This is a genomic window from Candidatus Flexifilum breve (assembly GCF_016713355.1).
Genome location: NZ_JADJPI010000037.1, coordinates 519,045 through 576,715, shown reverse-complemented (window position 1 = coordinate 576,715; position 57,671 = coordinate 519,045). Strand labels below are relative to the sequence as shown.

The window sequence follows — 57,671 nt, the reverse complement described above, 5'->3', positions numbered from 1 at the left end:
GACGCAACATACGCCTGATTCACCGCGCGCACCCGGAAATACACCGTCTGGCTGACGTCGACATGCGCGGCGTAGCGGCTGTAATGCGGGTGCTGAATGCCGACCGCCGTGAACTGTTCGCCATCGCTCGACTGCTCCACCAGCACATACTGCACATTGGGATCGTTCACCGCGTCCCAGGTCAGGTCGACGTGGCGCTCAAAGCCGCGCGCGCTCAACCCACTGGGCGCGCTGACCGGAACATCCGCGCTCAACGTGCACACCTTGATCTCGTCGATATACAGAGTGTGAGGCACGCCGTCGTCGATGCTCTGGTTAAACATAATGCCGCGCAGATCGCCAAAGTCGAACGCTTCAGTCGAGGTGTCAAAGGCGCTGAAGGGGATGCACAGTTGCACCCACTGCCGCGCGGGCAGCCCATCGATCACATGGTGCAGCCGCACCGACCGCCCCCACCCCTCTTTGAAGACGTGCATCATCGGCAGCGCGCGCCCCTCAATCGGCTCGGCGGCGTACAACCAGAAGCACAGGTGATCGCCCTGCAAGCTCGTTTTGCGCCCGCGCCACTGTTCGACCAGAATTTCGGCTGTCCACGCGCCGCCGCGGTTCGACGTCCACGAGAGTTCGAGCGCGTTTGGCGGGCTGATCCACTGTTCGCGTGTGACGGGCAGTTTGCCGTCCACCGCTTTAAGCGTGCTCGGCGCGCACGCCCACGTTTGGGTATGGTTGCAGCTTCCGTCACGGCGGCTGTTGGCGAACACCAGATGAGCGTAAGTGTGGTCAGGGGTGAGCATCTTTTTTATCCTGAGGTTTAGAAGAGGATTCAATATTCAAGTTACATTTATGCGTGACGGGACAGTCGGCGCTGTCCCGTCACCGATTTCAGTTCGCGGCGCTTACGGACCACCAACCTCTGCCAGATAGGTGGGCGTCACGGCATAATCGCCGGCGCTCGTGCCAAAGCCCATCGCCGTGATGGCGTTCTGGATGTTCGGGTTGGCCATGAACAGCTCCCACACGAAGCCATCCTGCGCATTGACGAGATTGAGCAGGATATCGCCCTGATCGATGCCAATGTGATCGCGCGAGTACCAGTCGACATCTTCGTTGATAGCGCTGACAAAGCCATACTCGCGCCACGCCAGCGAACCGTATTCGGTCAGCACGGCGCGCATGCCAGCGAGCGCGATCCCCGGCGTGAACGGCAGGCACGACGCGGCGGCGTACGGCGCGACTGTGCCGTCGTGATTGTTATTCCACGCCCCATACGCGCGGTAGCCCTCGGGGCCATCCGAAGCGCTCAAGCCCCACACGCCGTTACCATACGTCGCGTATTCATCGCTGTGATCGACGGCGAACTGCTGATTGCGCACGCACGCCAGCGTCGTATTGTTGACATAGTTGGCGTACTGGTCTTCCTGACCGCGCACGTCGAGGAAAGCCAGCGGGTACTGGTAGACGAACAGCGGTTCACCCGCCAGATAGATATAGGCGCCATCGCGATTGACCGGACGATCCCACAAATCCCACGCAATCGGCGGGACGGGATGGGTCGGCGAGCCAATCGCCAGTGCGTACAGGATCATGCTCTCGTCAAAATGATCCCACGCCGCGCCGAGATACCCGCCCGACGGCGTCCAGCCCATACGCACGAGCGCGCCGCCGGGGGCCATCCAGTCCCATTCGACATTCGCGTAGAGTTGATCCGCCAGCGCCGCGACTTCGGTATCGGCGAAGTACTGCCCGCTCACGAGTGCGCCCGCGACCAGCAGCGCGGTATCAATCGACGACAGTTCGCTGCTCCACTCGCGTTCACCCGTCCGCATGTTGACGAAGTGGTAGAAGAAGCCATGCGTCCCCTCGACACCGCCGCTCGTGAAGGTTTGCAGCGTGGTCAGCGCCCGCTGATAGCCCTCGTCATACGTGATCCACCCGCGATCCACGCCGATGGGCAGCGCCGCCAGCGCAAACCCGACCGCCGCGATGCTTGCCACCGAGTCCGGCGTGCTGCGGTCTTTGACGAGGCCGTTTTCCGGATTGGCTTCGAGCCAGAAATAGTCAAAGGTCGTCCGCGCCACCGCATCGATGAAATCGGCGTCATTCATGGCGAGCAAGTCGGCCACTTCCTGATCGTACTCGTTCCCACTGACCGTCTCGATCAAGCCACCCAACGCCGCCGTACCGAGATAAAACGGCTCAGTCAGTGGGATTTTACTGCCGTCATCCTTGAAGAATGAGAAATACAGGTTGTACACGTGCTCCGCGTTCAGATCACGCATGGCTTCGTGCAGCGGGTAGCTGATGGTGTTCCAACCGGGCTGCGCGTCGCTGCTGCTGAACACGCCCGCAATCCACGTGAAGCCGCCGTTCGTCACATCGGCCATGCCGAGAAAGAAGTTATTCGGGTTATCGACGTTCGATTCGGGCAAATACACCTGCAGGTCAAGCGTCGTATAGTTCGCCCACGCGGCTAAGTCCGCGCCGGGCAGCCCAAAGGCGATCTTGGTTTCCTCACTGGAGCCGCCCGGCGTCACCATGAGCGCGGGCACGCCCTCGACATTGCCGAGGGCTACGCTCGACCCGGTGTTGTCGTCGCCGATCGTGCTCAGGTCGCGATTCGGCCAGTCGGACCAGACCTCGATTGAGCTAACGGTGGTCTCCGCTTGCTCGACGCCAACGAGATACAGGTGCCCGAGGTAGATCGGCTGCGTGAGCGGCGTTTTGTCACCGTTCGCTTCGTAGAAGAACGAGAGATAGACGTTATAGCGGTGATCGGCGGTCAGCGCCTGCATCGTGGGCAGGATCGGATAGTTCACCGTCACCCAACCAGAGGTGCCGCTGGCCTCGCCAAACACACCTTCCACCCACGTGAACGAGCCGCCCGTCACATCCGCCAGGCCGAGGAAGAATGTGTTCGGGTTGCGAATGTTTTCGTCGGGCAGCAGCACGTCAAGCGTGAGCGAATCGGCGTTCGCCCAATCGGCGAGAGCCGCACCGCGAAACGGTACGACGATTTTCGTCTCGTCGCTCGCGCCGCTCGGCATGAGCAGCAGCGACGACTCGCCTAGCGGCGTGGAGTCACCCGCGACCAACGAAACTTCCGACCCGCTGCCGTCACTGCCGATTTCCGTGATCGGTTTCTGATCCCACGGCGTCCACACCACCGGTTCAGTTTGAGCGCTAAGCGGCCCAGGGCCGAAGCTGAAGAAAAAGAGTCCAACGAGTATGAGCAAAAAGAGTCTGTTCCAGCGGCTTGTTTTCACAAATAATCTCCATTCCAGCACAACTTAGTATAAGTAAAAATGTGCCGGGGCGCGATCACCGCGCCCCGGCCATTTCCAACTCAAGTGGAACGAATTACTGCCCGCTCTCCCATGCGGCGACCAGCGGCCGCAGGATGTCGAGCGACTGCGATCCATACACCTGACTCGGTTCGATGTGCGAGTTTTCGAAATACTCGTTCCAGCTCACGATGAGGATGATGCTTGCGCCGCTGGCAACCGCGCCATTCCAACTGTTGGTCAGGAATTCGCCATTGTTGCGGGCGCGCGGTGTGGTCGGGTTGGTGCGTCCGGCAATCGCCGATTCATCCCAACCAGGGTGCACGGTCGGCGTGTAGAACCACCCGCCTGCCTGATTCGTCCGCCGCATCCACTGCGAAGCGGTCGCCGCCGGGTTGCCCGCCCAGGCCGTGTTGAACAGGTACAGGCCGTCGAATGCGGGCATCAAGCCCGTACGCGTGCCTTCCATCACCCAGATCGTATTGCGATTCGGGTCGACCTGCTGGCGAATCGCCTGCCACTGCGCCAGCGTGAAGCGCCCCTGATTCCAGAAGTAGATCACGGGTTTGTCCTGAAAGCGCAGGTAGCCGCCGTGATTCGCGCGGTCGTTGATCAGGTAAGCCAGCGACTGCGTCACCTCGTCGACGGTTGCGTTGTAGCCGGGGTCCTGCATATCGACCACCGCGCCCGCGTGGAAACCTCGTGCCGCCGCCTGATCGAGCAGCATGTTGAAGACCTGGTGTGTCAAGTTGTCGTTCTTGGGTCCAAACCAGCTCATCAGGAAGGCATCGATGCCGACGCTGCGCGCCTCGTCAATCTGGCGACCGAGCGCGCCCGCATCCCGCGAGTCATACGGCGCAGCCGGACGATCCGCGAGCCGCGCATCCCCCCACGATTCGCCCGTATACCAGCCGAAGTAGAACGCGTAGACCTGGCGGCCTTCCTGAGCACTCAGCGGCACGGCAGAAAGCAAAAGCGCGATCACCAGCAGCAGAAAACCTCGTTTAAACATGTGTAGCTTCACCTTTATCTCGGTACACCAACGATCAATGTTAGCGGAGCGCCTCCCGTTTGCCGAGAGCGCACTTTACAAATTTCATACGCCATTAGTACTACTTCTACCGTGCATCCTCGGAGTAGCAGAGCAAATACGCTCGCTTACACCGATTATGGCACGGGTGATCGGCGAAAAAGCGTAATGTTGCCGGAGGCGGACAAAAGCAAACAGACGCGCTGTATGGCGTCTGCTGTTTTAGGTAACGTCAGTTAGGGATAAGACTCGTTCGCGCCTCCCCCTCACCCCAACCCCTCTCCCACGCAAGCGGGGAGAGGGGCGACGAACAGCGCTTTTGCTGGCTCCCCTCCCTGAATTCGGTTGAGGACAGGACACTTTTAACAATCGAGAGGATTGTAGGGACGCCCAACGGGGCGTCCGCCAGATCGTGGGCAAAACGGACGCGCCGTTGCGCGTCCCTACGAACTCTTTTCCCCTCAAACCGTGCCTTAATGGTTCCCAATGTTAAAACTGTCCCTCCGTCAGCTGAATTCGGGGAGGGGCCGAGGGTGGGGTCAGAGAAGCGTTAGCCATAACTCACGTTAAGTACTGTTCTTCCGGGTGCTGAAGCCGGTTTGAGAAGCCGCTGGGACGAGTAAAGTACGTAGAATTCTGTGAAGACAGATTACAGGTCGGTTCTTGGGGGTTGGCGGACGCGATAGATCGCATCCCTACGACAGACGGATTTCACGGTAGTTCACGCCTTCTCGCCACTTGTCTCGCATAGCCCACAACAACAATTCGTCTGTCCTGCGGCAAGCAATCCGAGCAACGAGAAGACGAAGTAGTCAGGGAGTCAGCGCTCCGAGGTCAGCAGTGGCCAGATAAATATCGGTCCCGCCGCTGCGTCCGCCCTCAATATACAGATAGAGGCGCTCTTCATCGGTGGCAGTCGCCGTGTACCAGAAGCCAGAACCGCCGGATATACTCCCCCGTCCCCATACGGAATCTTCGGTCTGATTCTCCCAGTGAATGCCATCTTGACTGGTAGCGATTCCGAGTCCCATCTGTGTACCACTCATCGGCATCATCCGGTAGATCATCACGTAACCGTCACCAACCCGCTCCACGCGGGGCTGATGAAACCGCACATCGGTGCGATCCGCAGTCAGCACCGGATCGCTCTCCGCAAACGGCGCTTCGGTTGTGGCGGGATCATCATATTTTGTCCAGTGCACGCCGTCGGGCGACCTCGCCAGACCGATCTGAGCTGTACGCGGGGCGTCGGTTGAACCGGCATAATACATAAGATAGCCATCCTCCGTACGCACGACACTCGGTGCATCAACATGGGCGGAATCCCAGCTCCCAGGCCCGCCGTGCGTGAGGACCGGCTCGGGGTCGATCGTCCACGGTCCAAGCGGCTCGGGCGCGGTCGCCCGCCCGATTTCCGCTGCCGGCGTTACTTCGTTCCAGGTATAGAAATACATAACCCAAGTGCCATCCGCCTCGACCAAGACGCTGGAGGCTAACGCGGCCAGATTCGTCAGGGGGACGTCGGCGCTGTACAGAATTGGGTCTTCGGTCACCTCCGTCCAGGTGCTGCCATCCGGCGAGGTGAGGTAGCCAATCTCGACGCTGGCTGGCCAGGCTTGGAACCCGTTACGGAACATATGAAACATACCATCGTGGTACAGAACCGCACCGGGGTCGGTGTAGCGACCATCCCATGCGCCGAATTCCCCGTGACGGACGACGGGCTCGATGCTGTACAGGGTGAAGGGGCTGGTATCCTGAGCAGCCAACCGGACGACACCGGCCAACAAGCCGAGCACCACAAGCCACAAGTATCGGTGAGTATGCCGCATCTTTATTTCTCCTGCTGAATCACTTCAATTGGAAAGATCAGTTCGGTTAAGCCGCTCTGCGTCTCACAGGGGCGGCGCAGATACAGTTCACGCGTGGGGGCGGTCAGACGATAGTGATGCAAGTGCATCCAGCCCCACAAGGCCTGAGCGTCAAGTGCCCGTTCATGATCGGGTTTCGTCGAGACTAAGCTGGCGACCTGCGCCTGAGCCGGCACATCCCATACGCGAAGTTCCCGCTCCGCCGTCACCGGAACCGAGGCCTGTACCGTCTCGTCGACAATAAAGGCGGCTTCGCAGTGGAAGGATGACGTGCGCTGACCGGTCCGCTGATAGTCTAGTGAACCGGGGTACAGGGTGAGCGCACCGTGAATGTGCTGGGCGAGACCGTGACGCTTCAAGACGGCGAACGCTTCGGCAAAGACCTGGCCCGGATAACCGGACCCCGCCAATGAGATAACATGCAGCGCGGGCTGCGCCTTGATCACGACCTCGCCATCGGGCAACCGGCCCTCCGCTTCAATGTAGCGCAGGCGATTCTCAACGCGGTTCAGGCGGGCCGTTTCCGCCAGCAGCTGCTGACGCAGTTGGGCCTGTTTCAGCTTCAGCATCCCGCGAATTTCGTCCGCGTTCAGGGCGCCATCGAGCAGCAAGCCGATTTCTTCCAGGGACAGCCCCAAGTCTTTCAGCGCCAGGATGCGATTGAGGCGTGCCAGCTGGTCATAATCGTAATAGCGATAGCCCGTCTCCGGGTCGACCCGAATCGGCTTGAGCAGACCCATCTCGTCGTAATGACGCAGCATCCGAATACTGATTTGCGCCAGCGCGGCAAATTCGCCAATCTTGAGCATGCGGTCATACCTCCTGCGTGCCGGTGCATACACTGTAAACCGTGACACAGTGTGAGAGTCAAGATAGCACTATAATGAGAACATCGTTTCCACTGCAGGAGTGCGCCCATGCCGCTCGTCGCCATCCTTCATGACTTGATCCGTCGGGGCTTCGGTTCCGCACTGCTGCTCATGCTGCTGTCGATCAGTGTGGTGGCCGCCCAGAGCGTCACCTGCCCCGATTTCGTCGAACGCGCCATCGATGCGGTCAGCACGACCTGCCCCGAGTTGGGTCGCAATGAACTTTGCTATGGCAACAACGCGATTGAGGCTGAATTCGTCCAGACCGTGCAGTTCGCTCTCCCCGGCGACCGCGCCAACATCGTCGATCTCGCCCGCCTGGTTACCGCGCCGCTCCAGCCCGACACGAACATCTGGGGCGTCGCCGTGCTCTCGCTGCAAGCCGATCTGCCCGATACGCTGCCCGGTCAAAATGCGACGTTCATCGTCTTCGGCGACACCGAACTCACGCCCGACACCACCGCGCCCAACTATGGCGCACCCATGCAGGCCTTCACGCTGGAAACGCGCCTGACCGGGTTGGAATGCGGCGAAGTGCCGGAGAGCGGCTTGCTCGTGCAAGCGCCGACGGACACGACTGTCAATTTCCTCATCAACGGCATCGAAGTCAAGGTGGGCAGTTCGGCCATGCTGCAAATCGACGCCGACGAGTTGGTCGTCGACACGATTGAAGGGTTTGTCGAGGTGACTTCAGCCGGAGAAACAGAAGTGGCGGGCGAAGGCGTAAGCGTGCGGGCGCGCCGGGGTCAGCGACCGGGGCGCGCCGCCCTCAACCGGGAACGGCGCGTCGCCAATGCGCCGTGGCGGCTGCTTCCGCGCCAGGTCCGCTCACCGCTGCCGCCGCCCGAGGGGCAGCAGGTGGAACTCAACCAGTGCTTTTTCATCACCGCCGCGCGCCCGAATCGCAGCCCGGTGGCGCGCGTCACCGCAGGCGAGCCGATTGTGCTCAAACTGAACATCCCGCACCAATCGCTCGACATTGCGCGCGTGCTCCTGCGCCGCGCCGAGACCCGACTGCTCGTCAACGGAGTGGAGACGCCCCGCTACACCCGTATCGGACCGTGGCACGGGCAGGATGGCGCGTATGCGAACACGTTTGGCATTGAGCTTTACTGGCTGCTGGAACCCGCCACGGCGGGCGACATCGAGGTCGTGCTGCAATCGCGTTCGGTAACCGGACGCCCGATCAACACGGGCATCGACGGGCCGGACGCCGATGATCGACCGGAAATCATTCCGGCTTATCGAGAAGTAACGTGCACGATTCGCGTCAGTTGAGCCAAACCGGGTCGGGGCAAGACTCTGCTTGCCCCGACCAGCTTAACTAGCCGCCTTCTCCGCCGCTATCACCACCATCGCCACTGTCGCCGCCAGCACCGAAATCACCGGGAGCGGGAAGCTCACCGCCCACAGGGCACGACTGCAGCAGGGCAATAAACCCCTCGACATCCGCTTGATCTTCCCCACCAGAGAACACTAACGCTTGCCGCAGCAGCCCGACATACTCGTCGCGGCTCATGCCGATGTCGGCGAGCATCTGATTCATGATCGGACAGAACATCGCCATGTCCAGCCCGGCAAGGGCATCGAGATCAATTTCCATATCCCCCGCGAATCCACCTGCACCACCGGGGTTCTGGGCATCCAGCAGCGCGTCTTCATCCAGCGGCGGCGCGACTTCAATCGTCCGCGGCAGCACCTGAATCGGCAGGTTGCTGAACGCCGCCGGATCATAGGGCCGGAGGTCTTCAGGAGCGCCCGCTGCGCGCATATCCTCATCCAGCGGCACGCCGACTGACGCCCCGGCTGGCACAATCACCGTTTCACCCTGCGCGGTGATCTCTCCTTGCCCCTCTATCACGCTGATTGACAGTTCGTCACCGGGAATCGCTTCCAGATAGGCCGTCGACCCAAGCGTGATATCCACGTCATTCGCCCGCAGGTTGATCTCGCCCACCCCTTCCGGCGTCTGGATCAACAGGCCGTTGGGCGGCGCTTCAGTACACCCCACATCAGCGGCGACGCCCGTGCGAAAGTAGAACGCCTGCATCGGCGTGAACGGGATTTCCGCATCCAGTGAGTCAACCACATTCAGCGCGGCAACGTCGCCCGTGACAGTCAAGAGCGGCGCATACACCCACCCAAACGAGTCGCTCTCCGGGATGCGAATGCGCAGCCAATCGCTCGCCTCGTTGCGTCCATTCGCGGTTGTCACTTCACCGCTCGCCAGCGACCCGGCGATCCCGCCGTTCGTGCTCGGCAGCGTGCGAATATTGACATTCGAAGCCGTCGTCACGTCGACTGTTGGGACGGTCGCGCTCGGATCAACGGCATTTTCGATCTCGACATCGCCGAACATCAGAAACGTCACGTTCTGACCGGGCAGCGTGTCGGGCAAATCAGCTTGCAGCTTCATGAGCGCGATGCCCCATTCATTTTCCGCGACATCGAGCGCGCGCAGCCGCAGCGACTGCACAGCCGCCACGTTCACCAGATCGCCCTGCTGCTCAAAGGTGAAATCGGTCACCGCTTCCCGCGGCGTCGCATCAATCGAGATGTTGCCATAGCAAGCCTGATTTCGCCCCGTCTCTGCGCACACCGCCTGCACCGCGGTCAGCGCTTGCGTCACTAAATCTGAACACGTGTCACCCTGAGCCGCGACGGTCGCAAAGCACAACACCACCAACATCAGACCTACTTTACGGAACAACCGCATGTTACCCTTCACCTCCACCATCACCACCGAAATCACCGCCGGTATCGCCACCAGCGTCCCCACCGAAATCACCGCCCGTGTCTGCGCCCAAGTCATCACCGCCAGCGTCACCGAAGTCTTCGCTATCCGCATCACTCAGATCAGCCTCGTCGTCAGCCGAGAAATCCGCGTCGTCAGCGTCATCGAAGAACGCATCGTCCCGCGCGTCCAATTCCGCTTCGAAGTCCGCCTCCAACGCCGCCAGTTCGTCTTCATCAATCGCTTCAGCGATCTCAATCTCCTCCGGCAGAATATCAACCGGGAGATTCTCGAAGAACGACTCCTCATACGGCTCGGGATCATCCGGTTCACCACTGGCCTGCATGTTCTCATCGACCGGGATGTTCACCCGCGCACCCGCCGGAACCAGCACCGTGCGCCCAAACGCCCGGACTTCGCCCTGACCTTCCAGCACATTGACCGTGAATTGGCCATTCGGCGTCGCCTGCACGTACGCGGTTGACCCCAGACGAATATCCACATCATTCGCCCGCAAATTGATGTGCCCGACCCCCTGCGGCGTCTGGATCAACATGCCGTCGGCGGGCGCTTGCGTACAGCCGAGCGAACTACTGCCGCCGACTCCCGTCTGAAAGTAGAAGGCCTGCATCGGCGTGAACGGAATGTCGCTGTCCAGTGAGTCGACGACGTTCAAGGTCCCGGCGTCGCCGGCCACGCTCACCGCCGCCGCGCTGACCCATCCGTACGAGTCGGTTTCGGGAATGCGGACGCGCAGCCAATCGCCCGCCGCGCTGCGTCCATTGGCAATCGTCACCTCACCGCCCGCTAACGATCCTGATGCGGCGCCGTTCGCAGTGGCCTGACTGAGAATATTGACGCTGGCCGACGCTGTGACCTGCAGCAGTGCCCCCGTCGCATTGGGATCGACCGCGTTCTCTAGCTGCACATCGCCGAACAGCAGGAAGGTCACGTTCTGACCGGGCAGCGTATCGGGCAGGTCAGCCTGAAGCTTGAGCATGGCGACGCCCCACACATTCTGTGCTTGGTCGAGCGCGCGCAGGCGCAGCGTTTGCACCGTCGCCACGTCGACGAGGTCGCCCTGCTGCTCAAAGCTGAAGTTGGCCACATCCGCGCGCGGTGTTGCCTGAATGGAGATGTTGCCGTAGCACGCCTGATTGCGACCGGTGGGCGCGCAGACCTCCTGCACGACGGTCAGCGCCTGCGTCACCATAGCAGAACAGGTGTTATCCTGAGCGAAAATCGTGGAAAAGCACAATAAGACAACCAGCAGCGATGTGCGGCGATACCAAGCCATTGAACTCCTCCTCATGACGATACACTAACTGTAATGAAGTTTCCGAAAATGGCAATGACATTTCGGACTGAGGCCGCTTGTCCTAGGTGTCTAGGTCAAAAGTCGGAGGGCGTGAAATTTATAAGCCAGGGAGCGTGAACGGGGGAGAAGATCAAATTGGGGGTGCGGCTTGTAGCCACACCCCCCGACGGTTCAAAGTGGACTAGCTGGTGCTGAAGTCGACGTCAATCGTGATGTAGAACGGCACCTGCGTACCATCCAACTGCACGACCAGCAGTTGATAGGTCGTTTGGCTGTACGGGCACACCTGCTGTGAACCGTGACCAACGACACCCACGCCTTCGAAATACACCTCGCGGATGTTTTCGAGATCCCAGTAGATGTTGGTGCACTGGCTATACTGCACAATCAGCGTATCCGCGCGCAGATTCGGCCCGATCATCCCCTGCATCACGGTCGGGGTGAACGTGGGGGTCGCCGGTGGGCGCGTGGGCGTGTTCGTCGCCAGACGGAACGGCACATTCAAGACCTGCCCCACGACGATGCGGCGCGCATCGACAATGCAGTTCCCCGCGGCCAGATCATTGGTTGACAGCCCGGCGCGTCCAGCAATGCCGGAGAGCGTATCGCCGGGTTGGATGCTATAGCGCGCTGCCCAATCCGCGCGCGGCGTGCATGTCCCATTCGGGGTTGGCGTCGGGCCGCCGCCTTCGGGCGTAGCCGTCAGCGTCCCCACCGACATCGCCGTACCAGCGGGCGTGATATCGAGGGCAGGCGCGATCTCAAACGGACGCTCCAACATATTGATCGGCGCGGTGTTGACCCCAATCGTGTACGGGCGCAGACCCGAGGGCGGTCCGGTGATTTCCAGACCATCATCGCCACCGCCCAACCGCACACCGATTTCGCCGCCTTGCGGCACGATGCGCGTTTCGCCAAACGCTTCAACCACGCCCAAGCCTTCAACGACAGCCATCTTCATGCTGCCCATCGGTTCGGCGACGAACAACGCGGTCGAGCCTAGGGTGACATCCGCGCCATTGATGTTAATCGTCACCTGTTGACCGGTCGGCGATTGTACGAGCATGCCCGACGGAGCCGAGTCGCAGGTCGTGCCCGCGACATTGGTGCGCAGTCGCACCGCGTTCAGCGTGGGCGACAGCGCGTCCAGCGTAGTATCGCCGAACAACAGGAAGGTCACATTTTCACCGGGCAGCGTATCCGGCAGGTTCACCTGCGCCTTGACCACCGCCACCCCCCATGAGCCGGTAGCCGGATCGTAGGGCGTCGTCGAGATGCGCCGGAGCTGCCCCAGATCGACCACGTCGCCCGATCTGGAGAAGGCGAAATCGGCATTTTCATTGAATTCGACGTTGACGAGGGTATTGCCGTAGCAGGCCTGATTGCGCCCAATGCCGTCACAGGCCAACCCGACCGTCGTCGTCGCCAGCGTGACGAGATCATCACAGGTCAGCCCTTGATCCACCGGAGCGCTGTCGGCGGGTGCGGCGACGAGAAAGAGCAGACAGAACACCCCAATGAGAACATAGTTCAGCAGACGTTGAATGTGCATGTATTCTCCTCTGTAACTGTCGGTTGCTTTACAATTTATCATACACCTGATGCAGATCACGCGACATTGTGCGCGATAACGCCGCCACTTGCTCGCCTGTTTCACGCAGGCGTTGGCTCAAAACTTTAATCAGTTCCAGCGACAGTTCCGGGTATTCCTGCATCAGCGCGACCAAGGGCTCGTAGCGCAGGCGCAGCGTGAGCGTTTCGCTGAGGGCGAGCGCCGTGGTCGTCTCCGGACTATTGTCAAACAGGGTCGCCTCGCCGAAATACGACCGCGCTTCCAGGGTATTCAGCCGCGCCGATTTCTTGGTCGCCTTATTGTAGCGTTCGATGCCCACCTTGCCGCTCACAATGACGTACAATTTGCCGCCGGGGCTGCCTTCGTCGTAGATCACTGTGTTTTCCGGGAAGAGTTCCTCGTCACACACATTGGCGAGGACCTTCAACTGATTGACCGTCATCCCTTGAAAGAAGGGTACGCCCTTCAAGAACACTACTTTTTCGACAGCAGACAGCATTTTTCCCTCGCGTTGTGCATCGACTATGGTTTGACCTTTGAGCATCCGCCGCGCCGCATTGATGGCGATGAGCACCTCTCCGGATGGATCGAGCGCGCAGCCCTCGAGTAGAATTTCGACTTCTTTCCGGCCCATGGGCTGGGTGAGCTTGAGCGTTTCCGTGCCATCGCCGCTCCCGTCGAGCGCCGACAGCCGCGACAGCAAATCGCCGCGCCGTGGTTTGGGCTGCTCTTCCTGCCCGGCGGCCATCTCGCCCAGCGTAAACGCCGTGATCGCCCGGAACCACGGGTTGCAGTCGTCGCCCAGCAGTTCACCGAACGCCTGCCGCACAGTGGGCATATTCAAGTCATACTTCTGGCGTCCGATATTCGCCCGCACCGTATCCGTCTGCGTGGGATCGCACAATGGCGCCAGCAGCGCCGCCAACGTCGGCGGGATCATGGTTTCGAGCGCTTCAATCGCATTGGCGCGCACATGCGCTTCCGGGCGCACCAGCGATTCGCGCACGACCGTCACTTGCTCGGGCGGGTAAAGTGCGCTGATGAGATCGAAAATATCCTCAACGATATCGTCGCAGTATTCGCGAATCGTCGATTGGAGAATCCCCACGCTCGGCGCGCCAGTCAGCGCGGCCAGCGGCTGCAGGCGATTGAGGTGACTGTAGATATTCCCAATGTCTCCGGCAATGGCGGCGTGCACGCCCGTGACGAAGTCATCCGGGCGGATGCGCGCGGCGGGCAGCAGCGCCAGTTTACGCGTTTGCCCATCTGCCGCTTCGGTGAGCGGTTTAAGCGCCCCGAGTGCCGTCTCGCCATAGCGCGTGAGCGCTTCGACCGCTGAATTCCGCACGGTGCGGCTGGCATCGTCCAGCGCGGCGATCAGGATGGGCAGGCTGATGCTGGGATCGAGCCGCCCGGCAATGCGAACACAGGCGAGGCGCGTGCGCACAATGTGATCGTTCAGCAGCGCGCGCAGCCGTCCAGCCAGCGACCCGCTGTAGCCGCTGGGGATTTCCATGCGGCTGATCACCATCTCCAGCAACATGACCGCGTCCAGATGGACGCTTTCGACCGGATCGGCGAGACACGAGAGCAGCATTTCGATGTAATCGGGGTTGTTCACCCGCCCCAGAACCGCCGCGCCCAGTGAGCGCAGCGCCGGATCGTCACTGTAGACGAGGCGAGCCAGCGCGGCGCGCGCATCCGGCTCATGCGCGGTTTGCAGCAGCGCGGGGATCACCTGCGCGCGGATTTCGACATCGTCATCTTGCAGCAGTGCGACCGCCGCCGCCAAGAACGATTCATCATGCGCTGACGCGAAATGTTCCAACCCGAGCAAGACGCGCTTGCGCACGCGCCAATCCGGATCGCGCAGCAAGTCAACGTACAAGCGGCGCACCGTTTCGCCCTGCACATTCGACTCCGCCAGCACGTCGATCACGGCCAGGCGCAAATCCGGGGACTCATCGTGAATGATCGGTTCGAGCAGCGGCACGGCATCTTTGCCCATGCCTTCAATGAGCAGACTCACGGTGATGATGACCGCGTTCGTATCGCTGCGATCTTCCAGCTTGCCCTTCAGATAGTTGATCGTCGCCGCATCATTGAAGTTGAACGCGCCCGACGAGCGCAAAATCAGCGAGTAATTTTCGCGTTCCAGCAAGTTGATCAGCGCGCGCCCGTACAAGCTCCGCACAATCAGCGCGCCGAGCACATAGCAGATCGCTGGCAAGCCGATCAGCACGGGGACAAACCACGTCGCGCCGACCACCGTTGGGAGCAGGAGGATCAAACCCGCGATCAACGTGCCGAAGGGGACGATCATGCCATTGATGGCGGCGCGCGCCCGGCCTTTTACCTGCCTGGGCACGGCGTTATAGAGCAAATCATCGGTCAGGGCGCGGAACGCCACATTGATCGTATTGCTGTTGAAGAACGCCAGCCCCGCCACCGAGAGCAGACCGGGAGTGGCGATCATCAGGCCGCTGACGATGAGCGTGGTGATCGGGTAGATCAGGCTGATGTTGCCCACCCCAATCTGCGCGACCAGGCGGCTGTACAGGAATAACTGAATCGGCAGAATGATCAAGCCGCCGACTGCCGTCAGCGCGCCCGTGAAATTGGAAATCGCTTCGGTCGTCACCAACTGATCACTGAAGATGCGCGCCGTCTGAAAGTTCAGCATCGTCATCACGATGATGATGAGCCACGCCGTGATCATCATGGCGCGGAGGAACGGCGTCTCGCCGACATAGCGCAAGCCTTCGCGCACATTGGCAAAGTACGAGGCATGCCGCTCGGACGGATCAATCGGCGCGGGTCGTTGGGGCGGCGGGAGCATGCGCGGGATGAACCCGGCAACGACTGCCATCGCCGCAAACGCCAGTCCCCATAGTACGAGGATGTCTTTTTCGCGCACCACGGTATTGAGGAGCGGCACGGTCAAACCAGCGATGATCACCGCCACGCGCAGCACCGAAAAGAGAATCGGGAGCGTGCGTTTAGCCGACTGCGCGTCGAAGAAGCTGACGAGATACGTGCCCATGTGGATGCTGATCGTCTCGATCAAGACCCGGAACAGCAAATACAGGTAGATGAAGCCAATGCCCGTATACCCGAGATCCAGCAGCACGTGACCGGCGGCAATGCCGACCAACCCGATGACGACGATGCCGATCAACACGCGCGTATGGGGATACCGGTCGACGAAGGCCGAATACAGCATCATCGTGACAATGATGGCAATTGCATCGCCGACGAACACATACGGCAGAGTCGCGACGCCCACCTGCGCCACGAACGCCGCCGGAATTACAATCTGCGCCCAGGTAATGCCAAGAATAAAGAGGAAAACCACCACACTGAGCAGCAGCAAGCGCCGCTCTTCGCCGCGCTTGATATTGAGAACTTTGCCCAAAAACCGCAACACAGGTTATCCTGTCTGTATGACGACCCAGACCATTCTTTTCATTGATCTTGACGGCACGATACTGGTAAATCCGTTTTTGAGCGCCGTCTTTCCTCACTACACGCAGCATTTTGGCCACGACCTCACGCTGGAGTTTCTGGCCGAGCAGCAGGTTCGGCTTGCACAACCGCACGCTGATCCCGTGTGGGTGATGGATTGGGACGATATTTGCGTAACCGTCGCCCGCCGTCACGATTGGGAACTGCCCCTCCCCGTCCACACGCTCGTCACAGAATACAGCCGACCGCCTTTTATTACGGTGATCGATGAGGCTGATATCATTCTACGCCAAATTGTGCAGCCAAAACGAAAGCTTGTTGTCGCTTCAATGGGTTTACATCGTTATCAGATGCCGGTCCTGCGCGGACTAGGGATTGCCGAGCTGTTTGACGACTTCCTGATGCCCGACATCACCGGCGCGCTCAAGACCGATCCGCGTTTCTATGCTAAGTATGCTGACAGCCCGGCGCTCAAGATCAACGTGGGCGATAATCTGACCGACGATGTGATCCGTCCGCACCAGTTCGGGCATCACACCATTCAGGTGACGCCGATCCCACCCACCAACTCGTACGCTGACCGGGAGATTCAGTCGCTCGCCGAGCTGCCCGCCGCGATCGCCGCGCTCGAGGCCGAAAATACATAGGGGCATGGCTCACGCCATACCCCTAATCGCCGTCCTAACCTCAGTTTATGCGCCCAAACAGGCGCGCCGCACGCGCTGCTCCATGATTGCGCCGATCACGTCATAATTGAAGTTGGCGCGGATATCCTGTGCCGCCCGGGCGCCGACCGCTCGCGCCGCCTCGGGGTTTTCCACCACGCTGACCATGTACTCGGCCGCTTGATCGATGTCGCCTTCCGCCCAAATCATACCGGGACGGAAGTGATCGACCATTTCGGGACGGTAGCGATGATCTTCCGCCACGACTTCGCGCAGCTTATAGTCCACCCAGAAGCTGTTCTGCGGCGTCATGAATTCCAGCGCGCCGGAATACGCCGTCGCGATCAAGGGTTTGCCTGCCGCCATCGCTTCCGCCATCGCCAACCCGAAGGCTTCGGCATGATGCAGCGACACGAAACAGTCGATGTTGTAGTACAGGTCGTGCATCTTCTGCCGTGAATACGTCTCGGTGATCAAGCGTGCGCCGACTTCTTCGCACTTCGCCGCGAGCGCCGTCGTCACGACCGGGAAGTAAGCCGCGTGCTGCTCTTTGATCAACAGAACTGGTCGATCCGCCGCCTGCGAATTGCCAAACGCGCGACGGTAAGCTTCCAGCACGCCCCACGGGTTCTTGCGTCCATCACCCGACCCTGCGCTGAAGGTGAACAGGAACACCGTGCGATCTTCAGGGAGATCAAACGCGGCACGGCCCTGCGTTTGTGGCAGCAGTTCAATCGGATGCGGCACGACCGTCACCGGTTTCGTGGTCGCCTTCACGAAGCTGTCCGCCACAAACTTTGACGGCGTCCACACTTCGTCCAGCTTGTCGAACTCGTTATGCCAGTAGTCGGGCAGGTCAGGCATTTCCCACACCCACAGCGCCATCGTATAACGCCCGGCGCGGATTTCGGCGAGGCGCTCATTCGGGAAGGTGGGGAACAAATGCAGGTTGTAGCACAGCAGATTCGCCGGGTAGATCATCCCGGTCTGCGTGACGCCGTAATCGGCATCTAGCCCCACGCCATCACGATACATGGCATAGGGGAACAGCAGTTCATTGTAGCTGAAGGGGACGCCGCGCCGACGGAGCGCACCCACTGATGTGCGCGCCGTCTCGCTCAGGCTGCCCTCTCCGGTCAAATCGGCAAAAACATTCACGCCGACATTACTCATGGGTGAAATTCCTCTGGCAGACCATCCAAATCATTGATCAGTGCGCCGTCATTGAGGTCGTCCGCCGTTGGCCAGATCAGGTCAACGGGCACCACAACCGACGCGGGCACGGATTCACCGCTCAAAATACTCAAACCAGCCCGCACTGCATCCGCGCCCATCGAGCTCGGGATGAACAGCAGCGGCACGTCGATGTTATTGTCCAGCAGCAGCCGCGCTAACTCTACCCGTTGATCGCCGAGCGCCGGCACCGCGGGACGCCCGCTGTCCAGCAATATCTGGAGGGCTTCCGCGGAAATCGTGCCGTCGTACGACCAGATGCCATCCACGCGCGGGTTCGCGCCGAGCATTTCGCCGATTCGGTCGGCGATCACCTGCGCATCAAACCCGGTCGCGTAACCGCCCGCTTCGTACAGGCCGGGGTAGTTGGCGAAACCGGCCGTCGCCCCCGCTTTGCGCCCATTATCCGAAAGTGTCGCATCGATCGCGTTCAGGCGCGCGAAGGTACCTTCGCCGTCCAGCGCCGCGACCAGCTCCTGCGCCATGATGCAGCCTGCCTGGAAATCATCCACGCCGACATACGTCACATAATCATGCTGCGCGACGCGATGATTCACCAGGACTACCGGAATATTGGCCGCCGCCGCATCCGCGATGGCAGTTTGCAGCGCCGACATATCGGCTTGTTCAATCGGCTCGATCAGGATGAGGCTGGCTTCCGCCTCAATCCACCCGCGCACGGTTTCGACCTGCGCGTCGTAATCGCCGTCCGCGTTCACCACGTCGAATGTCTCGATCTCGTCGTGCTGGCTGGCTTCGTAACGCGCCCACGCCGCAATATTGGCGCTCCGGGCATCATCCGACGCTTGGCTGTAACCAATCGTGAACGGCACTGCGCGCGCGAACTGCGTTGTTTCAACGAGCGTCGTCGGCAGATCGAAGCCTTCGGCGGTTGGCGCAGCGCACACGAGGGCATCGCTGTTCTCGGCCTGCGCGGGCGAGAACGCCGCGAAGCTTTCCGCCGCCGCTGTGACGACCGTCAGCGGCTGGCAGCGGGGGTTCGCGCCGAGCTTCTGGTCAAAACCGATCTCGGTCGGCACGCAGTCGACTTCATAATTGGCGTACACCCAATCGAGCAGCGCCGGCAGATCGAATATGTGCCACGCGATCAATTGTCCGTCGTTGGCCGCCGAGATCGCCTGCGTGCCATCGTCACTGAACACCACGCTGCGAATGAGGCTGCTGTTTCCGCTGAATTGCCGCAAAGCGCTGCCCGTTGCCGCATCAAACAGGATGAGTGTGTTATCGACGGAACCGCCCGAGCGTTCTGAACCGGAGGCCGTCAGGACATAGCTCCCATCCGGGCTGAAGGCCGCATCGCGCACCACCGCGGTGTGTCCGAGCAAGCGCCGCACAACTGCCCCGGTCGCGACATCCCACAGCAGCGCCGTGCGGTCGCGTGACGTGGAGAGCGCCAGCGTACCATCTGCGCTCAGGGCGACGCTCGTCAGGCTTTGCGTGTGGCCTTCGATGACATCCGTCGTCTCGGCGTTATCCGGCGCAAACGTCTGAATCCGCTCGCCCGTCGCCACATCCCACAAGATCAAGCTGCCGTCGTCCGAACCGGACAACACTCGTGTGCCGTCCGCGCTGAACACAGCACTCCGAATCGGCGCGGTATGGCCGCTCAAACGACGAATTTCTGCACCGGTCGCCGCATCCCACAGAACCAGATCATTGTCGACCGGGCGTCCGCGGCTGATCTGGATGTTGCCGCCGCCGGTGACAATTTGCGTTCCATCCAAGCTGATGGCGATCGCGCGTACCGGCGACGTGTGCGCTGCAATCGTGCGTACAACCTCACCGCTCGCCGTATCCCACAGCGTCACCGAGCCGTCCGCGCCGCCCGCAGCGATCACATTGCCCTGCAAGGCGACCGAATACAGCGGCGTTTCCGCGTTGAACTCAGAAATCAGTTCGCCCGTCGCAAAATTGCGCAGGCTGACCCCACGAGCCGTCGCCACAGCGATCTGATCGCCAGCAGCGGCAGAAGCGTAGACCGGCGCCGTTTCCGCCTGTCGCCACGCTTCCGCGCCGCGCCCGTACACATCCCACAGAATCACGCCATCCTGCGCCGCCGACGCAAAGCGTCCGCCGTCCGGCGTATAGGTGATGCCTATGGCGAGGCCGGTATGCCCGAGGAAAGTTTGCAGCGGTGCAAATGAGTGAGCGTCCCACAGCGCGACCGTCGTATCGAGCAGCGCTGCCGCGAACGTATTGCCGTCCGGCGAATAGTCGAGACCGCGCACGACCCCGGCGACCGGGACTTGTTCCAGCATATCCCCCGTCTCAACATCCCACACGTTGAGTGTTGATTCCGTGCCCGCGCCGATCACACGCGCGGAGTCGGGGCTGAAGGCGATGCCGTAAACATCCTTGGTGTAGCCCTCCAGCGTGCGGACTTCGTCGCCCGTCGCCAGATCCCACAGGCGGACTTCGCCCGCGCCGCCTGCCGACGCCAGATACTGGCCGTCAGGGCTGAGATCGATAGTAAACACGGCACCCGCATGCCCTTCAAAGCGGCGGATGATTTCACCTGTGTTCAAATCCCACTGAATCAGATTGCGCTCGGCATTCGCGTCGTTCGAACCGATGATGGCACTCTGTCCATCCGGCAGATATGCAATTGCCCACACGGCATCGAGGTTGCCCTCGCCGCCAGCGCCAATCGTGCGGATGGCTTCGCCCGTCGCCAGATCCCACAGGATGAAGTTCTTCTTCTGTGATCCCGTGATCGCCGTCGTCCCATCCGGGCTGACCGCGACCGAGAATACGAGGTCATCGTGACCAATGCCATCCGCGCCAAACCGCCGGATTTCCTCACCGGTCGCCACATCCCACAGGATGATGACGCCGCTCAAGTCAGCAGTGAGCATCTGGCTGCCATCCGGCGTGAAAGCCGACTGGAACACCCAGTTAGCGTGGCCTTTGAATTGGCGAATGGCGCCCGGCTGATAGACCATATCGGCCAGCGTGCGCTGCGCATCGACCGGCGAGTCCTGCAAGCGATTCGCTTCCATCGCCCGGGCCAGACCGTCAAACGGCTGCTCGCCCGCCCGCGGGAAGGTCACCGCCTGCTGCGCGAGGATGATGCTCAGCGATTCGTCGGCTTCGCGTTCAGCGCGCGCCGCTTCCGCCTCGGCGCGCACCGTCTCGCCTTCGGCGATCACGCGCTGCCGCTGCGCTTCCTGCTGCCCGTTGAAGGCCACAACCGCCAGGATCAACCCGGCGACCGCGGCCACCGCGAACACCGCCGCCAACCAGCGCAAAATGCGGCGATTGCGGGCTTCGAGCGCTTCTTCACGCGCCTGCCGTGCAGCTTCTTCAAGGGCTAACGCCTCCCGCTTCTCGATACTCGCCTGAATATAAGCTTTCTCTTCCGAAGTCAGCGAAATGTCTTTGCTGCTGGAAAGCAGTTCGAACTGCTGCAAGCGCACGCCCGACGCCAAGAAGCTGGCGTCTTGATGCGCGTTGCGCCATTCGGTGACCGCCGTCGCCAACCGACGCTGCACGCGCAGGTCTTCACGGCTTTCGCGCAGCCATTGGCGCAGGCGTTCCCAGTTGCGGATCAGCGCTTCATGCGCCACTTCGACGGTTGGCTCACGGGTCTGCGGGTCGGTGTCGAAGGTCAGCAAGCGATACTTGCCGTAAATGTCGAGCACATATTGCAACGGATCGTCGACATCGCGCATGAACACGAGTTCCGACCACAGGATGCGCCGCCGCGTGTCTTCCGCGCCTTCACCGAGCGTCACCAGGCGCAGGAACAACTGGCGCACCGCCTCTTTTTGTTCCTTGTCCATCAGGCCGTACAGTTCTTCCGCGCGCCGCGCCAGCGCCCCGAGCACCCCACCCGCCGCGATATAGGCGTCCAGCGTCATGACGTAACCCGTGCGCCGTTCGAAGTTCTCCGTGAGAGCGTATTGCAGCAGCGGCAGCGCACCCGGCTCATTGCTCACATCTTCGATCATCTTCTGCACGAGCGCCGGTTCGACGCGCACGCCGAGCCGTTCCGCCGGGCCAGTGATGGCCTGCTGCAGTTCGCGTTCGTTCATCGGCAGGATGATCTCGGTGCGTTGGCGTACCAGCGCCCCGAAATCCGGGTAGGAGAGCGGCTTATCGTAGAAGTCCGCGCGCAGCGTGACGATCACGCGCAGGCGGCTGCCCGGCGCATTCACGGCATGACGCACACTTTCGAGGAAATGCAGACGTACAGCGTTGTCGTTGGTCTGCGTGAACACTTCTTCAAACTGGTCGATGAGCAGCAGGAATTCGCTGTCGTCGTCCGGCAGAATCGCGTTGAGCAGTTCGTGCAGCCCGGCGCGGTCTTCGCGCAGCCGCTGCGACATGTTCTCGGGCGGCGCGGTGGCTATGCTCAGCAGCGCCGCTTCCAGTTCGCGCAGCGCGTCGGTCGAAGGCACCATTTCCGCGATGTAGTAGTGTTCCGAACCGGGGATTGCGCCGCGGCGCAGCGCGGGCAGCACACCCGCCTTGATCACGCTCGATTTACCACTGCCGCTCGGGCCGATGATCGCCAGAAAACGATAGGCGCCTTCGGTATCGCGCAGGCGATCCAGCACAGAGTTGGTGAACTCCTCGCGGCCAAAGAAGTCTTTAGCATCGCCTTGCTGGAAGGCGCGCAGACCTTTATACGGGTTGACCAGCGACAGGTTGTGCGCTTCCATCTCCACCAGTTCGGGCGTGATGGTCAGGTTGCCGACATCCCCGCTGATCTGGATTAGATCGTTGGTATCGTCGAGACTTTCCAGCGAGATGCCAATGTCCTTGCGCGCCTGAATCGCCTGCCGGAACGCGCGGGCAAACGCTTGCGCATCCGGGTAGCGATTGGTCGGGTTCTTAGCCGTGGCGGTCGCCAGCACTTCGTTGACGGCGAACGGAATGTCCGGGTTGGTTTCGGTCACATCGGGCAGGTCTTTGGTCAACTGCTGCGAGACGTATCCGTAGATGTTCTGCGCCACAAACGCGCGCCGTCCGGTCAGCGTTTCGAAGATCACCAGACCGAGGCTGTAGATATCGGACTGCGGCGACAACTGCTGGTTCTGGATCTGTTCCGGCGTGATGTACGCGGGGGTCCCCACTGCGACCAGACTGTCGTCAAGGTTCTCGCCACCTTCTTCGCGCAGGTTGCTGGCGATGCCGAAGTCGGACAGGTAGCCGTTCTTTTCCAAGTCGAGCAGAATGTTGGCGGGCTTCAGGTCGCTGTGCACGACGCCCGTCTGATGCGCGACGTTGAGCGCCGACGCCATCTGTTCGAGCAGCGTGGCCGTCATCTCGACTGACCAGCGGCCATTCTTTTTGAGGTCTTGCTCCAGCGTGCCACCGCGCAGCATACGCATCACCAGATACGCGCCGCTCGGGTCACGCCAGTAGTCGTAGAGCGGCACAATGTGCAGATGTTCCAACTGCGCGACCAACTGCGCTTCGGTTTCGAACCGCCGCACGAACGATGGACGATTGGCGAATGCGGGCAAAATGACCTTCATAGCCACTTCGCGCTTGACCAGCGGTTGATAGGCACGGTAGACCGCCCCGAACCCACCCTTCCCCAAGATTTCCTTGAGTTCGTAACCTTTGAGGATTTGCCCTACTTCAACTGCGTCGCTCATTCTTCATCCTTCAAGGGATCAGTGGGGAACGAAGCGAGATAATCATCTCTCAGCGAACCCTGCCATGCCGACATCGGACGATGCTGGTTGTACCCGGTGACGACGGTATCCGGCGGCACATCTTTCGAGATGGTCGCGCCCGCAGCGATATACGCCCGCTTACCAATCCGCACGCCGCCGATCAGATTACTGTCATACCCGATCATGACATAGTCTTCAACGATGGGCGCGGGTTCAACGCGGTTCGCGCCGTACTGCTTGTAGCTGTGCAGCAAATTGCCAAAGGTCGTGACATAACTGCCGATCTGCGTCCGGTTGCCGAGCAGCCCACCCACCCGCGAGTATTCTCCGATGGTGATGTAGGACCCGACGAACCCCGCCAGCATCAGCTTGGTGAACGCGCCAACCTGCGTATCCCAGCGCACCACCACATTATCTTCGGTGATCACGCCTTCGGCTAAGGTCACGCCCGCAAAGAGGGTCGTACCGCTGTGCAGCAGCACATTTTCGCCGATGATGGTCGGCGTATCGATCACAGCGTCGTAATCTTCGAATTCCAGGCGGGTGCTGGATGAACGCACCTGTTCCTGAAACCGATTCATCTGCACGCGCGACGGTTTCCCGATGATACAGTTGTCTTCAACCACTACGCCGCGCTTAAGATGTACGCCTGCATGAATGGTTGTATTCCGCCCGATGTAAACATGATCTTCGATGATGGCTTTGGGACTGATGTAGGTCATTTTGTTCAGACACATGGATTCAGATAAATTCATTTCAGTATAGCTCGAAATGGTGTAAGATTGGAATCAAGATAGCGCGATGGATAAGCAGCGTTTGGATTTGAGGGATGAATGTGGCTGAAGCGACGAATGGTGACACACCTGAACTGATCGAGCATATCAACCAGACAACCGAACAGGCTGGTAAGCTTCAGCAAACGCTTGATCGTACGATGCAGGTGTTGAGCAAGCGCGGTATCCAGATTCAGATTGACTTCAATGGTATGGCGCAGCTGCTGATGCATGACCTCGAGAAGTCGCATAAGAGCGCCCTGAAGATGCAGAAACAGCTCACGCAAATGCAGGAGCTGGTACACACGTCTGCCCTCATCACGTCCTCGCTGGAATTCGATCAGGTTTTGGAAGAAGTGCTCGACACGGTCATTAAGCTGACCGGAGCAGAACGCGCCTATCTGATGCTCACGCAAGGGGAAAACCGCGATCTCCGCGTGCACGTCGCGCGCAACAATCGCGCCGAAAACCTCGCGAAGGACGCCATCACCTTCAGCCATCAGATGATCCACGAAGCGATTGAGCAGCGCAGCCCCATCGTCAGCACCAACGCGCAGGAAGACGACCGCTTCACCGAGATGAAAAGCGTGTTCCTCAACGAACTGCGCTCGATTGTGATCATTCCGTTGATTTTGAAAGACAAAGTCGTGGGCGCACTGTACGCGGATAACCGGGTAGAACAGGGGGTGTTCAGTCAGGAGAACATTCCGCTGCTCTCCGCCTTCGCGAACCAGGCCGCGATTGCGATTTCCAATGCCCGCCTCTTTGAAAAAGTTCAGGATGAACTCAAAGAAGCCCAGCGGCAGGTGCAGGCGCTGCTCGTCGAAATTGATCAGAGCCGTGTGCAGGAAAAAGTTAAAGAGATCACGGAAAGCGAATATTTCCAGGACCTGTCGTCAAAGGTCAAGGATTTACGCCGCCGCAGTCGCAGCGACTAACGAACTACTGCTTCATGGATTTGAGGTAGTAATACGCCTTGAGGATTAAGGCACAAGCCGACCCGTTGACAATTTCCCCGTTCATCACCATCTCCACCACGCGCTCCAGCGGCAGCTTGAGCGTTTCGATGTGTTCGCCGGGGTCGGGTTTCGGCGGATGCTTCACTTCAACGCCGAGCGCGAGAAACAGATAACTCGCAGAATTGATCACGTTGGTGAACGGGTAGATCGTTCCCAAACTGATCCATTCGCGCGCTTCCATGCCGAATTCCTCACGCAGCTCACGCTGCGCCGTTTCGAGCGGGGTCTCCCCCACTTCCAAACCACCACTCACCGTCTCGATGGAGTAGTTTTGCAGACCGTACTTGTACTCACGCGCTAGATAGACTTGGCAATCGTCCGTCAAGGCCAGAATCGAAGACCCGGCCATCATCTCGACAACGCCAAATATACTCTGAGTACCGCCGGGTCGTACTACCTTGTCTTCGCGTACTGTGATCCAGGGGTTAGTGTATATATGACGGGTGGAAACCACCTCAAACGGACCTTTAACGACGCGACTCATGAGTCCCTCAATAAACCTGCGCTGCTCAGAGTCCATAATATAACGAAACCCTCGGAATATTCAGATGAGGTTCCCTAAAAATTCACGAATCCTTCGCCTTTGAATTCGCGATCTACAGCTTTGTGATACTATTAAACGTGTGCGATGGTGGAGGAGTGATGGTGAGATGTCCGCTAACGTTGAAGGCTTAGTCCGCGAGGGCATGAACGCGATCAAGGCCGGGCGCAAAGATGAAGGCAAAGCGATGCTGCTGCGCGCCGTGGAGCTGGATCAATACAACGCTGAAGCCTGGCTCTGGCTGAGCGGCACGATGGAATCGCTGGATGATCAGCGGACATGTTTGGAAAATGTGCTGGCTGTTGACCCGAATAATCAACGCGCCAAGCAGGGGTTAGAATATCTGGCCAAGCAAAAGCCGAAGCCGCCCACCTCGCCGTTGAGCGCCGCGGCGAACTCCGGAGCGTTTTCCAACCGCGCGACCTCGACCAGTGTCGAATGGGGCGCGCCCGAACCGGCCGCTGCCCCGGCGTGGACACCGCCCGCGCCGAAAGAACCATCCGAAGAAGACCTTGACGCCTGGGTGACGAACCTCAACTTGCCGGGCACAGTGACGGTCAAGCCGTCGGGCAATTCGCCGTTCACCGACTTCAATCTCGACGATGATATTGCTGGTGGACCGTTTGGCGCCGCCGTCGAGATGGAACCGCCGCCCGCGCCCGCCCCAATTCCGGATGCCCCGCCCAAGCGCATTTCGCCACCGCCGCCCGCGGCTCCCCCACCGGCGCCGCGCTCTGCCCCACCGCCGCGCTCTCCTGTGCCGAGCACGCCGATGCCGACGTTCGGCTTTGACGAGGAGCTTGAAGAAGCGGCTAATAAGTTCGTGCAAGCGAGTGAGCAGCAGCCCAGCACGTCGATTCTGTACGATGCGGACAAAGATCAGGACGGGGAGTTTCTGGAAGAGGAAGAAGGTCTGCTCTTCGCGCAGATTCCCGGCGAAATCAAACCGACCCGCCTGCCCGGCACGCGGCAGCGCGCGCCGATTCTGCTCGTGTTGGCGACCGTGCTGCTGGTGATCATCAACGTGGGCGCCGCCGCACTGCTGGCGATCAGCTTGCTGTCGGCGTAGTTCGCGCCAGATTTAGGCTGTCCTTTAATCGACGCTAGACATTCACGGGATGGGCGTGTAAAATCGCTCGATATTCCGTGATGTTTTTTTGAGAGGAGCGGCGGCGCTTTTGCCGCACGAGACAAGATGGCAAATACACGTTCCGCGATTAAGCGCATTCGTCAAAACGCGAAGCGCCGCGAATACAATCAAACGTTCCGCAACCGCGCCCGCACCTTCGTCAAGAAGGCCCGCGTCGCCCAGCATGGTTCTGACGTGAATGCGGCGATTGAAGCGACCCGCAAGGCGATTCAGGATCTCGACAAGGCCGCCAGCCGTGGTGTGATTCACGCGAACAACGCCGCCCGCCGCAAGAGCCGCCTGATGAAGCAGCTCAACGCGATGAAGCAGCGCGTCGCCAAGTAACGCAGCGCGCTCGGTTATCCCAAATACGAAAAATCGGCTCTTGAAGCCGATTTTTTATTTGTGAAGATTTCAGGCGTTTTGTAAGGTCGCTTCGACAGACTCAAGCGCGACGGGGGCGGTAACGTACCCCGGTAAGTCCAGCCGGTAGCCGACGCCGCGCACCGTTTTGAGGAACTGCGGGTCGCCCGGGTTCGCTTCGATAAGGCGGCGAATCCAGCGGATGTGGACATCGAGCGTGCGCGTGTCACCGAGATAGTCGGTGTGCCACACCTGCTCCATGAGGAATTTGCGGTCGAGCGTTTCGCCGGGGTGCGCAAAGAACATTTCGATCAGCAGCGCGAGCTTGGGCGTGAGCGAGGTCTCCTGCCCGTTGGCGATGAGCAAGCGCCGTTCCATATTGATGGTGAACGGCCCAACGCTGATCACTTCATCACTGCCGCGCTTGGCGGTGAGCAGGCGTTCGATGGTGTTGACGAGCTTGCGCGATGTAAACGGCTGATACAGCAGCACATCAGCGGGGCTGGTGGCTTTGTGTTCCGGGTGCAGATGGATAAGGGGAATCGTGCCAATGCCATCCTTGAGCTGGCGGGCGATGCGGTCACCGGGCGTGCGCATGGAAATCGCATCCAGCACGACAATATGACAGCCTTTTTCGTGCACGAGCGTGAGCGCCTGTTTGCCGCTGGATACGGTCATCACGGCGTAGCGTTTCTGTAACGCGTCGGCGAATGAGGTTCGCTGTGCTCCCGTCTTCTCCACCAGCAAAATAGTTGCCATAGTCCCTCCACACACGCTGTTGAGTCGTCCATTATAGTCTAGGAACGGAACGCGGGCAAAGCGTTTACTGCACAAGTTGGTCAAGTTGAGGTAAGCTAACGGCAATTCGAATTGACCAACAGATAGGAAAGACGGGGATGCAGACCAGCGACTTCAGGCAACTTGCACAGTGGACAGTAGATCAAGCGATCACAATTCAGCAGATCGCCGCGCCCACCTTCGAGGAACAACCGCGCGCTGCCTACGTCGCTGAACAGTTTTCGGCTCTTGGCCTCACCGCCGTCGACATCGACGATATGTTCAACGTGTACGGCTGTTTGCCCGGCAAGGCATCGGATCAGCCCGGCATCCTGATGACCGCCCACACGGATACCGTGTTCGCTGCGGAAACGGATCTCACCATTCGGCGCGAAGGCGACCTGATCTTCGGGCCGGGGCTGGGCGATAACAGCATGGGCGTCGCCGGGATGCTCGCCGCGATCAAGGCCGTGCGCGACGACAACCTGAGTTTTCCCACCGATGTGTGGTTCGTTGCCACCACCCGCGAGGAAGGGCTCGGCAACCTGGGCGGGATACGTGCCGCCTATGACCGCCTGCGGGGGAAGATTCGCGGCGTGATCAACATCGAAGGGCTGGCGTTCGGCCACGTCTATTACGCTGGTATCTCGGTGCGCCGTCTCAAAATCAGTGCGACCACGTCCGGTGGTCACAGTTGGCTGCATTTTGGCCGCCCGAGCGCCACGCATGCCATCGTGCAGTTGGGCGCGCGCATCGCCGCGCTGCAGCCGCCGCAGAGTCCGCGCACGACTTTCAATATCGGCATGATCGAAGGCGGCACGACGATCAACGCGATTGCGCCGCAGGCCTGCCTGTGGCTCGACCTGCGCTCGGAAGAGCGTTCTGCCTTAAATCGGCTCGAAAACGAAGTGCGCGGGCATATTCGCGCCTTGGAGCAGGACGATCTCACATTCACAGTGGAAGTTGTGGGCGACCGTCCCGCCGGCGCGATTCCGGTCGCGCATCCCTTCGTGCAGGCCGCGCTCACCAGCCTCGCCGATCTCGGCGTGCGCGCGTCGCTGGAAATCGGCAGCACCGACGCGAACGTCCCGCTGTCGGAAGGCTGCCCCGCCGTCACCGTCGGTATCACCCGTGGGGGCAATGCCCACCGCACGGACGAATTTGTTGAAGTCAGCCCCGTCGCCCTTGGCCTCCGTCACTTACTGGCGGTGCTGATTACGATTGCAAAGGAAACTCGATGAGCAGGATCTCCGTTCTCGTCACCGTCCGCCGTGAATTCGCCAGTCGCTACTACAAGAATCTCTCGGCGTACGACCCGTTTAACATCACACTCGTCAACGAAACCACGGATGCGCTTGATGCGCTCCACAACCAGGAGAACCCGATCGACGTGCTCGTGCTCGACAATGAACTCGACCGCTCGTTTGAGTTCATCAGTGAACTCCGCCATGACTACCCGCGCCTGCTGATCGTGCTGGTCGATGAAGAGGCGGATTTCGCCATCCCCGGCAACGCCGACGAGATTTCGACGGCGCCGTTCGTCAATGACGATCTAATCCGCCGTATCAACCGGCTGATGTCCGATCGGCGGCTGGACACGCTGCGCGCCGATGCGATTCCGCCTGTGCGCGAATTCGCCAAGAAGCTGCGCAAAGCATCGGGCGAATCGGGCAAGCATCAGGCGGCAGTCAGCGCATGTTTTGATATTGGCTATCACTATGTGGCGTTTTATCGCATGGACAACAGCGAACCGCTGACTCTCACGCTCAAAGCGCAGGAAGGTCCCGCCCCCATTCAAGCAGTCGCGCCCAAACAGGCCACCGCCGACGACATCATGGGACACGTCGCCGTAACCGGGGAAAGTGTGATCATCGGCCCAAGCGACGAGATCAATCACCCGCTGGTCAAGCGCGGGCGGCTGGGCGCGGGCGCGGTGACACCTGTCGGCGTCACCACCCGCTATGGCGTGATCGTCGCCTGCCGCGATGTTCCCGGCTCCATCACCAAGCAGGATGTGATGCTGCTGGAACTGGTCAGCGCGCAGCTCGACGCCGTGGTATCGAAAGAGTAACCTAACCGTGGGGCAATGATCCCCTTGCCCCACGTTACCATTACCTTGATTACAGCGTTTTCAACGCCCCCGCAAAGCGCTCAATCTCCTCGTGGGTGTTGTAGTGCGCCAACCCGACGCGTACCATGCCGTGTTCCTCGTTGCGCAGCCGCTTCATGATTTCGACCGCGTAGTAATTGCCATCCCAGACATAGATGTTTTGCGCGGCAAGGCGGGCGGCGATGTCCGTGGGCGTGTACCCATCATGCGTGAACACAACGGTTGGCACACGCTCGTGAAAACGCGCCGGATCAGTAATGCCAGCAATGTGCACGCCCGGCGTCGCCTGCAGCACCTCGATCAGATGCGCGGCGAGTTCCTGCTCGTAAGCGCCGAGCACCTGCATCCCCGTGACCAGCGCCGCGCGATCCGTACTGCTGCCGCCGCCCAACGAAGCGAGATAATCGATGCACGCGCCGATCCCGGCGATCAGTTCAAAGGCGGGTGTACCCGTTTCCCAGCGGTATGGCGCTTTGTCCTTCGACGGACGCACCTTATACGCGGGCAGCGACGACAGCAGCTCGTAACGCCCATAGAGGATGCCTTGATGCGGCCCAAAATACTTATAGGAGGAGCACAGCAGGAAGTCACAGCCGATGTCCTGCACATCGATGGAAATGTGCGGCGCGCTCTGCACGGCGTCGACGACATACAGCGCGCCCGCGGCATGCGCCATCGCCGCGATCTGCTTGACCGGGTTGATCGTGCCGACGGCGTTTGAAGCGTGGACAGTCGCGACCACCTTCGTGCGGTCGGTCAGCGCCGCTTCGAGTGTATCCAGATCCAGCGTGCATTCCGGCTCGATGATGTCGACCCAGCGCACGACCAGCCCGTAATCCTCGGCGATGCGCAGCCACGGCGACACATTGGCATCGTGATCCATGCGTGTGAGCACAATCTCATCGCCCGGTTGCAGCGTCTTGGCGATGGCGCGGGAGAGCGCAAAGTTGAGCGTGGTCATGTTCGCGCCGATCACAATCTCTTCGGGACGAGACGCATTGAGGAACGCGGCCAATTTCCGGCGCGTTTCTACGACCATGGCGTCGCTGGCATGACTGGTCGGGAATGCGCCGCCGGAATTGGCGTTCATTTCGCGGAAATAGCCGCTCACCGCGTCGATCACCCGCTGCGGAACCTGCGTGCCCGCGGGGTTGTCAAAGTAAATGGGGTATCCGCCGCCCGCGATAACGCGATTGAGCGCGGGGAACTGGGCGCGAACGGCCGCCACATCAAATGCTGCCATGCTCATCTCATCCTATTTTATGAAGCTAAACGTGGATGAGTGTAACACATTGCGCGGGAGGAAAAGCAACCGGGCGGCGATGAATGGTATGAGGTGGACGTATAAAAAATCCCCTCTCCTGTGGGAGAGGGGACAAAGGGGTGAGGCTAAACCGCGCGCTTACTCCGCCGCAGCGGGCACGAAATCGTTGGTGAACGCCGCTTCGAGGTCAATCGGTGCGGGCAGGAAGTTCATCGTGCTGAGCGTATCTTGCGTCACCTGCCACGAGTCGAGCGTCGAGATACCTAGTTGATCGGCGTCCCAGAACTCAATCGACGCCAGCAGCACGTCGAACTGTACCAGTTCGTCGGCGGTGAATTGTTCGCCCAAGGCGGCGCGCAGTTCAGCCCGGCGCGCGGCCACCTCAGCGCGGGTGGCGTCCGGATTATCCGTCAGCCACACGTTCTGATCGTCCGCTGCCGTGATCAGCGCAGTGCTTAACGCCTCGCTCAGCGGCAGGTTTTCCACATAGTTTACACTGCTGAGGTAAGCGGCAGCGGGGTTATTGATCGTATCGCGCAGTCCCTGATCAAACGCGCCGACAACTGACGCCACGAGGTCCGGTTCATTGGCGACTGTATCTTCATTGGTGACGATCCCGTTCGAGACCATGTCGGCGGCGTCCGCCACCGGAATGACGACGACATCGGTCACCGAACCGCAGTCGCCCGCCGCTGCGCGGTTGCGGATTTGCAGCGGTTCATTGTTGCTGTAGACGACCGCCGCCTCAACCCGTGCGGTGCAGATCGCTTCCGGCGCATTGAAGCCGATTTCTTCAAGTTGAATGTCGGTTTCGGTCATGCCGTTGGCGGCCAACAGCGCCGTCAAGCCGCTGTAGGAGGCGCCAAACCGACCGGGGATGCCAACCACATGCCCACGCAGCCCATCAACCGTCGTGATACCCTGCTCCACAGGCACGGCGATCCCAACCGGATAGGCTTGGAACCATTCGTACACGAACACGACGGGACGCGCTTGCGCCCGCGCCGCGATCACCTGCTCGCCGCTGATCATGCCGAACTGCCGCTGACCAGACGCGATCAGATCGACGCCGAGCGGTTCGTCACCGTGTTCAATTGTCAGATTGAGGCCGACTTCGCTGAAATAACCATTGTCAATGGCGACGTACAGCGGGGAAAACTGGACATTCGGGACAAACGTGAGAAAAAAGGTGAGGTCTTGCTGGTCTTGCGCTGACACGCCGCCCACCACGAGCAGCGCGGCGATTGCGAAAACCATCAGGAAACGAACGAACTTCATAACGCTACTTGCTCCTCTGCAACAGTGAAATCCAAGACGGCACACGGGCGCGGCGTAGTCACCGCCTCGCCCTGCCGAACTCTCGCTCAGAGATTGAATTTAGCCGCGTTGACTTGACCGAGTTTTTGCTTCGCCGAGCGGCGAGGTCGTCGTGCTGTGCGGCTGCACAATGAAGCGCCGTTCCAGCAGCGCGACGATGCCGTACATCACGCGGGCGATGAAAGCTAACGTCAAAATGCCGACCCACACCAGCGGCGTATCGTATTGATCGCGCGCCAGCTTGATCCAGAAGCCCAACCCCGCCTGCGCCGTGATGAATTCGCCGACCACCGCGCCGATCACAGCGAGCGTCGCGCTCACCTTGAGGCCGCTGAGCAGCACGGGCAGCGATGCCGGAATCTCCAGCTTGACGAACGTTTCCAGACTATTCGCCCCGAACGAGCGGATCAGTTCGCGCTGATGTTCCGGCACGTTGCGGATAGCGACGATGGTATTCATAAGCATGGGGAAGAAGACGATCAACGCGCTGGTGACGATCTTGCTCGTCGCCCCGCTGCCAAACCAGATGACGAGGAGCGGCGCGTAGGCGACGACGGGCGTCGATTGGAAGGCCAAAACAATCGGCGAGAGCACATCTTCGAGGAGGCGCGACTTCGCCATGCTGTAGCCGAGCAGCACCCCGAAGGAAACTCCAATCCCCAGCCCGACGAGCATCTGGCTGAGCGTGGTGCTGGTATGCAGCCACAAGCGGCCATCCTGTACCACCTCGACGAATTTCTCGAAGACAGCGGTCGGCGGCGGAATGATGAACGCCGGATAGAGTTCGAGCAGGGTCACAACCTGCCACAAGACAAACAGCGCCAGCACACCGATCACCGGTGTGAGCGCTCGTCCATTCGGAATTCGTCGCTGCATATCGCGCAGATTGTCGTAGAGGCCATTCGCTTGCATAAAAATACCCCGTCATCGCTAGAAGTTCGGGGCATTGGGAGTCAGGTACGTCAAAAGCGTTGAGTAATTGCACGACCTCAACGACCTTTGGATATGCCAAAGTCAAGAGAGCGCCAAACCGAAGTTCCGCGCACTCGAGTCGCCTTCTCCCATCCAGACTGTAACTGTCGGCTCTGGACTTTCACCAGATCCACCGTGACGTGTCACGGGTAGCGGGCTGTACCGCCGATCGGGAATTTCACCCTGCCCCGAAGGCTTATGCTATTACATCCAGTATAGCACGATTTACGTGGGTTGGCAGCAGGGAGTGTAAATTAATGATGAATGACCTTAAATTACTGGGTCGATAACTGAACCCGCCTTAAGAGGTTGCTTCCGCGCTCGGGAGCGTAAAGCGGAAGTAACCGCCGTGCCCGCCCTTGCCGTGATCGTTGTTCTCCACCCAAATGCGCCCACCATGCGCTTCGACAATATGCTTGCAGATCGCCAAGCCTAAGCCCGTACCTTCCCCGGAAGACCGCGAGGGATCGACCTGATAGAAGCGTTCGAAGATGCGTTCGCGGTGTTCTTCGGGGACGCCGGGGCCGTTATCGAGTACGCTGATGATGACTTCGTCGCCCGCCGCTTCGGCCTGAATGGTGATCGGCTGTTTGGGCGGCGACCACTTGATCGCATTGTGGACGAGGTTAACCACCACGCGGCGTACCAGATCGCGATCCGCCAGCACCTGCAAGCCTTCCGGAATCGCGCTGACGAGCGTCAGGTCCTTGCTGGTGGCGAGTTCGTCCAACCGCTCAATCGTGTCGGCGGTGATTTCGCTGACCGGCGTTTCGACCATGCGCAGAATCGCCTGCCCGGACTCGATCATGGAGAGATCGAGCAGTTCCTGCACCAGCCACAACAGCGAGTCAGTTTCGCGCGCAATCGATCGCAGCGCCGAGGTGCTCTGCTTGCGTTTGGGTTTATCCTGCTCGTGGAATAGGCTGTCGATAATCAGGCGGATTTTGGCAATCGGCGTGCGCAGCTCATGGGAAATATTGGCGACCATGTCGCGACGCGCGCGGTTGAGCCGCACCAATTCGGAGACATCTTGCAGCGCCAACCCGATAAACAGGTGCTCATCGCGGCGAATCACGCGGCAGCGCACCCGGAACGGCTTCCGGTTGAGCGTCACCTGTTCTTCGTAGGTCTCTTCCTCGTTGGCCAGCGCATCGGCGACCATCATCTCCAGTTCGGGGAGATGCGTCACGCTTTCCAGCGACTGCCCGATAGGGCGCGTTACTTCAAACAGGGCTTCGGCGCTGTCATTAATGCCGATGATGCGGTACTGCTCATCTACCACGATCAGCGCGTCATAAGCAGCATTTGCCAGCGTCAGCGCGAGCGCCAGCTTATAGTCTGGCGCTTCTTGAGCGGTGCTCTCATCGACCACCGTCTCTTCCAGTGCGCGCAGTTCCTGCTGACCGAGCGTCACCTGGACGCTGGTCAGAATGCGTTCACGCTCGTTCAGTTCCTGTTTGAGCCGCGTCAGCGCGGCTTCCTGTTCGGCGATGGTGGTCTGGAGCGTTTCAAATTCCTGCTCGTGCTGGGCAATCGCCTGCCGCAGCCGCTGAATGTCTTGCGAGCTCGTCATCCCTTACCCTTCAAATCGGTAGCCGACCCCGCGCACAGTCACAATCCGCTTGGGCGTGGACGGATCATCTTCGATCTTCTCGCGCAGCCAGCGAATGTGCACGTCAACCGTGCGTTTGTCGACGTAGTAGTCGTAACCCCACACCTTCGTCAGCAGCAGATCGCGCGAGAGCACGACGCCGCGATTGCGCATGAGCTCGACCAGCAGATCGAATTCCTTATTGCTCAGTTTGGCTTCCGTATCATTCTTAAACAGGCGGCGTCCCGTCAGGCTGAGACGCAGGTCATCAGATACGAGTTCATCCTGCATGGCAGGACGACCGGGAGCACGGCGCATCACCGCACGCACGCGAGCCAGAAATTCACCCAGACCGAACGGCTTGACGACGTAATCATCGGCGCCGCTTTCCAGCCCAACGATTTTGTCAACTTCGGTGCCGCGCGCCGTCAGCATGATGATCGGAATATGCGCCATACCCGCGTCGCGGCGAATCAACCGGCACAGGCTGAGGCCATCCAACTTCGGCAGCATGATGTCGAGGATAATCAGATCGGGATGTTCGTCCCGCAGTTTCTCCAGACCCTCTTCGCCATCCCCCGCGGTCGTCACTGCAAAGCCTTCGCCGCGCAGTTTATCGGCGAGGTTGCGCGCCAGCGTTTCTTCGTCTTCTACGATGAGTACTTTAGACATTGAGACCTCCAGACTGGATACAGGATTAAGAATATCAAGTCTGTACTAACTCAGAATTAAACTTGGAGGGATATTTACTTAACACATTTAACCTTGCGTATAACAAGCGCGCACACCTCCGAGTGATTGTGCTGCGCGCACACCGCTGCGAATCGCCTGCGTCACGGCTTCTGCGCCATACATCCCGATTAGGTTCACATCGGCAGGGATGACGCCGCTCGCCAGCGCAAAGAACGTATCTCCATCATACATCGTATGGGCAGGACGCACCGCCCGGGCCAACCCGTCATGCGCCATCTGTGCGACTTTGTTAACTTCAGCTTTGGTGAGGCGCGCATTCGTCGCGACCACGCCAATAACCGTCGCTGCGGCAACCGGTGGCGGTGGCAGCAGCCGAAATGCTTCCATGATCGGCATAAAACCGCCAACATCATCGCGCAATCCGGCGAGAATCTTGCCCTGCTCGTCGAGGATTTCGCCAACTGCGTTTACGGCGACCAGTGCGGCGACGATCAGGCCGTTACCGAGATCAATGGCCGCCGATCCGATGCCCCCTTTGGTCGCATAAGCGCTGCCACGCAGGGCGCACACCTGACAGCCTGTCCCCACCCCCACACTCCCCTGCTCCACCGGATCAGTGGTCGCCGCGGCGCAGGCAGCGTAACCCATCGCGGCATCCGGCCGGATAGTACCGTTACCAATCCCGAGATCGAACAGGATCGCCGACGGGACAATCGGCACCGTGAAACCCATCCGGGTGGAATAGCCGAGGCCATGCTCTTCCAGATAGCGCATCGCGCCATCGGCCGCTGCCAAACCAAACGCACTGCCGCCGGCGAGCATGACCGCCGTCACTTCACTGACCTGATAGAGCGGGCGCAGAAGTTCAACTTCCCGCGTGCCGGGGCCTCCGCCGCGCACATCCACACCACCAACGGTGTGGGGCGGGCAGATCACGGCGGTGCAGCCCGTAATCGCGTCAAGATCGGTTATATGGCCGACCCGAAAACCGGGGACGGCAGTGAGAGTGTTATTCACCAATGGTGTCGTCATCATCGCCATCAGGCAGCAGCGTCTCATCGGGGACGTCGTCAAGAATGTCCAGAGCGCGTTCATAATCTTCGGGACGCACGACCACTTTGACTTCACCGAGCAGCCCCACGGTGATGCCAAGGGCGCTGCCCGCTGGCTCTTGCTGCACGATGACGGGAATGCCCGCGGTCTCCAGCAGCCCAGCCACCACGCGGGCATCAAAATCACTGTTCGTCACGTACACTATGCGCAAATCTTCCATATTTGCTCCGTGTCTTCTATAACATGAAGTGTAACGCGGGACGCTCGAAATAGATAGTTGCGACGGGGTAGGGAATCAAAAACGGACGCTGTTGGCTGTCCGTTCGGCGGGGCATGTCGGTTTGGGAATAGAAAAACGAGAAGGGTGGGTTGGCAGTGACCTACTCTCCCACAAGGTCGCCCTTGCAGTACCATCGGCGCTGGTGAGCTTAACTGCCGGGTTCGGGATGGAGCCGGGTGGACCCTCACCGCTCAAACCACCAACACACACTTCTCGTTCATTCACAAGTTGTTGTTGTTCACTCAATAACGCGTATTCTAGCACGCTCTCCCCTCGTTTGAAGGGTCAATCGCGCTGTCTGGGTTTCGACTTCATCATTCGCAGCTTCTCCAGCTCAGCCAGAGTATTCTCTTCCCCGCAACACAGAACTCAAAGCCCTCGACCATTAGTACGGGTCAGCTCCACACATTGCTGCGCTTCCACCTCCCGCCTATCAACCAGGTCGTCTACCTGGGGTCTTACTCGCTTTCGCGATGGGGAGTCTCATCTTGAGGTCAGTTTCCCACTTAGATGCTTTCAGCGGTTATCTGCTCCGGAGATTGCTACTCGGCTGTGCCGTTGGCACGACAACCGACACACAAGCGCTCCGTCCACCCCGGTCCTCTCGTACTAGGGGCAGATCCTCTCAAACTCCCGACGCCCACAGCGGATAGAGACCGACCTGTCTCACGACGGTCTGAACCCAGCTCACGTACCGCTTTAATGGGCGAACAGCCCAACCCTTGGGACCTTATCCAGCCCCAGGATGCGATGAGCCGACATCGAGGTGCCGAGCCTTGTCGTCGATGTGAACTCTTGGACAAGACTAGCCTGTTATCCCCGGGGTAGCTTTTATCCGGTAAGCTACGACCCTTCCACTCGGAGTCGTAGGATCACTAAGTCCGACTTTCGTCTCTGCTCGGCGCGTTGGCCTCGCAGTCAAGCTGGCTTGTGCCTTTGCACTCACTGGCTGGTTTCCATTCAGCCTGAGCCAACCTTTGAACGCCTCCGTTACCTTTTAGGAGGCGACCGCCCCAGTCAAACTGCCCACCTGCCACTGTCCCCCGAAGGGTTAGGGTCAAAACCACGTCAGGCTGGTATTTCACCGTCGGGTCCACCGAGCCTAGCGGCCCAGCTTCTCCCCCTCCCAGCTATCCTACACAAACGCAGTCCTAACGCAATGACAGGCTACAGTAAAGCTCCACGGGGTCTTTTTGTCCTGCTGCGGGTCACGCGCATCTTCACACGTACTTCAATTTCGCCGGGTCCCCTGTTGAGACAGCGCTCCACTCGTTACGCCTTTCGTGCGGGTCGGAACTTACCCGACAAGGAATTTCGCTACCTTAGGACCGTTATAGTTACGGCCGCCGTTCACCGGGGCTTCAATTCGCAGCTTGCACCGCTCCTCTTAACCTTCCGGCACTGGGCAGGCGTCAGCCCGTATACGTCCGCTTGCGCGTTAGCACAGACCTGTGTTTTTGGTAAACAGTCGGTAGAGCCCTTTCACTGCGACCCCCTTGCAGGGGCGCCCCTTCTCCCGAAGTTACAGGGCTATTTTGCCGAGTTCCTTAACAGAGGTTCTCCCGTTCGCCTTAGTATCCTCTACTCGTCTACCTGTGTCGGTTTGGGGTACGGTCAGTATGCTTCACCGCTCCGCAGTCTTTTCTTGACCCCCATCCAGCATCCGTTAACATCCACCCGCTAACGGCTACCTTCAAGCGATGGCCTGCTTCGCTCCACATACTGGTGCAGGAATTTTGACCTGCTGTCCATCGCCTACGCTTTCCAGCCTCGGCTTAGGCTCGACTCACCCGACGTGGACTGACCTTCCGTCGGAAACCTTAGACTACCGGCGACGTTGGTTCTCACAACGTTCTCGCTACTCATGCCCGCATTCTCACTCCCCACCACTCCACCGCACGTTGCCCGTGCGACTTCACCGCTGTGGGGACGCTCTCCTACCACTTGCTTACGCAAGTCCCTGGTTTCGGTGTCATGCTTACAGCCCCGTTCCATTTTCCGCGCAGTCGCGTTCGACCAGTGAGCTGTTACGCACTCTTTCAAGGATGGCTGCTTCTAAGCCAACCTCCTGGCTGTCTCAACACGACCACATCGTTTCCCACTGAGCATGAACTTCAGGACCTTAACCGGGGGTCTGGGTTCTTTCCCTCTCGACGGCTGAACTCATCTCCAGTCGTCCGACTGCATGGCTCACCGACCGGCATTCGCAGTTTGATTGGGTTCGGTAAGCTCACAGCCCCCTAGCCCATTCAGTGCTCTACCTCCGGTCGTCATCACCACACGCTAACCCTAAAGTTATTTCGGAGAGAACAAGCTATCTCCAAACTCGTTTGGCATTTCACCCCTAACCACATGTCATCCCCGTTTTTGCAATAAACGTGAGTTCGGGCCTCCCGTCCGTGTCACCGGACTTTCACCCTGCACATGGTTAGCTCGTCTGGTTTCGTGTCCAATAACTGCCACTAATCGCCCTATTCAGACTCGCTTTCGCTTCGCCTCCGGGTGTCACTCCCTTAAGCTGGCCACAGCTATTGACTCGCGGGCTCATTCTCCAATAGGCACGCCATCAGGGTTTTACCCCCTCTGACCGTCTGTAAGCATACGGTTTCAGATTCTCTTTCACTCCCCTCGCCGGGGTTCTTTTCACCTTTCCATCACTGTACTCTTGCGCTATCGGTCGTCAAGTGTATTTAGCCTTGGAACGTGGTCGTCCCAGCTTCCCACCAGGTTAGCGTGCCTTGTGGTACTCAGGATACCCCCCACAACCGTCCCCTTCACCTACGGGACTCTCACCCCCTCTGGTCGGCTTTCCCAAGCCGTTCGGTTCAGTTTCGGTTGCTGATAGAAGTCCTACAACCCCGGATTGCTCCGGTTTGGGCTCTTCCGCTTTCGCTCGCCACTACTCGCAGAATCCTTCTCTTTTCCTCGGGCTACTGAGATGTTTCAGTTCGCCCGGTTCCCTCCCCTCGCGGGGTGACAAGCTCACGCCTGCCGGGTTTCCCCATTCGGACATCGTGGACTATTACGGCTGCACACGCCTCATCCACGCTTTTCGCAGTGTACCACGTCCTTCATCGGCACTTGACGCCAAGGCATCCCCCGTATGCTCTTATCCGCTTTGAACCTGTGTTACGGAGAAGAGGATACTCTCGCTTACTTTCGAAGACTTGCTCTTGATTCGTCGTTTCCCATTTGCGTTATTAAGTTGTTAAGGTGCCATCCGAGACGATATTTCGCCCCGTCACCGCTCATAAGCGACTTATGAACGCTGACCGATTGAAATATCTGTGGAGATAAGGGGACTCGAACCCCTGGCCTACGCCTTGCAAAGGCGCCGCTCTCCCAACTGAGCTATATCCCCGAATGGATGCAGTGTGGGGATACGGCGACTCGAACACCGGACCTCACGCTTATCAGGCGTGCGCTCTAGCCAACTGAGCTATATCCCCGTGGATGTGAAGGTGCAGCGTGTGCATCCTTAACCACAGAACTGTGAGACGAAGAGATCCTTCATTGAAGAGGGTGGAGCAAATCGCGTTTTGACCGGAGTGTTCCGTGTCATTGTCTTGCTTTGGGCTTTGCCTCTCGGCGTCTGCCCGTTGTTTCTCAGAAAGGAGGTGATCCAGCCGCACCTTCCGGTACAGCTACCTTGTTACGACTTCGTCCCAGTCACCCGCCCTGCCTTCGGCGGTTGCCCCCGTAAGGTTGGCTCTCCGACTTCAGGCATGACCAGCTCCCATGACGTGACGGGCGGTGTGTACAAGGCCCGGGAACGTATTCACCGCGCCGTGGCTGATACGCGGTTACTAGCAACTCCGGCTTCATGCAGGCGAGTTGCAGCCTGCAATCCGAACTACGATCGGCTTTGGGGATTGGCTCCACCTCGCGGTCTCGCAACCCACTGTACCGACCATTGTAGCGTGTGTGTAGCCCCGGATATAAAGGCCATGCTGACTTGACGTCATCCCCACCTTCCTCCTGCTTCTCGCAGGCAGTCGGGCCAGACACGTGTAACTGACCCCGGGGGTTGCGCTCGTTTTCGGACTTAACCGAACATCTCACGACACGAGCTGACGACAGCCATGCAGCACCTGTAGACGCTCCTTGCGGTCGCTCACCTTTCGGCTCGCTACTACGCCTATGTCAAACCCGGGTAAGGTTCTTCGTGTAGCCTCGAATTAAACCACACGCTCCGCTGCTTGTGCGGGCCCCCGTCAATTCCTTTGAGTTTTAGTCTTGCGACCGTACTCCCCAGGCGGCAGACTTATCGCGTTAGCTGTGGCGCCCCCTCCCTTGCGGGAGTGGACATCCAGTCTGCATCGTTTACGGCTTGGACTACCGGGGTCTCTAATCCCGTTCGCTCCCCAATCTTTCGCGCCTCAGCGGCAGTTCGGACCCAGGACGCCGCTTGCGCCTCTTGTGTTCCTCCAGGATCTCTACACATTTCACCGCTCCACCCGGAATTCCACGTCCCTCTATCCCACTCTAGTCCCACAGTCTCAAGCGCGTTTTCCCGGTTGAGCCGGAACCTTTCACACCTGACTTATGGCACCGCCTGCGCACGCTTTACGCCCAGTAACTCCGGATAACGCTCGCCTCCTACGTTTTACCGCGGCTGCTGGCACGTAGTTAGCCGAGGCTTATTCGCCATCTACCGTCCGTTCTCGTCAGTGGCAAAAGGGCTTTACAACCCGAAGGCCGTCATCACCCACGCGGCGTCGCTGCATCAGGGTTCCCCCATTGTGCAATATTCCTCACTGCTGCCTCCCACCCCTTACGCGTCGTTGCCTTGGTAGGCCTTTACCCCACCAACTAGCTGATGCGCCGCAGCCCCCTCTTCGGGCGTCTTGCCCCTTTTCTCTCTGGTCTCTACAACCCGGGAGCTTATCCGGTCTTAGCGTCACTTTCGCGACGTTATCCCAGACCCAAAGGCAGGTTAGCTACGTGTTCCTCACCCGTGCGCCACTATCTTGCGATCGTTCGACTTGCATGTGTTAAGCACGCCGCCAGCGTTCATCCTGAGCCAGGATCAAACTCTCCGTCAGTGTTTGACTTGCTCATCTCTTCGTCTTCACAGTTCTGTTGTTAAGGTGCGTGTTTCGCACTCAGCGCATTGCTGAATGTGTTACGTATTCTATCAGTCGCCCTCGCGGACTGTCAATCCTTTTTCTCGCTCAATTTGAAACTCTTTTCAAACTGATTTGCGATATTTGGGATATAACTTTTCGAAGGTGCGGCGCTGTAATCTCTACAGCGAGGCGGGATTATATACCCCTAAAGTGGGGGCTGTGAAGGGTGAGTTTTGCACTATTTTGGGGTGAAAAAGATCAGGGCGCAGCAAGCTGCACCCTGACGAGTCTCAATTCAGCCAAAACGCCGCTGCTACACCCCATCCGGGAGCAGCGCCTCGTCCGGCGCGGCCAGCGTCTCATTGACCGACAAGTCGCCGAGCATGTCCTTGATATAAACTTCCTGCACCAGAATCATAATGATCGCAGTGATCGGCACGGCGAGCATCAGGCCGAGGAACCCGAGGAATGCCCCGGCGACGATCTGCCCGAGCAGCACGAGGACGGGCGGCAGACGAATGCTGCCCGCCACGAGAATCGGCGTGACAATCTGGCTCTGAATGAACGAAACGCCATAAATCACGACAATGATCCACCCGAGGTTCTCGGGCGCTTGTACGATGCCGACCGCGATGGACGGGATGAGCGCAATGATCGGCCCAAAGTTCGGGATGAACGACAACACGCCCGCCAGCACGCCGAGCGCCGCCGCTTGCTGAATGCCGAGCAGCGCCATACCGACGCCCGTCGCAATCGCCACGAACGCCATCGAGATGACCGTCGCCCGCAGCCATCCACGCAGCATCAAATCCAATCGCGCGATGATCTCGCGCACGCGGTGGCGATACCAGAGCGGAAACAGCTTGATCAGCCCTTCCTGATGCATCTGCGGGTTAGAGAGCAGATACATACTCAGGAAGATCACGATGAGCACGCTTAAGACGGTATCGGCAACGCCGCCCAACACCGGGAGCACTTGCACGCCGAGCTGTCCGAGCGCGGTTGCAAACTGCGAGCCAACGGTATCGAGGAACGGCTGCACATCGAGATCCTGCAAGAAGCTGAGGAACGGATACTGCGCGAGCAACTCACCATTGGTCCAGCGCACGGCCAGCGCCTCGACACCTTGAGGCACGATCACCGTGGCCAGCACCGTGAACTGCTGAATCAGGGTCGGCAGCGCCGTTCCAATCAAGATCACCACGAGCAGCAGCACCAAAATCAGTGAGGCGATAGTCGCAATGGTGCGCGGCACGCCATGACTGATCATCAAGCGGATCGGCATAGTGAACATGACCACCAAAATCACCGATGCCAGTGTCAGCATGAGAATTCCGCGAATAATCCACGCGGCAACGAGGAGGATAATGACCGCCAGCGCTGTCAAGACCCAGCGCGTGACAGAGCTGTAGGCCGTATTCGGTGAAACCTGATGCATAGAGCTGTTTACCTCGCCTGCAAGTGCTTACAAGCATAAAAACAATACGGCGTTAATAAAGATACGCTTTACGCGCCAATATAGCGCACGACGCAGAGGGTCAGGTCATCGAACGCGGGCAGACCGCAGCAGAAATCGTCGACCGCTTTCTCGATAGCCGCCAGCAGTTCGTCGGCTGTACCGTCCGCGTATTTCCGCACAACTTGCATGAGGCGCGCTTCGCCGAAGAAATCACCACGCGGATTTTCCGCATCGGTGAGGCCGTCCGTGTAGTACACGATCACATCGCCGAGCTGCATCTGGAGATCGATGGTGTGCAGCGGATTGTTCGGAAACCAACCGAGCGCCCGCCCACCACGGGGTAAATACTGGGCACTATCGGACGCCGGACGGCAGAACAGCGGCGGATTATGCCCCGCGTTCACGCCGCGCACCTGTCCGTCCGGGTGAAAGGTGCTGTAATAGACCGTGACGAACATGCCGCTTTCGGTATCTTCCACCAGCAGATCATTGGTGCGCGCCAGTGTTTCGACCGCCGACAAGCCCGCGAAGGCGTGCGTGCGCACCATGCTGCGGGCCGACGCCATGAACAGCGCCGCCGGAATGCCTTTGTCGGAAACATCAGCGATCACCACGCCGAACGTGTCATCCGAGAGTGGAAATAGATCGTAGAAATCGCCCGCCATTTCGCGCGCCGAGCGCCACTGCGCCGCGATCTGATAGCCGGGGATGTTGAGCGTCTTGCGCGGCAGCAGCGATTCCTGAATTTCGCGCGCCATTTGGATTTCACGATCGATGCGTCCGCGTTCTACCGCCAACCGATACAAGCGCGCATTTTCGATGGCGACGGCCGCTTGCCCGGCAACCGCGTTCAGGAGGAGCAAGTCCTCCTCTTTGAAGTTGTTGTTACGGATCGAGGAATCGACGTAGACCACGCCGATCAGGCGGTCGCGCACCATCATCGGCGCGCACAAAATCGCCCGCAGCCCCTGCATGATGATGCTCTGCCCGACTTTGTAGCGGCCGTCGTACTGGGCATTATTGGTGAGGAGCGGCTGCCGAGTGGCGACCACTTCGTTGACGACGGACGTGCTGTAGCGCGCTTCCGATTGAATTGTCTCGCCGGTCAGACCACGCGCGACGCGCACATCCATATGATTCGGGTCATCTTCCGCGACCATCAAGAAGCCGCGCTGCGCCCGTGTCACCTGCATGACCGAATCCATGACCGTGTTGAGCACCTCATCAAAATCCAGACTGGAATTGATCGTCCGCGTGATGGTGTACAGCGTCAGCAGATGTTCCTGCCCGATCTTGTCGAGATGCGGCTGTTCGATCATGAAATCTTCACCTTTAATCTTGCACCGATTATAGCACCAAGGCCGTCATAATCCGCGCTATAATCTCGGAAATTCTCGGTGCTCGAAAGTTAAACCAACAATGCGCTTTGATGTCACGATTTTTCCCGAAAATTTGAATACTGCCGCCGACCTCGCCCGCGCCGTTGAGGATCACGGTTTCGCGGGATTGTGGACATCGGAAACCGCCCATAATCCGTTTTTGCCCCTCACCCACGCCGCCGCCGCGACCCAGCGCATTCTGCTCGGCACGGCCATCGCGGTCGCCTTCCCCCGTTCGCCGATGGTCACGGCGCAAATCGCGTGGGACTTGGCCGAACAGTCGAACGGCCGCTTTGCGCTCGGGCTCGGCACACAGGTCAAGCCGCACATCGAAAAGCGCTTCGCGACGCCGTGGGCGGCGCCGACTCCGCGCCTACGCGAATACATCGAGTCGCTGCGGGCGATCTGGGCGAACTTCCAGACCAATAAGCCACTGCGCTACCTCGGCGAACACTACAAATTCACACTGATGACGCCGTTCTTTAAGCCCAATCCCATCGAACACCCCGAGATTCCAATTTACATTGCCGGAGTCAACGAACATTTATGTCGGTTAGCGGGCGAAATGTGCCAAGGTTTTCATGTGCACCCGTTCCATACTGTGCGGTATTTGCGGGAACTCATCATCCCGAACATCGAACAGGGCGCAGCCAAAAGCGGACGCACGCGGCAGGACTGCGCGCTGAGCTGCGCGATCTTCGTGGTGACGGGCAATAACGCCGATGAAACTGCTCAGAATAAGCTGGCTATCAAATCGCAGATCGCGTTTTACGCCAGCACGCCGAGCTACAGCAGTGTCCTCGAACTGCACGGACTCGGGGAACTGCACGTGCAGTTGAACGAGCTCTCGCGGCAGGGGCGCTGGTTCGAAATGGGCGAACTCATCAGCGATGACCTGCTGAACGAATTCGCGGTCGTCGCGCCCATCGACGAACTCGCGGACGCGGTCAAGGCGCGCTACACCGGCCTGCTGGATCGGGTCGGCTATTACATGCCGTTCACCCCCAGTGACGCCGACAAGGCCGTCATGTGGAAAAAAGCAGCGGAAACCTTTGCTTAGGTTGGGCAGCGGACGCGATTTATCGCGTCCCTAGGAAGAAAAGATTTATCACGTAAGGACAAGGAATGAGGCTATTTCAGAATTGGCATTTTGCCTAACCTCACCCCGTTTCGCTGCGCTCAACCGCCCCTCGCCCTCTGGAGAGGGGCAAAAGCACGGCGGGTCGTGTCCCTCTCCCCACGGAGAGGGACGGCTTGCAGAGCAAGCAGGGTGAGGTTGAGGATTGCCACCAATTGTGAAACACCCTCATGCTTTGTCCTAAATACCCTGCAAGGAAACCTATTCGCTATGACCGCTCTGAAATCAGCCAATCTCGCCCTCGCCTTCGGGCTCGAACTCTGCGTCCTCGCCGCCCTCGCCTACTGGGGTTACACCACCGGGGCGACGAACGGCACCGTCCTGCAAATCGGTTTATGCATCTTGCTGCCCGTCATCGGCATCGGCGTGTGGGCGGTGTGGGGCGCGCCGCAATCGAAGCGGCGGTTGACGGGTGTCGGTCTGCTGATCTTGCGCGTCGTGTTCTTCGGGATCGGCGCGCTGGCGCTGATCCTCGCGGGACAAACGGGGCTCGGCGTAGTGCTCGGGCTGATCAGCGCGCTCAACATCGGGCTGATTTACGCGTGGCGGCAGGATACCAAAGTGGACTCGCCGTCCGCGACATAATTGCGCACACTTAAGAAAATTGCGGGGCGGTCGTGGAGGCCGCCTACTGGATGAGAGGAAAATAGATGACGACCCCGATTGAATACGCGCACGCCAACGGCGCCACGTTTCGCCAGCAGCTGCATGATCTGATTCGCATCCCCAGCGTGAGCACCGACTCGCAGTACGCGGGCGATGTGCGCCGCGCCGCCGAGTGGCTGGCTGCGGAACTGAAGCGCATCGGCATGGAGAATGTCGCCGTCATGCCGACTGCCGGGCATCCGGTCGTGTATGCCGATTGGCTGCACGCGGGCGCGGACAAGCCAACCGTGCTGATCTACGGGCATTACGATGTCCAGCCCGCCGACAAGGTGAAAGACAATTGGACGAGCGAGCCGTTTGAACCGATCGAACGTGACGGTTTCATCTATGCGCGCGGTTCGTCCGACGACAAAGGCCAGGCGTATATTCACGTCAAAGCCGCCGAGGCGTACCTCAAAACTGAGGGCAAGCTGCCCGTCAACGTCAAATTCATCCTCGAAGGCGAAGAGGAAATCGGATCGAAGAACCTGCAGGATTTCCTCAAGACTTATGCCGCTATGCTCAAGGCCGATGTCGCCGTGATTTCGGACACGGGCATGACCAGCGCCGATCAGCCGGAAATCACGCGGTCGCTGCGCGGTCTGACGTACATGGAACTGAATGTCACCGCGTCCAGCAAAGACCTGCACAGCGGCGGCTACGGTGGCGCGATCCCCAACCCCGCGCTGATCCTCGCGCAGATGGTCGCCAAGCTGCACAACCCGGATAACAGCATCGCCGTGCCCGGTTTCTACGACAAAGTACGCCCGTTGACGGATGCGGATCGCAGCGAGATCGCTAAGCTGGCGCTGCCCGACTCGGAATACCTGAACATCACCGGCGCGCCGGGCATGTGGGGCGAAGCGGCGTACACTGCCGACGAGCGCATCGTCGCCCGGCCCACGCTGGAGATCAACGGTTTGCTCAGCGGATGGACGGGTGAAGGCGCGAAGACCGTGCTGCCGTGCAAAGCGATGGCCAAAATTAGCTGCCGCCTCGTCGCCGACCAGGACCCGGTCGAAATCTACGAGCTGGTCAAGGCGTACATCGCGCAGATCGCGCCGCCCAACGTCCATGCCGAGCTCAAGCTGATCAACGCGGGCGATCCGGCCTCAATTGACCCGACGCTGCCGGTCATGCAGGCCGCCGTCCGCGCCTACGAACGCGGGTGGGGCAAAGCGCCGCTGTACTCGCGCACAGGCGGGAGCATTCCCGTCGTCGCCGACTTCAAGCGCATCCTCAACGTGAACACGGTCATGCTCGGCTTTGGCCTCAACACCGACGGCACGCATGGCCCCGACGAGCACTATTCGATTGACATGTTCCACAAGGGGATCGATACGGCGATCTACTATCTGGAAGAAGTCGCGAAGTAGAAGCCAAGTTATCAGTTGACAGTGAACAGTTCACAGTCAAAAACTGGTGTCGCTGCAACGGAAAAGCTTCATCTGGAGCATCGCTTGTCGGGGCAAGGCATGCCTTGCCCCGACGTTACCACCTAACAGGGGTAGGTTTTCAATTGTAGGGACGAGGCATGCCTCGTCCTCCTTTGCCAAAACAACCGTCACCCTATTGGCTAAAACCTTCTTTTGCTTTCACGGATGGCAGGCTTTTCGTCCAATCCAGAGAAAAACAGGACGAGGCATGCCTCGTCCCTACAGGGGTTTTGGCGAAAGAAACGCGCATTCCATTGGGAAGCATTAAAAACCTACCCCTGACAGGAAGTTACCACCCCTGCCACGCGCGTTTTCACTGTGAACTGTGAACTGAAAACTGTCGACTCGCCCTAATCCACCCACTCGCGCTTGAACTGCGACCATTCGGTTTCGTCGGTCGTCCAGCCAGCGTAAATCGCCGCGCCGCGCACGAAACTCGCCGCCGTGCCGGAGTCCTCCAATCCCAATTTGATGCCGTCAATGGCCGCCGGAACCGTTTCGATCATCGGGTCATGACCGGGTAGTTCAGCATCATACGTCGGAATGCCGATCAGAATTTCGGTGTCGATGTTGCGTTCGGCCAGCGTCGTCGCATACACCTCCACCTGATACGCGACCCAGCGCGAATATTCGGCAGGCGAGGCAAGCGTACTGTTGTACGCCATCACCAACAGTTGATCGACCAGCAGCGCGACATTCTGCTTGTATTCGGCATTCCACACCGTGCCGGGCGCGATGATCGCCGGGATGGTGAAGTCGACGCCGAGCGGGCTCCAGTCAGGCGGGATCGCCGCGGCGACGGGCACGTCCGACCCGACTTCGGCGCGCACTTTGCGCAGCAGTTCGAGGAAATTCTGGTCATTGTCCCATACGGGTTCGACATTGAGATAGACGCCGTCGAAGTTGAATTCGGTGATCACGCGTCCACTCAAATTGGCGACCGCGTCAATCACTTCCGGTTCGTCAAGGCGGTAACCATCGCCAAGATTGACGTTGAGGCTAACCCACCCGTAGACTTCGACTTCCGGATACAACTCTTTCAGGCGCTGGCGGAAGATTTTGACATTCTCCCATGCCCCTGTCGTCTCCTGCCGCCATGTGCCATCATCCTGCAGGTAGCTCACCCACGCATAGACCGTGCCGATCTTGTTGTCCCGCAGGCGCTGCACCAGCGCCTTGAGCTGATCTTCGGTGTAGGCGTCATACGTCCATTCCGTGCCGATCCACAAGGCGTTCGGCAGGACTTCCGGCGGCTGGTTGCGCAGCCGGCCAAGAATCGCGATCACGGCGAGGACGAGCAGCACCGAACCGATCACATACAGCGGCCCCCGCCCCAGCTTCCAATTGATTTTGGGCAGGGTGCTCGGCACGCTGATCTGGCGCGGCATACTGGCACGCGAACGCGCCCCCCCACCGCCGGATTTCACGGCGTGGGTCTGCTGCTTGCGTTTCTCGATGCGGTCACGCGCCTTGCTGCGGCGCGGCGCGCCGGCTTCCTCGTCGACCGGGCGCATCGGACGCGCCGGGGTCGCATCCCAGTCGGTCACCGGACGCATGGGGTGCGCGGGCGTGACTTCCTCGTCCAACGGAATTTCCGGCAAGTCATCGGCGGGCGGCATTCCGGAGCGCGGCGTCTCGTCCGAGTAATAATCGTTGCTGTCTCTGTTCATCCTTCAACCCGACTGTCTACGCTTAACCATGAGCCATTCCTTCACGGAACAACGTGCAAACTCAGCATCACGATACACCGCCGTGAGCGCGGGCGCAACTCACCCGGCAACGCGATCCAGAAAGCGCGGCACCAGGATGAGGGCCACAATCACCACGAAGACAATCGAGCTCACCAGCGCCGCCGTTGACGCGACATCCTTGCCGATCTTCGCCAGCGGATGCGGGTCGCTCGTGCCGAGGTCGATGGCCGCTTCAATGGCGGTATTCAGGCATTCGGTCACCCATACGCTGCCGAGCGCAAACGTGAGCAGCGCCCAGCTCAGCACGCTGATTTGCAGCCACAAGCCAACCACAATCACAATCAGCGTGACGATGGTCGCCAATTTGATACTCTGCTCGTGCGTGAGCACATAGAGCAGCCCGGCAATGGCGTACTTGACGCTGGCGAGGCGGTTGGGGTTCGACTTGCGTCCGGGCGGATTCAACTTCATCGTCCCCGTGATGCCGAGGTCGATTTCCTGTCCATCCGGCGTGACCAGCTTGTCTTTCTGCTCGGTCTGCGTGTCGTTTAGCTGTTCTTCTGGTTGATCGGCATCGATGTTGGGAGTTTCAAGATTGCTCAATCCTCACCTCAAACCTAATCGAACACTTCAACCCCACCCCAGTTTCGTCAACAAGGGGGGGAGCAGGATGATTAAACCGATGATGATGGAGGCCATCACGCCAAGCAGCACCGCCGCCGACGCCACATCTTTGCCGACCTTCGCCATCGGGTGAAACTCGCTCGTCGAAAGGTCAATCGCCGCCTCAACCGCTGCGTTGATGAATTCGGCCATCCACACCATCGTGATCGTCAGGATGAGGATCGCCCAACTGATCGGCTCAATGCCGAGCCACGCCGCCAGCGCCAGCATCGCAATGCTGGCAACGCCTTGGATACGCGTATTCTTCTGACGGCGCAGCATGTAGATCCACCCGGCCAGCGCGTAACTCAGGCTTTTCAGGCGGTTGGGGCTCGTCTTGTAGGCGAACTCTTCCGGATTAATGCGCGATGTGCTCACCAGCGCATCGACCATGCGGTGATGCTCGATCTTAGCCTTCATCGTGATCGCTTTCCTTTTCCAGCGGCGGCACAATCTCCGGGGAGATGCCTAAAGCGACCAGTGCTTCGGCCTGTTCCGCCCACATCTCCGCTTTGTTCTCCGGCGTGTCGTGATCATAGCCGAGCAAATGCAATGACCCATGCACGACCAACAGCGCGAGGCTCTCCATCAGCACATGACCCTCACGCGCCGCCTGCGCTGAGGCATACGGATACGCGATGATCAAATCGCCGAGATACGGCGGCTCACCGGGCATCGGTGGAATATCTGCCGGGAAGGAGAGAATATCGGTCGGCGAGTCGACTCCGCGAAAGTCACGGTTGAGCGCGGCAACATCTTCATTGCTGGTGATCACGATGGTGACCACCGTCCCCGCTTCGACCGCGTGGCGCTCCAGCACTTCGCGCACAGCCGTGATCAGCCGCTCGTCATTGACCGGATAGGCGTCATCGTTTTGAACTTCAATCTCGTAGGTCATGCTCGTTCCTTAGTTCGTGCCGACGGCCCTTACACATCATCATCAGGTTCTTTCTCCGCCGGATTCATGCGCTGGGTGCGGCGCAGCGGCGGGACTTCCAGCAGCGGCGATTCGTCAGCGTCTTCGCTGGATGTCGGCGGCGCGACGGGTCGCACCTCGCTCGTCTGGCGCTTGGGCGGCAGTTCGGCGGGTTCTTCCGGCGTCGCCTGTGCTTCATCCGGTCGCGAATAGACCTCAATCGGGACTTGCTGCGTCACCGCGACCTGTGCGGGTCGTCGAGCACCACCTGATGACGGGTAGTTGATGCGCGGGTGAAAAACCGCCTGCAGCATGTCGATGAAGATCTCTTTGACTGCCGTCAAATCGCGCAGCGTCAGGCCGCACTCATCCAACTGCCCATCCCGCATGCGCGCATCAAAGATGCCCTGGACGATTTCGGCAATTTCGGCTTTGTGGGCGGGTTTGCGCGCGCGCACCGTGCTTTCGCAGCTATCTGCCAGCATCATGATCGCCGTTTCGCGGCTTTGCGGTTTCGGCCCCGGATACGTGAATTCGCTGATGTCGACGGCTTCGTCATCGCCTGCCGCTTGCAGCGCCTTGTTGTAGAAGTAGGTGACCTGCGTCGTGCCGTGGTGTTCGAGGATGAAGTCACGCAGACGGGATGGGAGGCGCGACTGCTTCGCCATTTTGTCCCCGTCGAGCACATGGTCAATGATGATGGCCGCGCTGCGATACGGGTCGTTCAGCGCGTCATGCGGATTGACGTTATCCGCCTGATTCTCCACGAAGAAGCCGGGATTGTTCGCCTTGCCAATGTCATGGTACAGCGCCGCCACGCGCAGCAGATCCGCGTCCGCGTCGATGGCATTGGCGGCCTGTTCGGCGAGGTTCGCGACTTGCAGCGAATGCTGGTAGGTGCCCGGCGCGTTGCGCAGCAGCTTTTGCAACAGCGGCTGATTCGGTTGGCTCAATTCGACCAGTTTAAGGCTGGTCGGCAGGTTGAACAACAGCGTCAGACCATACATCCCGGCCAGCGCGGTCATGGCCGCCAGCACGCCGTTGATCAGCGCGTAGAGGATGAGCGTGCCGAACGTGCCGTCTTCGCTCACCAGCGAGCCGAGGTTGAACAGCGTGACGATGACCACATCGGTCAGGCCGACCACAAAACCCGCGCCAAAATAGCTGTTGAAGCGATCCGAGCGGCGCAGCATCAACGCGCCGACCGTGCCACCCACGCCAATCGACACCGCGATTTCGAGCGAATTGTTGCTCATCAAGCCGACGAGCAGCGCCAGACAAAAGCCTGCCACAATCGCGATTTCCAGATGCGCAATCGCCACCAGCAGCAGCGCCATCGCCGCCGCCGGGTACAGGTAGAGCAAGTTGTCGCCGCCGCTGAAGAGCCGAGCTCCCACCAATGCGATCACGAAGATCCCAGCGAGCAGCGCAATCGAGCGCGGGCTGGTGTTGAATTGGTCGGCGTTGCGCGTCACATACAGCGCCAGGGTGATCATCACGAGCAAGCTGGCGAGGAACGCGCGCACGATCATCTGCGCGCGCCGATCCGGCGAGCTGAGCAAGCCGAGTTGACTCAGCGCTTCGTAATCCGCTGCTTCGATGCGCGTCCCCGCCCGCACCACCACCTGACCGCGTTCAAACGAGCGGCTCTGCGGCTCGACGCCTTCGGCGGCGGCCACCTCGGCGGCACTGGTCGCCGCGGCATCGAGGAAGCGATTCGGGCGCAGCAGATCGTGGACCAGATCGATGACGACCGCCGCGGCTTCCGTATCAAAGCGCAGCGAGACCTGCGTCGGAATCTGATCGGCGATCTGCATCAGCTCGCTCTCGCGAATTGATTCGCGCATGACGCGTTCCAGCACCGTGACCGTTTCGTCGGAGACGGCATTCCACGTCTCATCGTCCATGTTGAGGAGCGTCTCGATCACGACCGCATCGAGCGCGAGCGCGGTGATGCTGTTGATGTCACGCGTCTTCTGCTCGGGTGTGCCAAACGGATCGTGCCGGACGTTATCGATGAATTCGAGGATCTGGCGCAGCAGTTGGATTTGCTGGCGCGCCACGTTCGGGTCCGGCGGCGCATAGATCGGGCTGACGCCAGCGACGGCGGCCTGCCGCATCCGGTCGGTCAGCACCTCGCTGATGAAGACGACGCTGAACGGCGCGCGAATATCACTCGACGCAATACTGCCGATCTGCAGCGCCGTGACGGCGTTCTGGCTGAGGAAAATGCTGTCAAAGGCGATAACTACGGTGGCGATCAACACGAAGGCCACCGCCACCAGCGTCAGCAGCAGTCGATACAGCGGCTGCTCCCGTCGAGCCGGAGGAAAGAAACGGTCGAGAAACCGGGATACGCCGCTCAGCATCGTTACGAACTCAACAGGCTGCGAACAACCTCATTGACGAGTTTGCCATCAGCGACGCCCTTGGTTTTCGGCATCAGGACGCCCATCACCTTGCCCATTTCCTTGGCCGAAGTCGCGCCCGTCTGAGCGATGGCGTCACGCACGAGCACTTCGATCTCCGCGCGCGAAAGCTGCTGCGGCAGGAACTGTTCGATGATGGCAATCTCCGCCTCTTCGCCCTCGGCAATGTCCACGCGATTGGCTTTGCGCGCTTCTTCGGCGCTTTCGCGGCGCTTCTTAACCTCTTTTTGCAGAATTGTGAGCACATCTTCGTTCGTCAACGTTTTGCGCTCGTCAACTTCAATCTGCTTGACCGCACTCTGCATCAGGCGAATCACATCGCGGCGCGCCGTATCTTTGGCAACCATCGCCGCCTTGAGCGCTTCGCTGAGTTTTGCTTTTACGTCGTCCATTCGCTTTCCGTTTCGATTAGTGGTATCGCTCGTACCATCTGCTTCACCGGATCGTAATCTGTCAGCCGCGCGGGGAGCACGTGCCCCGTCAGCGCCCGCGGGTGAATCGCGGTGACGCGGATATAATTATCAGTATAACCCACGTTGACGAAGCCGTCCTGAGTCGCTCCTGAGACATGTTCCCACGCGACCGGACGCTCGGTGTGTAGGTGGCGTTCGGCGTAGCGCCGCTCCTGCTCTGCCGCCAGCGCGATCAGCGTTTCGCTGCGCGCCTTTTTCACAGCTTCTGGCACATGATTCCGCATGCGCGCCGCCGCCGTCCCCGGTCGCTTACTGTAGCGAAAGACGTGCATCCCCGCGAAGTCCATCTCGCCAATATACGTCGCGCTGATGGCGAACTCTTCGTCGGTCTCGCCGGGGAAGCCGACAATCACATCCGACGTGATGCACGGGTCGCTGATGGCTGACCGCGCCGCTTGCATCAGCGCGCGGAACTGCGCTTGCGTCGTCTTGCGCAGCATGCGCTTGAGCGTCGCATCACACCCGCTTTGCAGCGGCAAGTGCAGATGCGGGCACAGCCGCGGGTTGCTCCACAACTCGAAGAAGTCCGGCGTCAAATCCCACGGTTCGAGCGAGGATAGGCGCAGCCGTGGAATATCCGTCTCCGCCAAAATCGCTTTGACCAACATGACCAAGCCGTCGTGTTCACCGCGATCTTGCCCATAGGAGCCGAGATGCACGCCCGTCAAGACGGCTTCCTGATAGCCCATCGCCGTGAGCAGATGAATCTCGCCGAGCACATCCTTGAGATCGCGGCTGCGCCCGACCCCACGCGCGATGGTCGTCACGCAGAAGGTGCAGGCATTGTCGCAGCCATCCTGCACTTTGACGAACGCCCGCGTGCGCGCCAGATGGGTCGGTGTATCCCGCGTGATCGGCTCTAAGTCAAACGGTTCGACCGTCTGCCCCGTGATCGTTGTGACGAGTTGATCTTTCGTACCGTTGTCGACTACCCGCGCCACGCCGGGGATGACCGCGATTTGATCCGGCGCGATTTGCGCGTAACAGCCCGTCACCGTGATCTGCGCGGCGGCGTTCTCGCGATTGAGCCCACGTACGAGGCGGCGGCTGGCGCGGGAGGCGTCTTCCGTCACCGCGCAGGTGTTGACCACAATCTGGTCGGCCAGCGCGGGGTCGTCAACAATTTCGTGTCCCTGCCGCCGAAAGTGCCGCGCCATCGTCTCGATCTCACTCTGATTCAGGCGGCAGCCCAATGTTCGCAAATGAATTCGCATGCCCAATCCTGCACAGGCGCACCGCGGTGCACCCCACTCATATTCGTCTCGATAGTCAGGGCAAGGCATGACTTGCCCCTACAGCGACCGCACGCGGATCGACTCCCCTCGCCTTAAGGAGAGGGGCCGGGGGTGAGGCTAACTACCCAGCACCACCAGATTATCAAACTCGACCGTCACACCCGACTCACTGAATGTCTGCACCACAACCCCAATCTGCCCTTGGGCAATAGCGTCATCAGTGAGAGTATCCAGCATCTGGCCATCAATACACGAATCCATAAAGTACGTACTTTGAGCATCTGGATTGTTCGGAATGCAGACCTGTACCTGTTCTCCGTTGATGTAGAACTGGAATTGATTGCCTCGCGCTACCACTCGTAGACGATTTACTGTGCTAATGCCTTGATTAACAATCGACGAATCAACATTGAATGTACTGAGTTCTGTGATGTTCCCATCCACTACTCGCGCTACCTGGTAATAGCCATCACTGCTCGTCATAAACGTGTAGTAATTCTGCCGATCTTTCAATCGGAACACTACTCCATAGCCGTTGTCGAGCGGGCCTGCAACTGCCCGAGCATCAACGGTGAGATCAAAATCGTTGAAGCGTGAATTCGTCACTGAGTAACTGCCGTTATTCACGGTGTTATTGGTCAAACGAAGAACACCATCTGTAATTTCAGCGATTCGTTCTTCATTGTACAGCTCCCATTCATCCTGAAAGCCATCAAAGGCCGCGGCATACAGGACTTCACCGGGTGCGCCGCTCGTCACGTAATGGAGGTTGGCCGCCTGTCCGCGCAGTTGAATAAAACCAAAGAGAACCAGAAATCAGCAGCAGGAGGGTCAGCAAAGTTCGCACAATCGCGCCTTTCACTTACACAGGAGATCACTCAAGCGACGGCATTCCACATGCCCAAGCCAAATTCTCTCCGAAAAACAATACAGATTGTAACACAATTACACTCAGCCGCTGACCGATTATCAGCTAGCGGACGAGGCCCCCTCGTCCTGTCTTGTGGCTTTCGGATGCCCAAGCGCTAGTTATCCATCGTCGCCAGTCGATGCGCCGCCTGATAGAGACTGCTGCGCACAATGCGCGCGTAGAACGCGTAAATGGTCGCCGTGATAATCCCCCAATAAGCAAACAGCAGAGCAAACGCAATCCAGTCCTCGCCCACGTAAAACGTGAACGTGAGCTGCAGCACGAATGCCAACCCGCTAATGACAACAATCTGCCCGATCCAGAAGGCGATCAGCGAGAACCCGGCGTTGAGTGTCGCGCTCGCCCCGTGCATCGTCCGCGCCGAGAGCGCCACGCCAAGCGAGGTCACAGCGCGCATACGCCAGTACGGTTCCATGATATAAGTGATCGCCGTCAGCGCGCCGATGATGCCCGTCGCAATGGTCGGGAATAAGGCTGGCCCCCGGTAACTGAACCATGAATCCAATAGAGACCATAAGCCCGCCGCCGCGATCAAAACCACGATCCACACCCGTCCCCACAGGCTGCGCACGGTCATGCGCAGCACGCGCACCTGCGCGACTTTGTGCTTCGCCTCGACGATCTGCGTGGGGCGCAGC

At 59.7% G+C, this 57,671-nt stretch carries 41 protein-coding genes, 2 tRNA genes, 3 rRNA genes, 1 pseudogene and 1 riboswitch (2 of these 48 cut by a window edge); of the genes and pseudogenes, 10 read left to right on the top strand and 37 right to left on the bottom strand.

Annotated elements, in window-relative coordinates:
- The 5 genes from IPK17_RS33585 to IPK17_RS33565 all read right to left on the bottom strand — a co-directional run.
- On the bottom strand, window positions 1–794 hold the 5' end (the start) of the coding sequence (locus IPK17_RS33585; RefSeq protein WP_343422083.1) for a glucoamylase family protein. Its footprint begins 1,315 nt before the window's first position; 794 of the gene's 2,109 nt are visible here — the first part of the coding sequence; the start codon lies at window positions 792–794; the stop codon falls past the left edge of the window.
- 102 nt (window positions 795–896) lie between these two features.
- A complete protein-coding gene (locus IPK17_RS33580; protein ID WP_343422082.1) occupies window positions 897–3,161 on the bottom strand; it encodes a glucoamylase family protein in 2,265 nt (754 codons plus the stop codon).
- A gap of 196 nt (window positions 3,162–3,357) precedes the next feature.
- Window positions 3,358–4,293, bottom strand: a complete 936-nt coding sequence (locus IPK17_RS33575) for an endo-1,3-alpha-glucanase family glycosylhydrolase (RefSeq protein WP_343422081.1) — start codon at window positions 4,291–4,293, stop codon at window positions 3,358–3,360.
- Window positions 4,294–5,123: 830 nt separating this feature from the next.
- The gene (locus IPK17_RS33570; RefSeq protein ID WP_343422080.1) at window positions 5,124–6,143 is read right to left on the bottom strand and encodes a glycoside hydrolase family protein; all 1,020 of its coding nucleotides are present in this window, start codon (window positions 6,141–6,143) and stop codon (window positions 5,124–5,126) included.
- A gap of 2 nt (window positions 6,144–6,145) precedes the next feature.
- The gene (locus IPK17_RS33565; protein WP_343422079.1) at window positions 6,146–6,991 is read right to left on the bottom strand and encodes a MerR family transcriptional regulator; all 846 of its coding nucleotides are present in this window, start codon (window positions 6,989–6,991) and stop codon (window positions 6,146–6,148) included.
- Window positions 6,992–7,099: 108 nt separating this feature from the next.
- Between IPK17_RS33565 and IPK17_RS33560 the strand changes: the two genes are divergently transcribed.
- Window positions 7,100–8,329, top strand: coding sequence for a hypothetical protein (locus IPK17_RS33560; protein ID WP_343422078.1), 1,230 nt, complete (start codon window positions 7,100–7,102; stop codon window positions 8,327–8,329).
- Between the two features lie 46 nt (window positions 8,330–8,375).
- Here IPK17_RS33560 and IPK17_RS33555 read toward each other — a convergent pair whose 3' ends face one another.
- The 3 genes from IPK17_RS33555 to IPK17_RS33545 form a co-directional block, all read right to left on the bottom strand.
- Window positions 8,376–9,899, bottom strand: coding sequence for an SH3 domain-containing protein (locus IPK17_RS33555; RefSeq protein ID WP_343422077.1), 1,524 nt, complete (start codon window positions 9,897–9,899; stop codon window positions 8,376–8,378).
- Between the two features lie 1,385 nt (window positions 9,900–11,284).
- Window positions 11,285–12,655 carry a LysM peptidoglycan-binding domain-containing protein gene (locus IPK17_RS33550; protein ID WP_343422076.1) on the bottom strand — a complete coding sequence of 457 codons (1,371 nt, stop codon included), beginning with the start codon at window positions 12,653–12,655 and terminating at the stop codon, window positions 11,285–11,287.
- 28 nt (window positions 12,656–12,683) lie between these two features.
- Window positions 12,684–16,103 (bottom strand): HEAT repeat domain-containing protein, encoded by a 3,420-nt coding sequence (locus IPK17_RS33545; RefSeq protein ID WP_343422075.1) that lies wholly within the window; start codon window positions 16,101–16,103, stop codon window positions 12,684–12,686.
- A gap of 16 nt (window positions 16,104–16,119) precedes the next feature.
- Here IPK17_RS33545 and IPK17_RS33540 point away from each other — a divergent pair, with 16 nt between their 5' ends.
- On the top strand, window positions 16,120–16,788 hold the full coding sequence (locus tag IPK17_RS33540) for an HAD family hydrolase (RefSeq protein WP_343422074.1): 669 nt from the start codon (window positions 16,120–16,122) through the stop codon (window positions 16,786–16,788).
- Window positions 16,789–16,833: 45 nt separating this feature from the next.
- Here the strand turns inward: IPK17_RS33540 and IPK17_RS33535 are convergent, their stop codons facing one another.
- Genes IPK17_RS33535 through IPK17_RS33525 form a run of 3 tightly spaced genes read right to left on the bottom strand, consistent with a single transcriptional unit; the run spans window position 16,834 to window position 24,409 of the window.
- Window positions 16,834–17,979 (bottom strand): glycosyltransferase family 4 protein, encoded by a 1,146-nt coding sequence (locus IPK17_RS33535; RefSeq protein ID WP_343422073.1) that lies wholly within the window; start codon window positions 17,977–17,979, stop codon window positions 16,834–16,836.
- Window positions 17,976–23,666: an nSTAND1 domain-containing NTPase gene (locus IPK17_RS33530; protein ID WP_343422072.1), complete on the bottom strand. Its 5,691-nt coding sequence runs from the start codon at window positions 23,664–23,666 to the stop codon at window positions 17,976–17,978. Before IPK17_RS33530 ends, IPK17_RS33535 begins: the two co-directional genes overlap by 4 nt.
- Entirely contained in the window at window positions 23,663–24,409 is a 747-nt protein-coding gene (locus IPK17_RS33525) for a DapH/DapD/GlmU-related protein (protein WP_343422071.1), read from the bottom strand. The genes IPK17_RS33530 and IPK17_RS33525 overlap by 4 nt, the downstream gene beginning before the upstream one ends.
- Window positions 24,410–24,516: 107 nt before the next feature.
- On the opposite strand from IPK17_RS33525, the gene IPK17_RS33520 reads away from it, so the two are divergent.
- Window positions 24,517–25,398, top strand: coding sequence for a GAF domain-containing protein (locus IPK17_RS33520; RefSeq protein ID WP_343422070.1), 882 nt, complete (start codon window positions 24,517–24,519; stop codon window positions 25,396–25,398).
- A gap of 4 nt (window positions 25,399–25,402) precedes the next feature.
- On the opposite strand, the gene IPK17_RS33515 is transcribed toward IPK17_RS33520, so the two are convergent.
- Together IPK17_RS33515 and IPK17_RS41190 are read right to left on the bottom strand one after the other, a co-directional pair.
- The gene (locus IPK17_RS33515) at window positions 25,403–25,831 is read right to left on the bottom strand and encodes an NUDIX hydrolase (RefSeq protein WP_343422069.1); all 429 of its coding nucleotides are present in this window, start codon (window positions 25,829–25,831) and stop codon (window positions 25,403–25,405) included.
- A gap of 15 nt (window positions 25,832–25,846) precedes the next feature.
- Window positions 25,847–25,963: pseudogene (locus IPK17_RS41190) on the bottom strand (DNA mismatch repair protein MutT); the annotation flags it as partial.
- A gap of 166 nt (window positions 25,964–26,129) precedes the next feature.
- Between IPK17_RS41190 and IPK17_RS33510 the strand changes: the two are divergent.
- Complete coding sequence (locus IPK17_RS33510) at window positions 26,130–27,089, top strand: tetratricopeptide repeat protein (protein WP_343422068.1); 960 nt, start codon at window positions 26,130–26,132, stop codon at window positions 27,087–27,089.
- Between the two features lie 126 nt (window positions 27,090–27,215).
- Window positions 27,216–27,494, top strand: a complete 279-nt coding sequence (rpsT, locus tag IPK17_RS33505) for a 30S ribosomal protein S20 (protein ID WP_343422067.1) — start codon at window positions 27,216–27,218, stop codon at window positions 27,492–27,494.
- A gap of 69 nt (window positions 27,495–27,563) precedes the next feature.
- Here the strand turns inward: rpsT and IPK17_RS33500 are convergent, their stop codons facing one another.
- Complete coding sequence (locus IPK17_RS33500; protein ID WP_343422066.1) at window positions 27,564–28,271, bottom strand: response regulator transcription factor; 708 nt, start codon at window positions 28,269–28,271, stop codon at window positions 27,564–27,566.
- 137 nt (window positions 28,272–28,408) lie between these two features.
- On the opposite strand from IPK17_RS33500, the gene IPK17_RS33495 reads away from it, so the two are divergent.
- Entirely contained in the window at window positions 28,409–29,530 is a 1,122-nt protein-coding gene (locus IPK17_RS33495) for a M20/M25/M40 family metallo-hydrolase (RefSeq protein ID WP_343422065.1), read from the top strand.
- Window positions 29,527–30,360 carry a GAF domain-containing protein gene (locus IPK17_RS33490; protein WP_343422064.1) on the top strand — a complete coding sequence of 278 codons (834 nt, stop codon included), beginning with the start codon at window positions 29,527–29,529 and terminating at the stop codon, window positions 30,358–30,360. Before IPK17_RS33495 ends, IPK17_RS33490 begins: the two co-directional genes overlap by 4 nt.
- 49 nt (window positions 30,361–30,409) lie before the next feature.
- Here IPK17_RS33490 and IPK17_RS33485 read toward each other — a convergent pair whose 3' ends face one another.
- The 14 genes from IPK17_RS33485 to IPK17_RS33420 all read right to left on the bottom strand — a co-directional run bounded on the left by IPK17_RS33485 (window position 30,410) and on the right by IPK17_RS33420 (window position 45,416).
- Window positions 30,410–31,642, bottom strand: a complete 1,233-nt coding sequence (locus tag IPK17_RS33485; protein WP_343422063.1) for a cysteine desulfurase-like protein — start codon at window positions 31,640–31,642, stop codon at window positions 30,410–30,412.
- A 159-nt stretch (window positions 31,643–31,801) separates the two neighbouring features.
- Window positions 31,802–32,941: an ABC transporter substrate-binding protein gene (locus IPK17_RS33480; RefSeq protein WP_343422062.1), complete on the bottom strand. Its 1,140-nt coding sequence runs from the start codon at window positions 32,939–32,941 to the stop codon at window positions 31,802–31,804.
- A gap of 99 nt (window positions 32,942–33,040) precedes the next feature.
- Window positions 33,041–33,892 (bottom strand): ABC transporter permease, encoded by an 852-nt coding sequence (locus IPK17_RS33475; RefSeq protein ID WP_343422061.1) that lies wholly within the window; start codon window positions 33,890–33,892, stop codon window positions 33,041–33,043.
- 137 nt (window positions 33,893–34,029) lie between these two features.
- Window positions 34,030–34,152, bottom strand: a riboswitch (FMN riboswitch).
- 101 nt (window positions 34,153–34,253) lie between these two features.
- Entirely contained in the window at window positions 34,254–35,525 is a 1,272-nt protein-coding gene (locus IPK17_RS33470; RefSeq protein WP_343422060.1) for a sensor histidine kinase, read from the bottom strand.
- Window positions 35,526–35,528: 3 nt separating this feature from the next.
- Entirely contained in the window at window positions 35,529–36,215 is a 687-nt protein-coding gene (locus IPK17_RS33465) for a response regulator transcription factor (RefSeq protein WP_343422059.1), read from the bottom strand.
- 87 nt (window positions 36,216–36,302) lie between these two features.
- Complete coding sequence (locus tag IPK17_RS33460; protein ID WP_343422058.1) at window positions 36,303–37,253, bottom strand: P1 family peptidase; 951 nt, start codon at window positions 37,251–37,253, stop codon at window positions 36,303–36,305.
- A complete protein-coding gene (locus IPK17_RS33455) occupies window positions 37,246–37,509 on the bottom strand; it encodes a putative signal transducing protein (protein WP_343422057.1) in 264 nt (87 codons plus the stop codon). The genes IPK17_RS33460 and IPK17_RS33455 overlap by 8 nt, the downstream gene beginning before the upstream one ends.
- A 147-nt stretch (window positions 37,510–37,656) precedes the next feature.
- Window positions 37,657–37,773: ribosomal RNA gene (rrf, locus tag IPK17_RS33450) — 5S ribosomal RNA — on the bottom strand.
- Window positions 37,774–37,935: 162 nt separating this feature from the next.
- A 23S ribosomal RNA gene (locus tag IPK17_RS33445) occupies window positions 37,936–40,692 on the bottom strand.
- A 165-nt stretch (window positions 40,693–40,857) separates the two neighbouring features.
- Window positions 40,858–40,930 (bottom strand) — tRNA-Ala (locus IPK17_RS33440).
- A 14-nt stretch (window positions 40,931–40,944) separates the two neighbouring features.
- Window positions 40,945–41,018: transfer RNA gene (locus IPK17_RS33435), tRNA-Ile, on the bottom strand.
- Between the two features lie 161 nt (window positions 41,019–41,179).
- Window positions 41,180–42,614 (bottom strand): 16S ribosomal RNA (locus IPK17_RS33430).
- The 16S, 23S and 5S rRNA genes sit together here with 2 tRNA genes alongside, the layout of an rRNA operon.
- 337 nt (window positions 42,615–42,951) lie before the next feature.
- Window positions 42,952–44,076: an AI-2E family transporter gene (locus IPK17_RS33425; protein WP_343422056.1), complete on the bottom strand. Its 1,125-nt coding sequence runs from the start codon at window positions 44,074–44,076 to the stop codon at window positions 42,952–42,954.
- A 68-nt stretch (window positions 44,077–44,144) separates the two neighbouring features.
- A complete protein-coding gene (locus IPK17_RS33420; RefSeq protein ID WP_343422055.1) occupies window positions 44,145–45,416 on the bottom strand; it encodes a PP2C family protein-serine/threonine phosphatase in 1,272 nt (423 codons plus the stop codon).
- A 100-nt stretch (window positions 45,417–45,516) separates the two neighbouring features.
- Here IPK17_RS33420 and IPK17_RS33415 point away from each other — a divergent pair, with 100 nt between their 5' ends.
- From IPK17_RS33415 to IPK17_RS33405, 3 genes are all read left to right on the top strand, one after another.
- The gene (locus IPK17_RS33415; protein ID WP_343422054.1) at window positions 45,517–46,536 is read left to right on the top strand and encodes a TIGR03617 family F420-dependent LLM class oxidoreductase; all 1,020 of its coding nucleotides are present in this window, start codon (window positions 45,517–45,519) and stop codon (window positions 46,534–46,536) included.
- A 288-nt stretch (window positions 46,537–46,824) separates the two neighbouring features.
- On the top strand, window positions 46,825–47,199 hold the full coding sequence (locus IPK17_RS33410; RefSeq protein ID WP_343422053.1) for a YrdB family protein: 375 nt from the start codon (window positions 46,825–46,827) through the stop codon (window positions 47,197–47,199).
- Window positions 47,200–47,264: 65 nt separating this feature from the next.
- Window positions 47,265–48,635, top strand: coding sequence for a dipeptidase (locus tag IPK17_RS33405; protein WP_343422052.1), 1,371 nt, complete (start codon window positions 47,265–47,267; stop codon window positions 48,633–48,635).
- Window positions 48,636–49,045: 410 nt separating this feature from the next.
- Here the strand turns inward: IPK17_RS33405 and IPK17_RS33400 are convergent, their stop codons facing one another.
- The 9 genes from IPK17_RS33400 to IPK17_RS33360 form a co-directional block, all read right to left on the bottom strand.
- Window positions 49,046–50,365 (bottom strand): glycoside hydrolase family 18 protein, encoded by a 1,320-nt coding sequence (locus IPK17_RS33400; protein WP_343422051.1) that lies wholly within the window; start codon window positions 50,363–50,365, stop codon window positions 49,046–49,048.
- A gap of 99 nt (window positions 50,366–50,464) precedes the next feature.
- Window positions 50,465–50,989, bottom strand: a complete 525-nt coding sequence (locus tag IPK17_RS33395; RefSeq protein ID WP_343422050.1) for a diacylglycerol kinase — start codon at window positions 50,987–50,989, stop codon at window positions 50,465–50,467.
- Window positions 50,990–51,016: 27 nt separating this feature from the next.
- Entirely contained in the window at window positions 51,017–51,469 is a 453-nt protein-coding gene (locus IPK17_RS33390) for a diacylglycerol kinase family protein (protein WP_343422049.1), read from the bottom strand.
- Window positions 51,459–51,947 (bottom strand): rRNA maturation RNase YbeY, encoded by a 489-nt coding sequence (ybeY, locus tag IPK17_RS33385; RefSeq protein WP_343422048.1) that lies wholly within the window; start codon window positions 51,945–51,947, stop codon window positions 51,459–51,461. The genes IPK17_RS33390 and ybeY overlap by 11 nt, the downstream gene beginning before the upstream one ends.
- Window positions 51,948–51,976: 29 nt before the next feature.
- Entirely contained in the window at window positions 51,977–54,334 is a 2,358-nt protein-coding gene (locus IPK17_RS33380) for an HD family phosphohydrolase (protein ID WP_343422047.1), read from the bottom strand.
- Between the two features lie 2 nt (window positions 54,335–54,336).
- Complete coding sequence (locus IPK17_RS33375) at window positions 54,337–54,786, bottom strand: GatB/YqeY domain-containing protein (RefSeq protein WP_343422046.1); 450 nt, start codon at window positions 54,784–54,786, stop codon at window positions 54,337–54,339.
- Entirely contained in the window at window positions 54,774–56,081 is a 1,308-nt protein-coding gene (mtaB, locus tag IPK17_RS33370; RefSeq protein ID WP_343422045.1) for a tRNA (N(6)-L-threonylcarbamoyladenosine(37)-C(2))-methylthiotransferase MtaB, read from the bottom strand. The genes IPK17_RS33375 and mtaB overlap by 13 nt, the downstream gene beginning before the upstream one ends.
- A gap of 138 nt (window positions 56,082–56,219) precedes the next feature.
- A complete protein-coding gene (locus IPK17_RS33365) occupies window positions 56,220–56,861 on the bottom strand; it encodes a 3-keto-alpha-glucoside-1,2-lyase-like domain-containing protein (RefSeq protein WP_343422044.1) in 642 nt (213 codons plus the stop codon).
- Window positions 56,862–57,127: 266 nt separating this feature from the next.
- Window positions 57,128–57,671, bottom strand: partial view of a hypothetical protein gene (locus tag IPK17_RS33360; protein ID WP_343422043.1) — the 3' portion only. 398 nt of this gene lie beyond the right edge of the window; 544 of the gene's 942 nt are visible here — the last part of the coding sequence; its start codon lies off the right edge, out of view; its stop codon occupies window positions 57,128–57,130.

Excerpts from the sequence above, each read along its gene's own strand:
- IPK17_RS33480 (WP_343422062.1), bottom strand. The coding sequence starts at position 32,941 with ATGAAGTTCGTTCGTTTCCTGATGGTTTTCGCAATCGCCGCGCTGCTC.
- IPK17_RS33380 (WP_343422047.1), bottom strand. The coding sequence starts at position 54,334 with ATGCTGAGCGGCGTATCCCGGTTTCTCGACCGTTTCTTTCCTCCGGCT.
- IPK17_RS33420 (WP_343422055.1), bottom strand. The coding sequence starts at position 45,416 with ATGATCGAACAGCCGCATCTCGACAAGATCGGGCAGGAACATCTGCTG.
- IPK17_RS33495 (WP_343422065.1), top strand. The coding sequence starts at position 28,409 with ATGCAGACCAGCGACTTCAGGCAACTTGCACAGTGGACAGTAGATCAA.
- IPK17_RS33570 (WP_343422080.1), bottom strand. The coding sequence starts at position 6,143 with ATGCGGCATACTCACCGATACTTGTGGCTTGTGGTGCTCGGCTTGTTG.
- IPK17_RS33485 (WP_343422063.1), bottom strand. The coding sequence starts at position 31,642 with ATGGCAGCATTTGATGTGGCGGCCGTTCGCGCCCAGTTCCCCGCGCTC.
- IPK17_RS33475 (WP_343422061.1), bottom strand. The coding sequence starts at position 33,892 with ATGCAAGCGAATGGCCTCTACGACAATCTGCGCGATATGCAGCGACGA.
- IPK17_RS33410 (WP_343422053.1), top strand. The coding sequence starts at position 46,825 with ATGACCGCTCTGAAATCAGCCAATCTCGCCCTCGCCTTCGGGCTCGAA.
- IPK17_RS33390 (WP_343422049.1), bottom strand. The coding sequence starts at position 51,469 with ATGAAGGCTAAGATCGAGCATCACCGCATGGTCGATGCGCTGGTGAGC.
- IPK17_RS33575 (WP_343422081.1), bottom strand. The coding sequence starts at position 4,293 with ATGTTTAAACGAGGTTTTCTGCTGCTGGTGATCGCGCTTTTGCTTTCT.
- IPK17_RS33530 (WP_343422072.1), bottom strand. The coding sequence starts at position 23,666 with ATGAGCGACGCAGTTGAAGTAGGGCAAATCCTCAAAGGTTACGAACTC.
- IPK17_RS33540 (WP_343422074.1), top strand. The coding sequence starts at position 16,120 with ATGACGACCCAGACCATTCTTTTCATTGATCTTGACGGCACGATACTG.
- IPK17_RS33535 (WP_343422073.1), bottom strand. The coding sequence starts at position 17,979 with ATGAGTAATGTCGGCGTGAATGTTTTTGCCGATTTGACCGGAGAGGGC.
- IPK17_RS33425 (WP_343422056.1), bottom strand. The coding sequence starts at position 44,076 with ATGCATCAGGTTTCACCGAATACGGCCTACAGCTCTGTCACGCGCTGG.
- IPK17_RS33565 (WP_343422079.1), bottom strand. The coding sequence starts at position 6,991 with ATGCTCAAGATTGGCGAATTTGCCGCGCTGGCGCAAATCAGTATTCGG.
- IPK17_RS33405 (WP_343422052.1), top strand. The coding sequence starts at position 47,265 with ATGACGACCCCGATTGAATACGCGCACGCCAACGGCGCCACGTTTCGC.
- IPK17_RS33375 (WP_343422046.1), bottom strand. The coding sequence starts at position 54,786 with ATGGACGACGTAAAAGCAAAACTCAGCGAAGCGCTCAAGGCGGCGATG.
- IPK17_RS33465 (WP_343422059.1), bottom strand. The coding sequence starts at position 36,215 with ATGTCTAAAGTACTCATCGTAGAAGACGAAGAAACGCTGGCGCGCAAC.
- IPK17_RS33400 (WP_343422051.1), bottom strand. The coding sequence starts at position 50,365 with ATGAACAGAGACAGCAACGATTATTACTCGGACGAGACGCCGCGCTCC.
- IPK17_RS33520 (WP_343422070.1), top strand. The coding sequence starts at position 24,517 with ATGAATGTGGCTGAAGCGACGAATGGTGACACACCTGAACTGATCGAG.
- IPK17_RS33555 (WP_343422077.1), bottom strand. The coding sequence starts at position 9,899 with ATGCGGATAGCGAAGACTTCGGTGACGCTGGCGGTGATGACTTGGGCG.
- IPK17_RS33510 (WP_343422068.1), top strand. The coding sequence starts at position 26,130 with ATGTCCGCTAACGTTGAAGGCTTAGTCCGCGAGGGCATGAACGCGATC.
- IPK17_RS33490 (WP_343422064.1), top strand. The coding sequence starts at position 29,527 with ATGAGCAGGATCTCCGTTCTCGTCACCGTCCGCCGTGAATTCGCCAGT.
- IPK17_RS33550 (WP_343422076.1), bottom strand. The coding sequence starts at position 12,655 with ATGCACATTCAACGTCTGCTGAACTATGTTCTCATTGGGGTGTTCTGT.
- IPK17_RS33470 (WP_343422060.1), bottom strand. The coding sequence starts at position 35,525 with ATGACGAGCTCGCAAGACATTCAGCGGCTGCGGCAGGCGATTGCCCAG.
- IPK17_RS33455 (WP_343422057.1), bottom strand. The coding sequence starts at position 37,509 with ATGGAAGATTTGCGCATAGTGTACGTGACGAACAGTGATTTTGATGCC.
- mtaB (WP_343422045.1), bottom strand. The coding sequence starts at position 56,081 with ATGCGAATTCATTTGCGAACATTGGGCTGCCGCCTGAATCAGAGTGAG.
- IPK17_RS33560 (WP_343422078.1), top strand. The coding sequence starts at position 7,100 with ATGCCGCTCGTCGCCATCCTTCATGACTTGATCCGTCGGGGCTTCGGT.
- IPK17_RS33415 (WP_343422054.1), top strand. The coding sequence starts at position 45,517 with ATGCGCTTTGATGTCACGATTTTTCCCGAAAATTTGAATACTGCCGCC.
- IPK17_RS33525 (WP_343422071.1), bottom strand. The coding sequence starts at position 24,409 with ATGACCTACATCAGTCCCAAAGCCATCATCGAAGATCATGTTTACATC.
- IPK17_RS33515 (WP_343422069.1), bottom strand. The coding sequence starts at position 25,831 with ATGATGGCCGGGTCTTCGATTCTGGCCTTGACGGACGATTGCCAAGTC.
- ybeY (WP_343422048.1), bottom strand. The coding sequence starts at position 51,947 with ATGACCTACGAGATTGAAGTTCAAAACGATGACGCCTATCCGGTCAAT.
- rpsT (WP_343422067.1), top strand. The coding sequence starts at position 27,216 with ATGGCAAATACACGTTCCGCGATTAAGCGCATTCGTCAAAACGCGAAG.
- IPK17_RS33500 (WP_343422066.1), bottom strand. The coding sequence starts at position 28,271 with ATGGCAACTATTTTGCTGGTGGAGAAGACGGGAGCACAGCGAACCTCA.